The sequence below is a fragment of the Alkalicoccus saliphilus genome, assembly GCF_003044065.1.
Classification (GTDB): domain Bacteria; phylum Bacillota; class Bacilli; order Bacillales; family Salisediminibacteriaceae; genus Alkalicoccus; species Alkalicoccus saliphilus.
Genome location: NZ_PZJJ01000006.1, coordinates 1 through 57,360, shown reverse-complemented (window position 1 = coordinate 57,360; position 57,360 = coordinate 1). Strand labels below are relative to the sequence as shown.

The following is a 57,360-nucleotide window of genomic DNA, read 5'->3' as shown; positions in this document are numbered from 1 at the left end:
TGATAATTACCGATTACATTACCAACTGTTTTGGCCGATTTTCGGAATGGCTTGTCTGAAGTGTTTCTGTCGTGGTACATCGCATACAAAATTCTGCGCTGTACCGGCTTTAATCCGTCTCTGGCATCAGGAAGTGCTCTGTCCTGTATTATATATTTACTGTACCTTCCAAAACGATCTCCCAGTACTTCCTCCAGTGGAAGGTCCAGATAGCGTTCTTTTTCAGCCAATGCTTATTCCTCCTCTTCTGTAACGTGCAGGCTATCGTTTTCAAGTATATTGGAATCATCATCCAGTCCGAATTTCACGTGGGTTTCAATCCATTTACGGCGCGGTTCCACTTTATCGCCCATGAGTGTCGAAACGTGCCTTTCCGCCCGGGCAATGTCTTCGATCGTAACACGAACAAGCGTTCTTGACTCGGGATCCATCGTAGTTTCCCACAGCTGTGTGGCGTCCATTTCCCCAAGACCTTTATACCGTTGAATCGTATATCCTTTACCTACAGTTTTCATTGCCTTTTTCATTCCTTCTTCGTCCCACGCATATTCTGTTTTTTCTTTTTTACCGGATCCTCTGCTCACTTTATACAAAGGCGGGAGGGCGATATACACTCTGCCTGCTTCGACCAGCGGCCTCATGTACCGGTAAAAGAAAGTAAGAAGCAACACCTGTATGTGCGCACCATCTGTATCAGCGTCGGTCATAATGACAATTTTATCGTAATTTAAATTTTCCAGATTGAAATCTGCCCCGACATCAGCTCCAAGTGCATAAATAATCGTACGGATTTCTTCATTTTTCATAATATCTGCAAGTTTTGCTTTTTCCGTATTAATCACTTTCCCACGCAGTGGAAGCACCGCCTGAAATTTACGGTCTCTTCCCTGTTTGGCAGAACCTCCCGCGGAATCACCCTCCACAAGGTACAGTTCATTTCTTTTAGGGTTTTTGGACTGTGCCGGTGTTAGTTTTCCGGAGAGCATAGCATCTTTCCGTTTATTTTTACGGCCGCTTCTGGCATCTTCCCGTGCTTTGCGGGCTGCCTCGCGGGCCTGCGAAGCTTTAATTGCTTTTTTTATCAAAGTATTGCTGAAATCCGGATTTTCCTCCAGATAGTAAGTGAATTTCGCTGTAATCACCTGATCAACCGCCGAACGGGCAGCAGCTGTTCCGAGTTTGCTTTTGGTCTGGCCTTCAAACTGCAGCACTTCTTCAGGGACGCGTACGGAGAGAACCCCGGTAAAGCCTTCTCTTATATCGCTTCCGTCCAGATTTTTATCTTTATCTTTTAAAAGTGCCAATTTACGTGCATGTTCGTTTACGGCACGTGTAATAGCTGTTTTTGCTCCGAGTTCATGGGTACCGCCATCTTTCGTCCGGACGTTATTCACGAAAGAAAGCATGTTTTCCGTATAGGCGTCGTTATACTGAAAGGCAAAATCAACTTCTATACGGTCGCTGACTCCTTCTACAGAAATAACCGGATGAAGTATTTCTTTATCTTCGTTTAAATATTCAACAAAAGCTTCCAGACCGGTGTCATACTTAAAACTTTCCTGCTGATCATTTCTCTTATCAATCAGCTCCAGCTCAGCACCTTTTAATAAAAAAGCCGCTTCCCGGAGTCTTTCCGCAACCGTTTCATAATGAAAGGAAACCGTTTGAAAAATTTCTTTGTCGGGAGTAAAAGTCAGTTCCGTACCAGTTTTACTAGTGTTTCCTTTTTCTACGAGAGTTGTTGCCGGATAACCCCCGTGCTCGAACCTTTGTTCGTAAGATCTTCCATTCCGGTAAATTCGCACTTTTAAAGCAGAAGACAGCGCGTTTACAACAGAAGCACCCACTCCGTGAAGTCCTCCACTCGTTTTATATCCACCCTGACCAAACTTCCCGCCGGCGTGAAGCACGGTCAGTATTACTTCCGGAGTCGGTTTACCTGTAGCGTGCATTCCAACCGGATAGCCTCTCCCATTATCTGAAACTGTTACACTGTTATCTTTATGAAGCGTAACCGTAATTTTATTTCCGTATCCTGCAAGTATTTCATCTACAGAATTATCCACTATTTCAAAAATTAAATGATGCAGTCCCCGGTGATCTGTACTTCCAATGTACATCCCCGGTCTTTTTCTGACTGCTTCAAGACCTTCAAGTACTTGAATCGCATCATCATTATAATCAAAAGCCTGTTTTTTCACGTTCCTTGCCCCTTTCTACTGCCTGAGCCTTCGGATGCTGCTGCCGTTCTCACTTTATCATAGTTCGTATGCTATTTCACGAGCATCTCTGCATTTACTATTATTAACGGAAAGGAGGGGGATTTGTCAAACGTATGTACGCATTTTTTAAATTACAGCCTGTTTCTTTATGAATAAAGGAAAGAAACAGTATGTATTTACGTTTCGTGAGACGATTTTTAAAAGTACAGACCATGAAAAAAAGATGGCTGTAGAGCCATCTTTTCATCTCATTATTATTTTTTTCCGATAAGCACTGCGTGTTCTACTTTAATACAGTAGTCCATAGCTACTTTTTTACCGTGTTCGTTTAAAAGCTTTTCTGCCTCTTCATTATACACACCGGTTTGGGCCCAGAATACGGGAATATTTGTTTTTACTGTTTCTTCTGCTAGTTCGGGAAGGTATTCACTCCGGCGGAATACGTTAATAATATCCACATCATCCCCGAGCTCGCTGATGGAAGCGACGGCTTTACGACCGAAAACTTCTTCTACCACCGGGTTTACCGGCGTAATCTCATACCCCGCGTCAAGAAGTGCTTCAGTTACCTGATACGACGTTCGGTGAGGCTTATCGGAGAGACCTACTACAGCAATGTGCTTTGAATTTTTTAATACTTCTCTGCGTTCTTCCTGATTCATCATAGTTATACCTCCTATTTAACAATCATCACCGGACAATCCGCCCGTTTAGCCACTTTATGGCTGACGCTCCCGAGCACCATCTGCTGGAACTGGTTCAGACCACGGCTCCCGATGATTACAAGATCTGCTGCATTGTCATTGGCTTCACGGACAATCGTAGGTCCGGGTTCTCCAAAGACGTGTTTCACTTCAAAAGAGACGCCGGTTTCTTCAAGATAGTCAATAAGGTGCTGTACACGCCGGCGCCTGTGCTCCGGGATATCCCTCGGCTTCATTTCTTCGTCCATGACATCCGTGCGTATTGGAAGATCGTCCACGACATGAATCAGCTTAATGTGCGCACCTTCCGTACGCTCTGCAATATATACAGCTTTTTCACACGCCCGGAGCGAGTGCTGCGAACCATCGCCTGCCAGTAAAATATTTTTGAACATCCTTATCCATCCCCCCAGAAAAAAACATTCCCTTATTCTATTTATATTCGTTTTACTCTTCCAGTAAACCTGCTTCCTGAAGATAATTTTCTGCAATTTCTTCAGCGTCTTCATCGTCTTCATCGACTGCATAATTCATTTCCATCATTTCTTCTTCTGTAATCATACCGCTGAGCTGGTTGAGAACCGGTTCAATTTCCGGATATTCTTCGAGGATATCCGCCCGAAAAAGCGGTGCACCATTAAACGGTGGAAAAACATTTTCGTCATCTTCAAGCGCGGTCAGATTATACCGTATCATATAGCTGTCCGTAGAGTACGCATCGATAAGATCAACATTTTCAGCAACGAGCGCTTCTGAACGCAGCCCCGGATCCATCGTCTGGACGTCCTCGATGTTAAGACCATAGCCCTCCTGAATCGCCGGATAACCGTCTACCTCCCGATCAGCAAATTCAAACGTAAAAGCAGCGGTGAGATCCTCCTCCAGAGGCACAAGGTCAGATATTGTTTCGACCCCTGTTTCTTCAGCAAAATCTTCTCTTACTGCAAGAGCGTACGTGTTCTGGTAACCCATCGGTTCCAGAAAAATGAGATCGTATTCTTCGGCCATTCTTTCCCTCGCCTGTTCAAATGCTTCTCTTTCGTCGTTACTGACCGGCTCTTCATCAAGAAGCGTTGTAATAGCTGTTCCTGTGAATTCAAAATAGCCGTCCAGATTTTCGTTAAGTACAGCTTCAAACACAAAATCTGTCGTCCCGAGTCCCGGCTCAAGCAGAACCTCATAGTCTGTTTCCGCTTCAATCAGCAGCTTATACATGTTTATCACTATTTCAGGTTCTGCACCGAGCTTTCCTCCAATCACTATCTCTTCCTTTTCATCTTCCCCGGCCATGTTGACTGCCTGAAGCACCGGCGGCAGGGAAACGAGAAGAACCGCTGCACCGACAACTATAAAAATCGGGGCGATGGACACACCGCTTGATTTTTTTTCTGTTATGCGCAGTACTGCGTCAAAAAACAAAGCGAGTAAGGCCGCCGGGATTGCACCAAGGAGAATGTAGTAATTATTACTCCGGTTAAGCCCTGTCATGATCAGATCCCCGAGTCCCCCCGCACCGATAAGTGCTGCGAGTGTAGCCGTACCTACGATAAGTACCATACCGGTTCTTATACCGGCCATTATTGTAGGCATCGCAAGCGGAAGCTGGATTTTCACGAGCATCTGTTTATATGTCATCCCCATTCCTCTGGCAGCTTCTGTCAGGGCAGGATCCACGCCTTTGACCCCGGTATACGTATTACGGAGTATCGGCATCAGCGCATAAGCGGAAAGCGCGATAATTGCCGGAAGCGTGCCGATCCCGACGAAAGGGATCAAAAATCCTAAAAGAGCCAGGCTCGGAATCGTCTGTATAACAGAAGTTGTGCCGATGACCGGTTCTGCTCCTTTTTTGTAGACCGCAAGAAACACCCCTAAAGGAACAGCGATAAACACCGCTATTAATAATGAAATCAGGGACATCTCGACGTGCTGCCAGAGCGCATTAATTAAAAGGTCCGACCGCTGATTGGCAAGCTGAAAAAATGTCTGGACAGAAGAAAAGGTCATTTTCTCCCACCTTCCTTCTTCTGCCCGGGCATAAGATATGCCAGAACAGACTTATTCGTTATCACACCTGCAATTTTGTTTTCTTTCAGCACGGCTGCCTGCTCTTTCTCCGATTCCTGGAGAACACGCACTGCTTCTCTAAGGCTCAGCTCCGCGTTTACGGAAGGCAGGTCCGGCGGCAGGGGTTCAGGAACCGGCATCATCGCTGCTTCGACTCTCGTTTCCCACATGTCTTTCCGTTCGCCGATAAAGGATTTGACAAAGTCATCTGCAGGGTGCTCAAGCAGATTATCCGGGGTGTCCATCTGGACGATTTTCCCCTCCTGCATCACTGCAATCCGATCACCGAGCTGAAGGGCTTCATCCATGTCATGTGTTACGAAAACGATAGTTTTTTTAATATCCCTCTGCAGGGAGGCAATATCTTTCTGCAGCTGCTCCCGGCTGATAGGGTCGAGAGCGCTGAACGGCTCGTCCATGAGCAGTATATCCGGATCCCCCGCAAGAGCACGTATAACGCCGACCCGCTGCTGCTGACCGCCCGAGAGCTCCTTTGGAAGCCGGTTACGGTAAGTGTCAGGGTCAAGACCTGTCATTTCCATTAATTCATCAATTCTTTTTTCTGTTCTTTTTTTCTCCCATTTTTTCAGTTCCGGAACTATGGCAATGTTTTCAGCAATCGTCATATGCGGAAAAAGAGCGATCTGCTGCAGTACGTATCCGATTTCCCATCGGAGCTTGTGCAGATCTTTATGGAGTATATTTTCATCATTAATGCTTATTTTTCCTGAGGTCGTATCAATCAGCCGGTTAATCATTTTCATCGTAGTCGTTTTACCGCAGCCACTTGGACCGATAAGGACGAACAACTCTCCGGGCTCCACCCGGAAGCTGATATTATCCACCGCTTTAGTACCGTCAGGAAACTGCTTGGATACTTTGTCAAATTCAATCACTGCCTTCGCTCCTTTTACGTAGTGTTTTTCTGTCCCTGCTTGTGTCTTCTTTACAGTTTATAGACAGCGCTGTATTTGTCTGTTAAGTACTGTATCAAATAGTCCGCATTTACTTTTTCTCCCGTGGCTTTCTGAATGATGTCCAATGGTTTTTCAGCTTTACCATGTTTATGCACGTTTTCTGTGAGCCAATCTTTTACCGGCTTCAGACGGCCTTCTTCAAGCAGCTTGTCGAATTCCGGAAGGTCCTGGATCATGGCATGCTTCAGCTGGGCGGCATACACGTAACCGAGCGCATAAGAAGGAAAATACCCGAAAGCTCCTCCCGGCCAGTGCACGTCCTGCAGAACACCCTCGCCGTCATGGGAAGGCCGGATGCCGAACAGTTCCTCCATTTTATCGTTCCAGGCTTCCGGAAGATCTGCTGCCTCCATCTCTCCATTAATCAGTGCTTTTTCGAGTTCATACCTGAGAATAATATGCAGGCAGTAAGTCAGTTCATCCGCTTCAATTCGAATGAGGGAGGGACCGGCAGCATTCACAGCCCGGTAAAACTTTTCAAGCGGAATATCATCGAACTGACCAGCTGCATAATTTTTCAATACAGGATAATGCTTTTTCCAGAAGTTAATATGTCTGCCGACAAAATTTTCCCAGAAAAGAGACTGGGATTCGTGAATCCCCATCGACGCCCCTCCGGAAAGCGGAGTTCCGTCCAACTGCGGGCTGATATTCTGCTCGTAGAGCGCGTGCCCTCCTTCATGAATCGTCCCGAAAACCGCTGTCCGGAAATCTTTTTCGTCATATTTTGTTGTTACCCGTACGTCCCCTGTATTCAGCCCGACAGCAAATGGATGAACGGTTGTATCCAGTCTGCCGGCTTCAAAATCGTAGCCCATGCTTTTCAGTACTTCACGGCTGAATGATTCCTGCTTTTCCTTAGGAAAGGGATGAAAGAGAAAATTCGTTTCCGGAGCTGCTCCCTCCTTTTGAATTTTTTCTACGAGCGGTACAATAGCCTGTTTCAGACGGGAGAAAACAGCATCCACCGTCTCTACAGTCAGACCGGGTTCGTAATCATCCAGAAGGGCATTATAAGGGTGGTCCTTGAATCCTTTCCACCCGGCATATTTCCGCTGGTAGGCAATAATCTGCTCAAGGTACGGGAGCATTGTTTGAAAGTCTCCTGATTCCTTCGCTTCTTCCCAGGCAGCTTCCGAACGGGCAGTTAAAATGACATATGCTTTAAATTCCTCCGGGGGAACATTTTCAAACTTTTTCAGATTTTCTTCACATTCAAGAACGGCCCGCCGTGTCACCTCCTGAATATTCTCCCATGCCTCCGACGTTTTAAGTTCGCTTAAAAAGGCCTTCATCGATTCGGAAGTATTCATGTGAAATATTTCGGAGGAAAGGGTTCCGGCGGCTTCTCCCCGGCGGGCAATGCCTTTTTTCGGAGCACCGGTTCTAAGATCCCACGTCATCAGACCGACAGCTTCTTCGTAATGAGAAATTTTGTTTACGTAATCGAGGAATCTCTGTTCTGTTTCCTTAATCTGTTCGATAGTCATAATTATCATCTCCTGTTATGTAGTTCTTTCGCAATACAGTAAGTATTATACGCACTCCATCCAATATTTTCATTGTTCAGCTGTTTTATTCCAGCTTCCTGTTCATGGTATACTATTATCTGTGAGGTGATCGCATGGATTTAACCGTTACAACGAGAGCGGCCGACTTTTATAAAAATGAGATGGAACTTACAACGGGGAGCAGCTTGTCTTTGTTTGTCCGTGTCGGTGGTATTGGATCCGGCGGCTTTTCAGCCGGTGTGTTTAAAGGCAGCCCCGACATGCCTTACAGAAGTACAGAAACTTCCGGAATAACATTTTGTGTAACAGAAGCTGACAGCTGGTATTTTGACGGAATGACTGTCGATTACGATGATGATATCGATGACATCGTCTTCAGTCACAGCAGACACAGCGATCTGTTTAACCCGGAAAAAGGATAACAAAAAGCACGCAGAAAACTGCGTGCTTTTTGTTATCCGCCTACGCGGTGCATTTCAAGCTTTTTCCCGTGATGTTTTTTCGTTTCCTTCAGCCGCTGCTCTGAATAAGCATCGTCTCTTCTGCTCCAGAGTCCGGCCAGAACTTCCGGAAGCTGTTCTTTTTCGCTTCTTACTACTTTTTTCAGATCCGTCCCGGTGACAGCGAACAAACAGGTAATAAGCTGGCCGTCAGCTGTCAGCCTGGCACGGCTGCAGGAATCACAGAATGCATCAGACACAGAGGAAATCACCCCTATTTCCCCGGCACCATCCTTATACCGGAAGCGGTCGGCCGTTTCTCCTTTATAGGACGGAGCTGCTGATTCAATAGGAAACTCATCGTTTATCATCGCAATAATCTCTTTTTTGGAAAGCACGTGGTCCAGTTTCCAGCCATTGGCGTTGCCTACATCCATATATTCAATGTAGCGCAGTGTAACCCCGGTATGACGAAAATGCCGGGCCATCGGAAGAACATCCTCCTCATTCATTCCTTTTTTCACTACCGCATTCACTTTCACTTTAAGACCGGCACGTTCTGCCGCCTCTATACCATCAAGAACCTGCTGGACGCGCATTGTTCTCCCTGTTATCTCCTGAAAACGTGTATTATCAAGAGAATCCAGGCTTACAGATACCCGGTGCAGTCCTGCTTTCTTTAAAGACTCCGCGTATTTAGGAAGCAGAATGCCGTTGGTGGTCATTGCAATATCCTCCACACCTTCCAGCTTGGACAGCATGGCTATGAGTTCGGGAAGATCTTTTCGAAGCAGCGGCTCTCCGCCGGTGAGCCGAAGTTTTTTTACGTCACCAATTTCCACCGCGGCTTTCGTAATTTCATATATTTCTTCAAACGTCAGCAATTCGTTTTTAGGGAGAAAAGGAAAGTTATCATCAAAAATTTCTTTCGGCATACAGTACCGGCATCTCAAATTACACTTATCCGTTACAGAAATCCGCAGATCCCTGAACGGTCTGTTTCTTTTATCCAGAAGCATTTGTTTCCCTCCTCTTCCCCGTATTATAGACTGCTGTGGGAATGATTGGCAAATGGAAGCTATTTTTTCGGAAGCCGTTCTCCCCAGTACTGATAATAATGCGTTTTTAAGTTTCCGTTATAGAGCTTCCGCTTTTTCGTTGCTTTTTTCCCGTAAAGTTTTTCAAATTCTTCGTGAGTCGTAATAATATATACACTCCAGTGCGGGTAGTTTTTCATCACTGCCCCCATGTCTTTATAAAGCTGCTCCACTCCCTGCTTATCCGTCATCCGTTCACCGTAGGGAGGGTTCCCGATAAGTACTCCCTGCTGGCGGTCTGTGGAAAAATCCCTTGCCTGCATCTGCTTAAAGTAAATCTGATCAGGAAAACCCGCTTCCATCGCATTCCGCCTTGCCACTTCAATCATCGTACGGTCAATATCGGACCCTGTAATTTCAAAGGAGCGGTCGTAATCAGCGAGGTCCTCTGCTTCCTCCAGGACGGTGGCATGAGCTTTCTCCGGAAACCATCCCCATTTTTCAAAAGAAAAAGATCGGTTCACTCCAGGCGCAATATTCTGGGCCATCATGGCCGCTTCGATAGGAATTGTTCCGGAACCGCAGAATGGATCATGAAGAGGGATGTCCGGACGCCAGTTGGCAAGCTGAATGAGAGCGGCAGCGAGTGTTTCCTTAAGCGGTGCCTGGTTCTGTTCCGGCCGGTATCCTCTTTTATGAAGACCGTCCCCACTCGTATCAAGCGTGAGCAGCGCCGTATCTTTGTGCAGGGCAACTTCCACCCGTGCAAGGGGTCCTTCTTCCCGGAACCAGGTGACAGCATGCGTCTGCTTCAGCTTTTCGACAATCGCTTTTTTAACAATCGCCTGACAATCCGATATACTGAACAGCTGTGATTTCACGGAACGTCCGAGCACGGGAAATTCCGAGTCTTCTGCAATAAACTCCTCCCATGGGAGAGCTTTCGTTTTTTCAAAAAGCTCATCAAATGTAAATGCTTTAAATTCCCCGATAATGAGCTTGACGCGGTCTGAAGTACGCAGCCACATATTGGCTCTCGCAATTCCTTCAGCATCAGCCTCAAAGCGCACACGCCCGTTTTCCACCTCGATATTTTCCAGGCCGAGCTCCTTTAATTCTTTCCCAACAAGGGATTCCAGTCCCATTGTCGCCGTTGCAAATAATTTATATTTCATCATTTCTGCCTCCTGTCATACTTCGTATTAAAAAAAGCCCCACGACGCCGAGCATCGTGAGGCCGTTGCATCTCAAAGGACGCCATTTGTATTCCGTAAGCCATGTTCTGTTACTTCGTACTGCAAACGGGAGTCACCCTCGTACAAAAGCGGCAATCATCTGTCTACAGGCTGTGCCTGTCTCCTGGTCTGTTGAATTCCTTTCCAGGAGTGCCCCTACCTGATTTTGGGTTTCTCGCTCGCGGGGTTTACCTCGTTCCACCTTTTCCGTTTCCGGAAAAGCTCCGTCACTGTGGCACTTTAAAGAAGTTTATGCCGTTTCCATCGAAGATGGAGGCAGGCATACCTTCCGCCGTCAGCCGTCTCCGGCTGCCCTGACTTATTTTTTCGTCAGGCGCGATCACTACAGCCATCTCAGGCTGTGCGAGCATGGACTTTCCTCTATGCAATGGAATGCACAGCGATTACCCGAATACAAATGTGTGTAAACAACGAGAGTAATTATACCATATCAAAACATTAAAAATCAATGTTTATATTCCTTCTGTGACTGCTGAACAGCCGTCTTCGCCAGTCTGTCTGCTTCCCCGTTCCGGGAGGAGGAAATCCATTTTATGAAGACGTGGTCAAAAGACGTATCCATCACATGAAGTATTTCCTCGAGCAGTGGCCGGAACTGTTTATTTTTCGTATGCCTTTTTTCCACTGCTTCAACAAGTACTTTTGCATCCGACCGGAGGGAGACAATGCGGAACCCTTCTTCTTCCGCACGTTTCAGTGCTTTCAGGCACGCATGAAATTCCGCTTCGTGATTGGACATTCCGGGCAGCGGCCAGCTTTCTTTCCACATAGCGCTCCCCCGCTTCATATAAATGCCGGCACCGGCAGGACCGGGATTGCCGGCGCTTGCCCCGTCGATATAAATTTCCAGCATTGGGAGCACCTATTCGTTCAATCTGCTGCCAAAGACGTGCTTTTCCAGATTCGACAGCCTGCGCAGGATATCGTAATTTGTGTTACCTGCCTGGTGCGGTTTTGGCATAGGTTTATTTCCTTCCCGTACCGGCCGGTTTTCCTTTAAATCTTCTATCTGCTTTTCGAGTTTTTGAATGTGATTTTCAAATGCTTCGTAGTCTTTAATGATTTCGTCGAGAAACTGATCGACCTCGTCCTGATTGTATCCACGCATGCTTGCTTTAAACTCGCGTTCATAAATATCATTTTTTGTCATTTTAGATACTCGTTCCATACAAGTCACCTCATCAGCAATTTAATTTTCAGTTTAACAGCTCCGTTTTACCCCCAGTCATCCATTTCTTCACGGATCAAATCTTCAATATCTTCCGGTGTAAGGTAAAAGACAGGGTATTCTTCAAGTTTTTGGCGCTTCTCAGCTGCCTCTGCATAAAACTTCGGAGTGCCTTCCGTCATTTCATCATATAACAAAAACAGGGCATCTGTCTTTAGGATGATGAAATCATTTTTTTGGCGCAGCTGGGCCGGGCTTTCATAAGGACGCTTTGTAATGTAGTCCTTATAGTCACTGTGCTGCCATACATATTCGTACAGCTCTTTCGTAGCCTCCGGAAATTTTTCCTCCTGGTTGTAAAAAGGAGCGAGCGTAGCAATCTGCAGCGGTACTCCTTCCTCCCTGAGTTCAAGTGCTGCTTCAGCGCCCCACAGCTCGACACCGGCCTGGCCGCTCGTAATCACCCATTCCACACCCCAGGATTCGATCATTTCCGAGAGCTTTTTTTTAATCGCTTTTTTTAAATAGGGAAGCTGTTCATGTTTTTCCTGAAAAACTCCCAGTTCATGCGGCTTATACCCGCTCATTGCAAGTGCGGTGTACATTATGTCCTCCCCATTGGAAGAAAGCTGCCTTACTTCAATTAAAAGAAGCAAAGCAGCTTTCTTCATATATCCCGGCTTTTCAACCGGAAACTCGTTACTAAAAGCATAAGCAAAAACAATGGGGAATGCAACGTTTAGATTCTCCTCCGTTTACCTGCAACACGGTGGGTATCTTTAATCAGTGAGGGCAGCGACCAGTAATTTTCCTCTGCCGCTTTCTCCAGCAGGTGCTGAAGTACTTCTGCCGTAATTTTCGCGTCGGTAAGAGCATGATGTCCCTGCCTTTCCGCCAGTTGAAAACGGGACAGTAGCGCTTCCAGGCTTGTATCCTGGCCCGGGTAAAGAAGTGCTGCGAGTTTCGCTGTATCGAGCACCGGCATTTTCAGCAGAGGTAGGTTCCAGCGCCGGCACATTGCTTCTAAAAAGGGGACATCGAAGCTTGCCGGGTGTGCCGATAGGATCCGTCCGTGTGTGAACCGGAGAAATTTTATGAGAACACTTGGAAAAGCTTCGCCTTCCCGAGTATCAGTATCTGTAAGCCCGGTCAGTTTTGTGACTACCGGAGGTATAGGCTTGGATGACCGTACTACAGAATAAAAATCCTCTGCGTCAGTTTGATTTTTTTTGAAATGAACACCGCCGACAGAAAGTATCTCGTCCCCCATATGCATAGAAAAACCGGTAGTTTCAAGATCGAAAACGGTAAATTCTGCTTTCTCGACATCCGGTTCAAATGGATAAGCGGAAGTGTTTGCCTGTTTCACAGCCTCCCTGGCCAGATGCCATTCGTCTCTATGTTCGTTTATCCATTCTTTTTGGAAATGCCTGAAGCGGGGTCTGTCATGTTTTATATAAGTATATACCTGCCGCATCATAATCATATCCCCCGGTTTTTCTGGAAGCTCAGCTCACTCATCTGCTGAAGACGTTTAGCTACAATCAGTGCTTCTTTCAGCTGCCGCCGTTCATCTTTTTCAAGCTCCAGCGGGGCAATTCTGTTCGTCAGCCCCGCCCCCGCGCGGAGATCCTTTAAATTTTGACGTATCCGATGTTCATGGAGAACATCCATCGCAAGTCTCGCATTTTTTACGTCACGAGGATGAAACACTTCCAGTTCCTCCAGCTTTTTCAGACGTGCTGTCGTACCCGGATCTTTGATTCCATACCGTATGGCAAAAATTCTTACACCGTTGACTATCTGCATTAAGGCATCTTTTTTAAGATCAATCGTTTTTCCAGGACCGCGGATGACCATTCTTCCAAACGGATTGACAGGCACCCGGAAACGAAGCGTATCTTTCATCAGAAGCGCGTGGAGAAGACGCCCTTTCTGGATACGTTCTGTCACTGCATCACGCAGTGTTTCCGCAAGAGTAAAATCCCCGAAGACGGGCCGGTAGTCAATAAAAATCGTAAAGTTTCTTATTTCTTCACTGTCGCTTTCCCTGACCCAGCGGAACACTTCTTCTTTCCATTCATCCAGCCCGCGGCACCATTTTCTTTCCCGCGCCATAATCCCTCCTGTACATTCAGGAAATCCGGCTTCAGCAAGTCCTTCATTCACTTTGGCCGCAAACAGATGAAAATAATTCTCCACTTCCCGCCAATTGGATAAATGGCGGTAATTATCGAGTATTAATCCGTTATCCTGATCCGTGCTGAATGCCTGCTCTTTTCTTCCCTGGCTTCCCATCACGATAAAACAGTAGTTGACCGGGGGAGCCCCGCGCCCTTCTCTGCGCATCGCTCTTAAAGCGAGCTGAATAACACGGCGGTGGATTTGATCATTGTAGCTCGAGATAAACTCGCATACTTCTGAAGCCTGGGTCCGCTCGTTTAACAGCGCTTCTGTAAAAGCGTGAAAGTCGGGATGATGCTTTGGTGCAACAGCGGAAATTTCTTTAATGGAATCCGCATGCTGGAGCCGGTAGGAAAGGTGGAGGTATTTTGAATCCTGAAGCTGCAGAAAGGACTCCGCGACTAGAATTCCTGCTACGTATTCCCCTCTCATAACCGGAACAAGATCAATGTAATCATCTTTGAAAAACGTCAGTACTTCATAACCGAAAGCATTTTCCTGTATCGTCTGCGGACGGTCATCCATCCACACGGAAACAAGGGCGTCCGGTCCATCGTCCAGCAGAGCCTGTATTACCTGCTGCTGTGTTATTACTCCCTGAAGAAGACCGCCGCGGTCTGTAATGACGAGACCTGGAACTTTCCGCTTCGTTATTCTTGCCGCAGCCTGCTTTACAGTAAACGATTCCGGAATCATTTCCGCCCGGTCCATGATGTTCTGCACTCTCGTACGGAAAATACCGATGTTCTCCCTGTCCCCGGCACTGCGCTCTTTTTTAATTTCATCATAAAGAGATTTCATCCGGTCTCCGATACCACTCAGTACTACTTCACTGAATGCTTCGTTTTCACTCATAAGCTCTAAAAATACGGTGCGTTTAAAACGTATCGTTTCACAGTTTTCCAGCGCCTGCACGGAAAAATTCATTCGTCCTCCTGCTAAAAGAATCATAAGACCTATCAGATCCCCCGGATAGTAGAAACGTACAGAAACATGCTGTCCGTCTTCCCGGTGGAGGACGTTTTTGGCGAGTCCTTTGAGAAGGAAAAAAACTTCCACTTCCTCCTCTTCTTCCTGAAAGAGAAATTCGTTTTCCTGAAAAGACGTTCTTGTCGTTTCCTTCATCATTCGTTCGAACTGTTCATCGGTAAGCAGATCGAACGGAAACGTCTTCCTGATTATTTGTTTATACTCACTGCTCATGAACGGCCCCTTTCCGAAGCAGCCTCTCCTGCCGTTTGCGGAGACGGGCTTTCATCTTTTCAGGCATCGGTAACCGAAGTGCTTCTTCTGTCACGGCAAAAGCTTCATCAATGTTCTTTTCTGTATGCTCATAATATTTTGCCAGCTCCTCCATCGCTTCCGGCAAAGGAAAACGGGAGGTTCTGAGCTCTTCAAGCAGGCGGGCAGCTTCACGCAGTTTTTTTTGTTTTCTTTTATTTACCGCGAGCCTGTAAATACGCCGGGGGGAAGAAACGGCTGCCGACTGCTCTGCAGCCAGCCAGCGGTGCTCCGCCTTTTCCAATTCTTTAAGTCCTTCCCACCAGTGGGCGGCTGCTTCGTGCTCCTTCGCCGTAATATGAGAAGCGCTTCCGATGATTTTTTCTGCTATCAGTGCATAAAGCTGTACAAGCGTCCGTACATCCTGATCGTGATGATCCATGATGCCTTTGAGCGGTGCAGGATTATTTGATTCCATGTATTCAAAATAAAGCAGCGGAGCAAGACTGCCCGGGGTATCATCTGTCCGTCCTCCGCCTAATTTTTTATCCTCCACCACCGCCAGCCGGCAGGAGGGAAGTTCTTCTTTCCAGAAACGTCTTGCTGCATGAAGGAGATCGATGTGCCCTGTTTCCGGAAGGTTCGGCAGCTCTCTCCGCAAAAAGGCATGTCTTGAGCGGACCTGGGGCCAGTCGAACGATTTTCCATTGTAGGATACGATAATATCTTCCTCTCCGAAATCTTCCAGAAATCCACCGAGAAACGCCGGCTCCTGTTCCGGCCCGGGAAGAAAATGCTGAGTTACTTCAATACCATCCTTTTTTACTCTTGCATAACCGATTAAAAAAATCATCGTACCTGCTCCGGTTGAAAGACCGGTCGTTTCTGTATCAAAAAATAGGAGATTTTCCACCGGATACTGGAAACTGAGCGGATGAGCAGAGTCGTTTTGCTCCCAGAAATTCCGTAGACGCTCCATTCGTGTATACATCTCTTTATCTTCCCACTCGTACAGTACTTTTCTGCGGTAGGAGCGGCACTGCTCCAGGTAAAAAGGGGTGAAACCGAGTGCTTTTAGAGCTTTCTCCTCTCCGGATAACGATTGTTTCTCTTCAGGAACCGGTTCATCCGGCAGATGTGTCTTCATTCGGAGCAGCTTTTTCTTCAGGCTCATTCCCGCTCTCCTTTCGTCATGTATTCAAGAAGCTTAATTGTCCAGTTTTTAACGTTTGTTCCGGTCTCCACGCCCGGCAGACCTGTACAGGATGGACACCCTTCTCCGCAGGGACAGCTCTGCACGTAACGGAGGGCTTTTTCCAGCACTTCTTCTGACTGATCATACACTTTGGAAGCAAGACCAACTCCGCCTGGATACCGGTCGTAGAGATAAACCGTAGGCAGTTCTGCGTGCACGGATTTTACTTCCGGCACCGCATGAAGATCCTGCTTGTCGCACATAACGTGAACGGAAGCGACGTGCTGTAATACGTAGGCCGCCCCGAGCAGTACCTGCTCTGTTTCGTCGTCCCCAAGCCCCTCGAAAACATCTTCACTGAATTCAAGCATCATTCCATTTGTATGAAGCTCCTGCTCCGGAAGATGGATGGGGCCGGAGCCGATATTTTCAAATGTGTCCAGTTTAATTTTTTTAAAAATAGTTGCCATCGCGGTAACCATTACATCACCGTACTGTACTCTCGCTTCCTTGACGTTTTTTTCTTTATCGACTGCCAGCACAGTGAGTTTGACCGCCAGATTTGCATCTGTAAAATAGTCCACGCTCACCTGCTGTACGTATGCTTTTTTCTCTTCCCAGTCCAGATACTCAACCTGGTGCTGAATACCTTCGTGAAGGTAAATTGCTTCATCGTGAAGAAGAGTCAGCGCACTGAATGTGTCCATTTCTCCTATCACCCGATGGGCGGAGGACACCGTCCGGTCAATAATAACAACATTTTCCTGGGAAGCTGAACGAAGACTGATATTATGTGCCGGAAATGCATCGTTCATCCAGTACCATCGGTCGTTCCGCTGATGAAGCACCCGGCTTTCGGTTAAATAATCAAGCAGTTCCTCAACTTCCTCCGCTTTTAGATCATCAAAGTTCTCATTTTTTTGAAACGGCAGTTCATACGCTGCACATTTAACGTGATCAATTAAAATGATTAAATTATCTTTATTGATTCTTGCAGATTCCGGGGATCCTTCAAAGAAATATTCCGGATGGCTGAACACATACTGATCCAGAGGAGTGGATCCCGCTACCATAATTACAAGCGATTCATCCTGTCTTCTGCCGGCCCGCCCGGCCTGCTGCCACGAAGAAGCGATGGATCCAGGGTAGCCGGTCATAATACAGACCTGGAGCTGACCAATATCCACTCCGAGCTCAAGAGCATTCGTGCTGACTACCCCGATCGTCTCGCCGCTTCGGAGGCTCTTTTCAATATCCCTTCTTTGATTCGGAAGATACCCTCCTCTGTATCCTCGAATGGACCGCTTCGTATATTCGTCTTTTATCAGCTGTTGAAGATGACTTAAAATAATCTCCACCCGGACCCGGCTCCGTGCAAATACTATCGTCTGGATTTTCTCTTCAAGAAAGCGGGCTGCCAGTTCGTTCACGACTTTTGTAGCACTTTTACGTATATTAAGCTGTTCATGTACGATGGGGGGATTGTAGAAAGCAACGTGCTTTTTTCCCCGTGGTGCCCCGTTATTATTAATGAGTTCCACCTTTTCTCCTATTAATCCTTCTGCAAGTTCCGCCGGATTGTCGATCGTTGCTGAAGTGCAGATAAACGTTGGGTCGCTTCCATAATAGGCGCAGATCCGTTTCAGCCTGCGGATTACATTTGCTACGTGGGAACCGAATACTCCCCTGTACGTATGAAGTTCATCTATAACTACAGTTTCCAGATTTTCAAATAACGAAATCCACTTCGTATGATGAGGCAGAACAGCAGAATGGAGCATATCCGGATTTGTAATGACGATATGTCCGGCTTTTCTTACAACCTGACGAATGTTAGCCGGTGTATCCCCGTCATACGTATAGCTCTTCAAGTCAGATTCCATTTCATCAATGAGTTCATTCAGTTCTGTTTTCTGATCCTGGGCCAATGCTTTTGTCGGAAAAAGATAAAGTGCTCTGGCACTTTTATTTTTAAAATAACGGTCGATTACCGGGAGATTGTAACAGAGAGTTTTACCGGAAGCCGTCGGTGTGACGGCTGTTACATTTTCATTTCGCTGCACCGCTTCGAAAGCACTTTTTTGGTGAGTGTACAGCTCCTTTATTCCTCTATGTTTTAAAGCATTTACAAGCTTAGGATGGAGCTGTTCCGGAAAAGGAGCTGTCACAGCCTCCAGAGCAGGTATTTCCACCCAGTGATCAATAGACGGCTCTTCTTTCAGTTCGTTTATCAGCTCTTGAAGTGTTTTCTTCCCTATCATTTCATTCCTTCCTTTCTGGATTCTGCTCCCTTCAGTGTATCGAATAGACGTTTGCATAGCAATACGCGCAGATGCTCCGGCAGGTTAAAAGACGACGTACTAAAAAACGCCTCCGTGGAATGAACTGCAGGAAACCATTCATCAGGAGGCGGAACAGGAGAAGACGACTTCATTTCTTTTCCTGAGGTTTTATGAAGTTTACGGAATCAGGAATGATACACTCATATCCTGCTTCCATTATTTTATCCAGAAGTTCAGGAAGTATCCGTAAAGTCTGAGGAAGTTCGTGTAGAAGAATGATTCCTCCAGGTTGGAGATTATTAACCACATTTCTTACGATCTGCTGCGGATCCTTCCGGAGTTCCCAGTCCAGGGAAGATATGTTCCAGAGAACCATCTGCATCTTCAGCCCGCGCAGAACTTCCAGCGTCGTTTTGTTATATCTGCCGAAAGGGGGGCGAAACAGTAAAGGATATCTTCCTGTTATTTTCTGCAGCTGTCTGCAGCTGACCTCCAGCTGTCTTTTTTGAAACAAAGAGGGCATCGTATCGAGATTCACATGGGTATGGGCGTGTGATCCAAGCAGATGACCTTCATTCAGCAGTCTGTTCCATGGTCTGTTACTGAACAAAGTACGGGTATTCCAGAAAAATGCGGATGGAACCCCCCTGCTTTTCAGCACATCCAGAATAGGTACGGAATATTTTCCCGGCCCGTCGTCGAATGTAAGAAAAACTTGTTTTTCTTCTGTTTTGAACCGGGAAAAACCGTCAGAGGCTGGAAAGTTGAACTCAACTTTACTTCCAGATGCTCAGGGAGTCAACGGATGTTTTCTCATATCCTTCTTCCTCCTTCTCAAGGCGGAGCCATTTTTCTACTGCCGTTTTAGCAGAATGATCAAATTCAACCTCCAGTTCACTGCGTACCGGGGCAAGAACTCTTGCATGAGAAGGATGGAGTCCAATAAGCACAATCTTTATACCCATTTGCTGAAACACGAGTACGAGACCGGAAAATTTTTGAACTCCTTCTTCATCGACAGTTCCTACGCCGGTAAAATCAATGAGTATCCGTTCCGGCTGGGAGTAATAGGAGCCCTGCAGCGCCTGCTCCTCAATCGCCGTCAGCTTTTCCACGGTTAAATCCCCGAACAAAGGGATAAGAGCCATATTTTCCGTTAATTCTATGAATGGCCCCGAAAGTTTATCAGACCGCTTCACAACATGCTGAAGCTTTTCCGATTTTTCATAAAGCTCAAAATTCGTTTCGCTCAGTCTTGTCTGAAGAGTTAAGAGGCGGCTGGATACTTTATGATAACTGTCGGATAATGGAGCAAACGCCACCTCCCAGCCTTCTTCTACCGGCGAAGCAAAAATGGAACAAAGAACTGCTCCCCCATCCCGGCTGTATATATTTATTTCCGCTCCTCTTACGATCTGCTGCTGCATCAGGATATTATTAAATTTTTCCCTGCTTCCTTCTTCGATAAGTTCCATCAGCAGAGAAGCTTCCGGAAAGAGACTGGATGCCTCCCTCGTCCACGCTTTTATTTCGCCTTCTGCATTTATTTTAACTAATGGAAGAGGTGCCTGTGTCTCCATTAATATCATCCTTCTTTTTCTCCTCTCGTTCTTTAAACCACCGATCCAGGTCATCCAGACTTTTTATGAAATTTGCAGAAAATCTGCTGTCTCCGGAAAAATCATGCCGGGAAACTAATCGACCGCCGATTAAAATCTCCATCTTTTTCTTAGAGGAAGCAAAAGCTTCCAGGTATTTTGTCAGTTCCTCCACACGGTAACTTAATGAAAAAGAAGCCCCGACGACACCCGGCTGCCAGCGATCGATTTCCTTTACCACGTATTCAGGAGGCAGCTCTGACTGAAGGAATTTTACATTCCACTGACGTTCCCTAAATAAGATAGATACCATTTTCAACCCCAGATAGTGCTGCTCATTTTCCATAGTGTAGAAAAATGCTTTCGGTACTCCGTCAATGGATTTCGATTGATTGACGAGTTCGTATTCTGTCTGGCTTAATATAAAATCGCACGTCCCTGTAGCGAGATGTTCTTCCGCAACCGAAATTTCTCCCATTTCCCACATTTTACCGACTTCATACATCGCAGGAGTAATTAGATCTCTGTAAAGATAAAACCTCGAAGCCGTTTCCCTCCATTGTTTCACAACCGCCATTGCTTCTGCATGGTCCCCTTCGAGAAGAGCCTCTGTAAAAAGTTTGACGGAGCTTTGAATAGCTATCACCATCACCGCATTTCTAATTTGAATAGTTACTTATTTTCCCGTCTGATTTAACAAGTATGAAACTATACTACCATATACAGACTCCGGTTAACTACCAGGAGACCTGTTGTCTTCCAGGCTTTGGACTATACACGATTCTACGGCCTTTCTGACAGCGTCTTTTTCGTTCAGCAGCTGGTGTCTCGCCCCTTCAAAAAGTGTTACGCGCAGGTTCTGGCATTTTTCACGGAAAAACTTCAAATTTTCCTTCCATTCTACTGTTGTATCCTTATTTCCCTGAAGGAGATGAATTTCTCCACCGTATACAGGACAGCGGCTTATGCGGCCGTGCCACGCTTCCAGAGCAAACATCCACTCTGCCTGCAGAAATTTCACCTGCAGCGGATCGTTTTTCGTAAAAAGGTGATAATTTTTATCTTCAGAGTTTTTCTTGAACCGTCTTTTATGTCTCGGGACCAGCCGGCTGAACAACTTGATTCCGGTTCGCAATTTCCGCCAGCGGTACGGCATATAAAGGGGGGCTGCAAATATCATTTTACTGAATTGAATTTTTCTATCACAGGCAGCCTGAAATAAAATTGCAGCTCCAGTACTGTGTCCCAGGCCATAAAGAGGAACATTCGCACAATATGGGGATACTTTACCCCATGCTTTCACCGCAGCTTCTACATATTCATCAAATGACGCAATACTGCCGGATGCCCCCCCGGAAAGTCCGTGGCCGGGGAGATCAAGCGCTGCCACCTGGTAGCCTTCCTGCAGAAGACGGTTGATTGTTCTGGCAAGTCCGGCGCTGTGATCAAGGTAGCCATGGATAATAAAGACTATCCCTTTGCAGGACGCAGGTGTGAAAAGCTGCAGAAAAAGCCTTCTATCTTCCACATAAATGAACTCATTACGGTATTCTGAAAAAGTAGTAATATCCAGCCCGTAGTAGGTGAAATACTGCTGAAGCTCTTTTATATTTATATGTGGATTTTTATTTTTCATTTCCAGATCTTTATGTTTTAAAGCGTCAATCCATGTTAATTGCTGCACGTTAACGGCTCCTTTTGATTAATATGTAAAAATAAGTATAATACAAATAATGTAAAACATGCAGTACAAGGAATTAGTCTGTCTATCCGGCCAGGCGGTTGTTTAGATATTTGACCTCCCCGATTTTACAAACCAAAAGTTTCTAAGGTTTATGCTTCACTCTCTTCAAGTCACTTGTCGGGCAGGAGTGGAGTTACAGCTTATTTTCCAAACAAAAGGAAAAAGCTGCCCGCAATGGACAGCTCCGGGTTTATCCGCGCTCAACTGCTTCAACGAGCGCCCGGCCGTATGCCGGAAGGTCCGGTGGACGCCGGCTGGAAACAATATGGCCATCTGTAACTACTTCTTCATTATGCCACTCTGCCCCGGCATTAACCATATCATCTTTTATACCGGGAGTACTCGTTACTTTTTTTCCTTTTAGAATATCTGCCGATATAAGCACCCAGCCGGCGTGACATATCTGTCCGATCACTTTCGAGTGGTCATCCATATGCTGAACCATTTTCAGCACCTCGGGATAACGGCGCAGTTTATCCGGCGCCCATCCGCCCGGTACGAGAAGTGCATCGTATTCTTCAATAATTACCTGCTCAAATGACAGATCTGAAGTAACGGGCACGCCGTGTTTTCCTTTATACTCTTTATCAGCTTCCCGGCCTGCAATGTGTACTACTGCGCCTTCTTCTTTTAGACGGTAGTGAGGGTAAATCAGTTCAGAATCTTCAAATTCATGTTCAACGACAGTGAGAACCTGTTTATTTTTTAAGCGCATTCTATGCCTCCTTCAAATTAAAACCACTTACTTGTTTAATTACCCGATGCTTGCTTTGTTTACACTTGTTAAGAAGTACCGCTCCACTCACTGTAAAATTCATCAAGAAAATTTTCCAGCCTTTTATGCCGTTTTTCTGCCCGCCTTCTACCTGTAGGTGTATTCATCATGTCTTTTACAGTCAGAAGTTTTTCATAAAAATGTGTAACTGCAGAAGCAGAGTTATCCCGGTATTCCTGTTCCGTCAAATTATACCGAGGCTGCTGTTCGGGGTGGTGCATTGGCGATCTGTGAAATCCTGCATACATGAAACAGCGCGCGATCCCCACGGCGCCTATCGCATCGAGCCTGTCCGCATCCTGCACCACTCCGGCTTCAAGTGTTTCCGTTTGTTTTCCGTTTCCCCCTTTGAAGGAAACAGATTCAATAATTTGCTGCAGTTTATTTCTTATATCTGAAGGGATGTTCTGGGTAACCATCCACTCATTTAAATATTCTTTCCCGGCAGACTGTGTAAAGTGAAATTTTTCATCACTCACATCGTGGAGAAGAGCAGCTAGTTCACACAGCTTCACGTCCGCCTTTTCTTCCTTCGCAATAGAGACCGCCTGGCTTCTTACCCTCATCGTATGAAACACGTCATGCCCGCTTGCGTCATCTTTAAAAAATTCCTGAGCTAAATCTTCCGCTTTTTTTATCCAAACAGTATACAAAATTATCACTCCCCGGAAGATATTTTACTATATTCGTTACCAGCCTGCCTTATTTTTTCGATGTAAGAATCTCGATTTGGAATCCGGGGAGCTGTATGCTGTTAATGCTTCTGTTTTATGACACAAAAAAACTTCCGGAATAAATTCCGGAAGCTTGAATTTCTACAATTGTGAAGCTGCAGCATCCTGTTCGCATTCCTGGCATTTCTGAATGTAGGATTCATGCATTTCGTCTAAAGGATTTCCACATTTCGAGCATTGCTTAGGCGGCAGGTTACGGAAAAATTCAACGGCGGACATCATCATGGTAAATCCCTCCATATATTTTTAAGATGAGTTCATTGTATTACAACAGTTATATAAAAACAACCCTTTATTATAACAATTTTTAATTTTTTTCTATCAATTGTGTTTTTATCGACGTACAGTACGTATATTTCTCTCTAAAACAGTATTTTATTGAGGGTAGTTTGTTACTCTGTATTAAAACAGTTTAGAATTTAGTAGGAAAAAGCAGCAAATTTTATAAATGCTGCCTTTAATTAGCTTGTGTAAGAGATGGATATAACACTGCTGTAATCTCAGCGGTACTTACCCGGGGCCTGTTCCCGCGGAGAACCGCCCACGGCATTGATCCTCCGAGTGTCCCCGCCTATGTTACACTGGGTAAAATTATTTCATTTTCAAAGTTCAGCTTTTAACTGCATTCATGTTTCTTTTACTGCTGCATTTGTTAAAATGTTTATGTGTTCTTCACCTATCACTTTTCAGTCGATTTTGACTTCTATCGATATTAAATAAATGGTAGCAAAGCTGAAAAATACAATACAGCTTTAAGTGAAATATTAAAAACTGTTCCGCTGACAGAGCCGCGGCACAGCGTTGAAACCTTCTCGTGCTTTCAGTTCAGCCGTATTTATTCAATTATCCAGCTTTTTCAATTGCACTGTGAAGCGTTTCATTCTATAATTAAAGTGATATGTGAGTAGAATTGGAGGTATTAGTTCATGTGGAATAAGGTATTGCCCGCAGGCCTTCTGACATTTATTTTTGTTATGATGCCGGCAGCAGCAGTTTTTGCAGCAGAAGCAGCAGAAGATGAAAATGGTGGATTCGGCTTCAGCGAAATCATTTTTACGATTCTTGCCTTTGTTGTCCTCGTCCTCTTCATTTATTATATGATCAGGGACAATGCCAAGTAGTCAGCACCATACATAAGCAGGGAAGGCTTGCCGTAAGGCAGCCTTCTTTCTTAATTTCGGCGTTTAATAAAAAGCCTTTTCCCGGCCGCCTGGGCAGGAAAAGGCTTTTTTATCTGTTGTTAACTTGATTCGTACGGTTACATAATACTTCGGATATTACTCTTTTCTATTCTTCATCGACAATTTCCACGGATTCGATCACTACATCTTCTGAAGGTTTATCCGCTGATTCCGTTTCCACAGCGGCTATTTCATCAACAACATCCATTCCTTCCGTCACGTGCCCGAATACAGTATGCTGAAAATCCAGATGCGGAGTTCCTCCCTCTTCCACATAGTATTCTACCCGCTGCTCGGGAAAGCCGCTGTCCTGAAACATTTCTTCTGACACCTGACTCTCATCGGCCTGAACGATAAAGAATTGACTGCTGTTCGTATCCGGGCCGCTGTTAGCCATGGATAGAGCTCCCCGAAAATGCCCGAGTGAAGGATCAAACTCATCTTCGAAAGGCTCTCCAAATGCGCTGTCTCCCCCCATTCCTGTTCCGGATGGATCACCACCCTGTACCATGAAATTTTCTATGACACGGTGAAATATTACTTCGTCGTAATACCCTTCCTCTGCCAGTGTAATGAAATTTTCAACGGCAAGCGGAGCTTCTTCCGGAAAAAGGATTAATTCAATTTCTCCCATGCTTGTGTGCAGCACGGCCTGGGGATAATTACTTTCATCTTCTTCAAACTGCGGATATGTAAGATCTTCCAGGTCCTCCAGTTCATCGTCCTGTTCTTCCGGCTCATCAATGTTCTCCTGATCCACTTCTTCCTCACCGGCGGGATCGTTCTGCAGGTTTTCATCAATCTCATCAGCAGCTTCTTCATTGTTATTTCCACAGGCAGAAAATAGTAACATACATCCTGCCACAGCGGATACTCCAGTTAATTTTCGTCTCATTATTTTCTCCTCCTCCTTCTTCTTCTACATTTTAATTTATGAGTGTAGTTACGGCAAGCATGCATACTGTATGATTGAAGCTTTCTTAAAACCGGAAGCTGTTTCATAGGGGATACGGGGTTTAAAAACAAATAATCTCTGGAATACTATGATAACTATCACGCTGATTCCTGCAGAGCATTCCACTCCCGACACAGAAAAATCAGCTGCCTGCATTAATTTCAGCAGGCAGCTGATAAGCACCTGAAACTATTGAAACTTTCCTGCTGCAATAACGTCTTAATACTGAACACTATCATTGAAATACCAGGTTTTATTTATACAGTATGAAAGGGAAGCCATAAGCTTTATTAATACGTTAAAAAACAGTACGATTTTTTACTGAAATATTAAATAAAGCTAAACTTATTTATGATTCTTTATCTTCCATTTCTTCTTTTGCCTGCTCGTACGCATTGGAAAGAATGCTTTGAATCGCCTTGCCCCGGTCGCTCTTTCGGCGCCGGTATTCATTATAAAGATCCTCCCCAGTATATCCTTCATCCAGCAGACTGCGAAGAAGCATATCTGACAGATCTTCCTTTTTAGCTACGATCCGCCCTTCAATGTGTACCGATAAGTGATCCTGCAGTTCGTGAACCGAACTTATAGAGCAGTAAAGTGTAGCAGGATCATTAGTTTTTTTAGTGATCGTAACTTCAGCCATGAGCGGCTGCTGGGTATCCAGGTACTCCTGAAAAAAATCATTCCACTCTTTATGGACTACCGCTTCAAGAAGCCAGCTTTTGTCCGCTTCCTCTTTGTTAATAATAAGACCGTCTACAAGGGGTACACTGACACCTTTCATAGGTTCATCTTCTGAAGGAGCCTCATCAAACAAAATAGTCAGGGAACATAATCGGAATGTTTTCATCATTATCCCTCCTGCTTTTCTTTATTAGCAGTGTATCATGAAACGAAGAAGAGGTGCTCAAAATGATTAATCATGCAGTAATATATCATCAAGAAAAACCACCGGCGCTGGATCCGGATGCAGACTATCTCCGTATACATGCCGGACTTGAGCCGGGACATCTGAGACTGACACCTGCTGCACTTAAAAAGCTGTGCAGTAAATACAGACAAATTACTCTCGTACTGCCAATAGCAACCAATGATGACCTGCAGCAGGGAAAACATGAAAATCAACAAACATTTCTTTTGGAATTATTCCGGCACTGGACGAATAAATCCCATGTTACTTTACATGTCGTTCAGGCGGATAAAAGCGATGAAAGCACGTCAAAATCAGAGCATCATGTCACTTCCGTTCAGGCGTGGCATGAAAAATCGCAGATAAATGCAGAAAGAATCGCGAAAAGCTATTTTAGATTTCTCCCGGTCTGGAGCCGCCGACTGATTCAGTCCAGACAAAAAGAAACGTCGATTGTTGCTCTCTCGTTATTCGGTATCGAACTGCTTGAATTGGAACAAGAAAACAAAAAAGACCTGCCTCCCGAAATCAGTGCATGGATTATTAAAGGAGGGAAAATGGCCGGCGGAAAAGGCTACGCCCGGGGACGGCTGTGGTTTATCCGTTCCGGAGTTCATCCCGGGCTCGTTTACGCTGCTTTAACCCATTACCGTCCTTCCCTTCCATGGTGGATTTACCTTATAAGCCAGGCTGTGATTCATCAGGCAGTCATGAAGCGGTTTGGGAGCTGGAGAAGCCGGATTATGCGCCGTCATCATTGGCATTCGTACTGATAATATCTCCTTCAGTATGCTCAGCCTTGTAAAATGCTTCTGTTAACTGCTCCGATTCCCCACGATTTATAATAAAAAGCGCTCCCGTACCTGCGGCCGGCATATACAGCGGAAATTCGCTCGACCGAAGCTGTAAAGACGAAGCGTCCCTGAGTGGATAATTTTCTTCGTAATTGCCGGACAGCCCGAAAGCTACGGCATAAACGTAGTCGGCAGCGAGCTCTTCCAAAGGGCCTCCAGCTGTACGGTGGTTCTTTAAATAGTTTCGATAGCGCTGCCATCGTTCTTTCTCTTCCATTCCATATGCAGTAAGCCATTCCTGTTTGAGCATCAGTCCCCCGAGAACAGCACTTCCGGCCCAAACAGCCAGCCCGGAAACCGGGTGCTCAAACAGCATAACTGCTCCTGAAATCATCAGCAAAAAACTTGACAGCGGAAGAACAGTCCTTGCGTTTCTGCTCCTTCGGCTTATTACTGATTCACGAAGCTCCGTTTGTATCTCATTTTTTACTTTCTCCAGAAAAGTATAGAAGCTGCCTCTTTCTTCCGGGTCGACCGTTGCCGATTCCACGTCTTCCATAAAGAAAGTTCCATCTTTTCCTATTCTGTAAAACAAATAATCAACGAGTGACCGCTCGTATTGTTTCAGTTTGCTTCTATCAGCATTATCCATGTACATTACCCGACCGTCTGCAGTCCTTTCGGCAGAAAGGTGTTCTTTCAGAACAAGGTCCAGTATGGTTGCAGTAACGTGCCGGACAGTGAAAGAATCTCCTGTAATCAGTGAGGCTTCCACGGGTGTAATATTTTTTTTGATGACGGAAGGTGCTGCCGTAAGGGCGCTGTTTCGTTCTTTCATCCACAGGAAAACGCTGAAAGCAAACAAAGCAAATGAAACTGAAGCCATTACTGTCATCATCAGACTGCCTCCTTACTCCTTAATCTAACACTCCAGTAAATAACCGCTGTTACAGTTAAAAATATAAGATAGAGAATAAGCAATGTAATAAAATCACTCCGTTCTGCCCAAAAAGGTGCGGCAATAAGGCTCAATATCCAAATCATAGAAATATTTCCGGCCGCTGTCCCCCACATGTATTCAGAAACTTTCATAGGTGTTAAGGCTGCGGCGGCTGATATTAAATTACTCGGCATAACGGGGATACTTCTTAAAACGACAATTGCTGCGATACCGTGCCGTTCGAGCAGGATGGCAGCCTTTTCCCAGCGGTCTTTTTTACCACTCCAGAAATTTTTGACTTTTTCTTCACTCCACGAACGGGCAAGAAGGAAGCAAAAGCCTGCACCGGCTGTTGTTCCTGCGAAACTAAACAACAACCCTTCCCAGAACCCGAATAAAAGGACATGAATAGTAACGATAATAATTACCGGAAAAACAGTGAAAACATTCTGGGCTATTAACAGAGGAATGGTCACTGCAAGGATTCCATATCCTGTTTCAGGAAAGATTTCCTGAGTAAAATAACTGATATTCTCTCCTCGCAGTTCGGATACCATCTCCCACTGCCAAATTAAAAATATCGCCAGCATCGCTAAAAAGATAACTGCACTCCATTTGAACATAGACAAATTCCCTTCTATCTCTTTACATCAGTATAACTTTTTCCTGGCTCCGGTAAAAATATTCAGGAGGATCGATTAGTTATTTTTATAAAAATGTTTTAATTAGCTTTAACGATTGTTTTTAAAACAAATTATTTTCTTCCGCCTGATGATAAATCAAAAAGGCACCTGGACATTTCATCCGGCACCTTTTCCGCATTTTGACTAACCCTTCTTTTTACAGTTTCTTAAAATAAGGGCAATAGTGAATTTGGCTCTATTAAAGCTCCGTAGTGAAGTTTTTCTCCAGCCGTCAACAGCGAATTTTAATACAGCTTTGAATTTAAATCGCCCAGTGTTTATTAATAGCTGAACTTTTGAATAAATTTCTTTCTGTATGTCAATGCTCCTATAAAGCCTGCAAATGCCAGACATGCCATAACTGCATAAAGTATTTTAAGGCTGTATGCATCTACAATAATCCCTCCTGCCGAGGATCCAATTACACCGGATACGCCGAAAAAAACGGAAATAAAGAGCAGATGCCCTGTAGATTCCAACTCTTTAGGAACGAGCCTGCTGACAAACTGAAAAGCTGTTAAATAAAAAACAGCAAACGCTATGCCGTGTGTCACCTGAATCATGAGTACGTAACCCGGTTCCGGAGCCAAAAAAAGCAGGATCCAGCGGACAGTGTAAAGTGCCGCTGCCAAAGCTATCAGGGTGAGAGGATGAAAACGGCGCATCCAATACGTACTGAAAGCGAACATCAGTGCTTCAGCAGTAACTCCGATGAACCAGGCCATCCCAATTACCGACTCGTCCGCCCCGAGATCAACTATGTATAATCCAATAAAGGAATCGTTCATACGGTGGGTCAGACTGATCGTCATAATAAAACCGAGAAAAAGAAGAAGCTCCCTGTCTTTACGAAGTTTCCAGGCGCTTCCGAGACTCACAGGTTTACTCGATGGCGTGCTGTCAGGAGAAGCGTAGGCGAATATGAGTGCTGTTACTAAAAATAAAGCAAACACTGCATAAATATGGCCTACCCCAATCCAGCTGAGAATGTAGCCGCCCGCAAGAGAAGCACTTCCAAAACCGAGGGACCCCCACATTCGTATACTTCCGAAAGACACGCTTTTTTCTACTGACACCTTCTGTGCGAGACTGTCGCCCAGCCCCCCTGCTGGAGAAAGAAAAGAAAAAAACAAATATACAGCCGGTATTATGTAATAAAACTCATTAAGCTGGAAAAGAAAAAATCCGACCGTTAAAGCCCCTGACAGGCAGAGGATGAGTATTTTACGGACTGTTTTCCATTTATCACTCATGAACCCCCAGAAAGGCTGGGCCAGGATAGCTGCCGCCGGCCCGGCAGCCAGCAGAACTCCGATTTCCCACGGGGTTAATCCTAAATATTGAAAATAGACGGGCAGGTAGCTGATCATAATAGTCATCGAGGCATGAAAGAAAAACAGTGTTCCTTTCAGCTTCCAGACTGGTGAAGACTTCAAACAGCCTCCCCCCTTTCATTCGGCCTGTTTTATTGAAACCAGTTCTGTCTGTAAAGATAAACAGGATCCAGGTCTACAAACAAATACAGATTTTTTTCTAAAGGACAGGAATAGGTCCTGATAATTTCATTTGTTTCAATATCTCTGTATTTATCCGAGAGCATACCATTTTTATTAAACTGCATTTCAACTACATTATCGAGAAAGTAAACGCGCCAGCTCCAGTTTTTCCCTTTGGCGGTTTCATCCATTTTCCACCCGGCTTCTTCTGTTTTTGTCCAGTTAACCGTCTGCTGGTACCCATACTTGTCGCATATATACATTCTGGAAGCTTCAATATCCATTTTTTTAGTCAGGCTTTTCAAGAAAGTATCCAGGGACTCCCTGCCAGTCCAGACTTTTTTAACCCGTTCATCCATCTTTACTAAAAGCTCTGTCTGACGATCCAGCCATCGGTAGTGCATATCAATAAAAGAGTGTATTAAATCCTTAACGACTTCCTGTTTTTCGCTGCGGCTGCTTCCTTCGGCATGCGGTAAACCGAGGAGAAATCCCTGAAAAAAGCGGCCTCCATATCTCCATGCCATATGAAGCTGATGGGACGTTTCAATGCCTGTAAAATGAAGGGCTGCCCCTAATTTTCTCGCATAAAAAGCGAGTGTATCGAGAATTTCACTATACGTGTAATAAGAAGATGTTTCCTCCAGATCGGAAACATCCACCTTAATAATGGATGGCTCCAGCGTCGAAAACTGATCAAGATGTGTGTCGTTAATACCTATATTGTCCATCGCTGTTAAATACCCGCTGGCCTTAAAGTAAAGAAGAATATGAGTGAGTTCTTTTAAAGTCCCTTCAAACTTTTCCGCTTGAATTTCAAACACCGTGTGGGAACGGGGAAATCCCTTTTTCTCTATTTCCTCAAAAAACTCCAGAAGCTCTTCGACCGCGTCAAGCGGTCCGAGTACTGCCGGCAGAATATTAAAATGCAGAACCGGCAGTTTTTCCAGTCTTAATGCTTTTTCCACGGCCCAACTGTAAATCCATTTATCGATTTCCCACTTAACTTCGTCCTCCACATACTCGTCAGTAAAAAATGAGACCATGGATGCGTATTTATCGTTTTCTTCATATCTGCCGAGCACCTCAAATGCAGAGGCTTCGTATTTATCTGCACTTATGACAGGCTGCAGAAAGGCATGAACTTTGTTTTTATTGTTTATAATATCTGAACTATTCATATTCTCCTCCACTTATCCGCCAATTCCACGGCATATATATTCCGCCTCTTTCCATGGAAGGGGCGAAGCACCTATTCGTTCTCCACTCCGGCCGAATTTTTCATGGTGAAAATCGGTGCCTCCTGTGCGGTAAAACCGTTTCCCTGTTTTAACTTCAGCTTTTTCAACCAATAGAAGAAAACGTTTAATATCTTTGGGGCTATGATCTCTATGGTACACTTCCACACCATCCAGCTGACCTCTTTCCAGCCAGTTTAATATTTGCTCATCCAGATTATAGTAAACCGGGTGAGCTGCTATCGCTGCTCCTCCGGCCTCCCGGATAATATTCACTGCTTCTTCCGGCTGCATTTCTTCTTCTTTTTCCACATAGCAGGGCCTGCCGTATCCTATGAATTTCTCAAAAACTTCACTGACAGATTCTGCATAGCCCTTTTTCACAAGAGCCCCAGCCAGATGGGGACGGGACCAGGTGACCCCTGTAACTTCTTTTTCCACGTCTGCGATGGAAACTGCCAGTCCTATAGACTGGCACTTTTCCACCATCTGCTTCATTCTGTTGTAACGTTTCTCCCGGTGAAATTGTAATTTTTCCTGAAGATTTTGTGAGCGGCTGTCAATTCCATAACCCAGAATATCAACACTTCGTCCTTTCACACGTGTTGAAAGCTCTATACCGTTTATAAATTTCATCCCGAGCGAGGCAGCGGCCTGCGCTGCCTCCTGCAGGCCGTCCGTAGAGTCATGATCTGTTAGAGAAATCATTTTCACGCCTGCTTCAGCACATTTTTTCATCAGCTCTGAAGGCGTATACCCACCGTCAGATATAGTTGAATGCATATGCAGATCAGCTCTGGACATTATTTCTGCCACCAGTAATCGTATATCGTGACAGGCATCTGCCTTTTATGCATCGTCTGTTTATATTTTGATTCAATAATGTTTTTGGCTTTTTCACTGACATCCTGACCTTCCAAATATTGATCAATTTCTTTATAAGTTACACCCAGCGCCTCTTCATCCGAGATCAGCGGCTGATCATCTTCAAGGTCTGCTGTAGGAACTTTGGAAACCAGCTTTTCAGGAGCTCCGAGTTTTTCCATTATTTTTTTTCCCTGCCTTTTGTTCAGGCCGAATAACGGGGCAATATCACAGGCGCCGTCGCCATATTTTGTGTAAAATCCTGTTACAGCTTCCGCAGCATGGTCCGTTCCGGCTACAAGGAGATTGTAATGAGCCGCTATATCATACTGCACTTTCATACGTTCTCTCGCTTTTGTATTTCCTTTAAGAAAATCAGAAAGCGGTTCTCCGAGAGCTTCCTCGAACTGTTCCATAGAAGCATCCACTGCCGACTGAATATTTACGGTCAGCACTTTATCCGGTTTTATATAGTCCACAGCAAGGGAGGCATCGTCTTCATCTGCCTGGACGTCATATGGGAGCCGCACTCCACAGAAAATATATGAACCGTCTGCTTCCTCTTCGTTCAGTTCGTTAATCGCCTCTTGAATAAGAGCACCTGCAAGTGTTGAATCCTGACCTCCGGATATACCAAGAACGTATCCTTTCATCCCGGATTTTTTTAAATAGGCTTTCAGGAAATTTTTACGCTGAGTAATTTCCTCCTCAACATTAATCTCCGGCTTTACTTCTAAATCGGATATGATTTCTTTTTGAAAGTTGTGCATACTATCATCCTTTCTTTGTTTAAAGTTCTTTTAAAGCAGTGAAAAAGTTGTCAGCTTTTCCGCGCCCGGTGATCGCTGCTTTTTTCTGCATTTAGTGAAATTGTCCGGAACCTGGCTTCCCCTGAAGCTTAGCCAGCTTAGCCGAATGACCTTCCGCCGTTAATATTTCTTTTTCCGTTGTTCCAATAAGATCATAGTGAGGATAATGGTTGTCTGTGTGAATCCACTGTGGTTTCAACCCGTATTTTTTTCCCCACTGAATAAGCGTTCTTCTGTCACAGCATGCAGCTTTCGTCACCGTTTTATATTCCGGGAAGCGGGGATCATACCAATAGTGGGTAAGAAAAGCTACTTCTCCCCGGTCCGCTTTCTGTCTCCACTGTTTCAGTTCATCCTTACTGACCCCAAAAGCCACATTCCCACCTCTTTTCGGTCTAATATTCGCATTTGACTTCTATTATTAATTCGCAGTTCTGTCCGTCAGCTCCTCGGGGACAGAAACTGTTTGGGACGGGTTACTATTCTGCAGCTGAAACCATTCAGGAGGTAATCCTGTTTTCCTTATATACCCTATCCCACTCGGGATAATGCTTTTTCATGGAAATTGGACGGAAACTTTCCTTATTTACAAGCACATGCTCACTCGTCCCCGTCAGGCAGAGTGTGCCCGAATCATCTTTAATTTCGTAACCGTAAGTAACTCTTACTCCTGAATAGTCTTTTACGTAAGTCGTGACAATTACTTCTTTTCCATACCTTGCCGGGAATTTGTAATCCATGCTGACATTCGTCACCGGAGCGAGGACTCCTTCTTTTTCCATTTCAATATAAGGAATCCCCATTTTTTTCATCAGGCTTGTTCTGCCGATTTCACACCATACGAGGTAATTAGCGTGGTACACAACTCCCATCTGGTCTGTTTCTGCGTATCTAACCTGGATCTTTACATCATCTTTAATCATGTCATTCCTCCTGCAGCAGGTAGAAATCATCTTTATGCAGTTCATTAAGTGCCCGATTTTTACTGCCGTAAATATAGTTATAGGCCTGAACCTGTACCGCGTTCTCTATCATATCCTTTACAGTACGGGCATTCCCGTCCACCTGCTTTTCCTTTATTTTCCTCAGAAGTTCTTCATAAACTCCCGCCCCTAAAGTATACCCATACTTTCCGGCATAAAAAAGGAGGATTTTCATAAGTTCCTCTGACTGGTAAGGAGGAAAATGAATTTCCTTTTTAAAGCGTGAGGCGATACCTGGATTACTTTTCAAAAGCTCGTCCATAGGGGATTCGTAACCGGCCAGAATAATGACAAGGTTTTCATTATGTTTAGTCATTTCTTCAACCAGTGTATCCACCGCTTCTCTTCCGAAGTCCTGATCTCCTCCCCTGAGCAGGGAATACGCTTCATCAATGAAGAGTACTCCGCCGAGAGCCTGCCGGATCAGTTTTTTAGTTTTAAGTGCCGTCTGTCCGGTATATCCTGCCACGAGGTCACTGCGGCCTGCTGTAATAACATGTCCGCGTTTCAACAATCCGAGCTGCTTGAGTATTTTACTGTATATGCGGGCGACAGTTGTCTTTCCTGTACCAGGCGGACCGGTAAAAACTGCATGAAGCTGTACCGGGACCCCTCGGTAACCTGCTTTTTTTCTTTCCTGCTGAACTTCCACAAAAGAGGCCAGCTGTTTAACTTCGCGCTTCACATTATCAAGACCGATTAGTTCTTCCAGTTCCAGAAAAGGGTCCGTGTCCGTTTCTGTTTCTGTTTCTTCGAAATACTTTCCTGAAAGCAGTGTCATCTGCGATTCGGAAAAATCTTTTGTTTGAGCCGCTTCTGCTCCCTGACGGAAAACAGCTTCCTGAATGAGCTGCTTAACCGTTCTTGCATTTCCAAAACTTTCATCGACCTGTTCTTTTTCAAGACGTGCCTTCAAAACTGGATACACATCAGGAGCTAGAGTAAAGTCCTGATCCAGCGCCGTTTTTACTCCTATTTCAATTAATTCCTGCATAGTGTAATCCGGCAGATCGATAAAATTGGAAGATGGGAAACGGCTGCGGAGCCCTGGATTGCTATTAAGAAATTCTCTCATTTCCACCGGATAGCCCGCCAGTATAACAGCAAAACCTCCCGCATATTTTCCGCTGGTCATCGCTGAAATCAACGTGTCGATGACAGTCTGGCCGTAGTCACTGCCTTCTCCTCCGCTTCTATGCAGAGTATAGGCTTCATCAATAAATAAAACTCCACCTAGGGCTTCTTCTATAACTGCGGTGGTTTTTTCTTCAGTCTGACCGACATATGCCCCTACAAGTCTGGACCGGTCAGCTTCCACGACCTTTTCTTTAGGGAGAACCCCCATCTCGAAATAGATCTCTGCGAGAAGCTTAGCTATCGTCGTTTTCCCAGTTCCGGGATTTCCTGTAATAATCATATTAAGGCTTTGTTCAGAACTGTTCTCGTATCCTCTCGTTTCCCGTTCCTTTTCATACTGCAGAAAATGGTAAAAGGCATGCACACTCTTTTTTACCTGCTTCATTCCTGTCATTCTGCTGAGCTCTTCAAGCGCCCTGCTCTCCGTACTCAGTTCTTCCTGTACTGCAGCATCCCAGTCTTCTGAAACCTCCATAAGGTTTTTAAGCACTTCATCTAAATTGTGTTTTTTTTCTTTGGAAGAATATATTCCTGAAATTGTGTTTCTGTAATCTGATGCCGCCGTTTCGGCTTCCTGGATCATCCTTTCTATTTCAGGGAGGAGATTAAGCCAGTGTGTTACTGCCTGATTTTTCTTACTCCCCCCCGCTCCTTGACATACAGTTTCTCTTTTTTCTTTTAACAGAGTGTACCCCGAAGTTCGTTCTTTTTCGACTGCCAGCAGCTGCCTCAGATGCTCCAGTTTTTTCTTCTTTCCATGACTGTGATCCGTTTCCCTTATTTTGGGAAATCCGTCCTCAAACCAAGGTTGTTTTAAGATTTCATATGCTATGTGAATAATAGTTTCACATACGTATTCGGACGGGTTATTTGACGAAAGGGCTGAAATCATGTATTCTTCCACTCTCTTATCCTGAAAACCTTTTCTTTCGAATCTGGCAGCTGCTGCCGCTGCCTCCCAATCAGGCCGCGACGTATCCTCTGCCGGGAGGTTATGAAGAACCCGGGTGATTTCAGCTTCGTTTAGCTCACTGTAGGGCATTTTTTTAACTTCCTGTATCTTCATTTCCGGGTTCAGCTCTGCGTTTTTTCCAACCATAAAAATACTTCCTTTCAAAGTGTCTTAATATGTAAGCTGTTTTTTCAAAACTGAATCCGCTCAAAGGGTACTTAATTATGATAACCAATTTAGAAACAGCTTTCCCAGCCGGACGTTTTATTACGATCTGTGGATTTAAAGGACCTGCTACATTAAGCTGCGCAATGTTATTTCCCGGCTGTGTCAGCAGATAATATAATTCTATTTTAACAGATTGTACGGCTTACGGTCACCGGCGGGGCCCGGGAGGAGCAGTTACTGTGCAGCCTGAAACCCTTGATTTTACGCTTTCCTGTATTCTCGCAGCCTTTCCTTAGTCCCTTTTGTTTATTCTATGTATAATAAAGAAAGACACTTATAAAGGAGATTGGACGATGGCACGCAAATTAGCAGTACTTCTTTTTACCTTCCTGACTGTACTTCTTTTATGGTTTTACCATGAACCGATGCTTATCTGGCTGGAAACATACGGCAGGGATTACATATTCGTTACTATTATAACTGCAACTCTTCTTTCGCTCTTCCCAGTCATCCCCTACCCTTTAGTGGGCGGAGTGATAGGAGCTGCCTTCGGGCCTTCCGGAGCGGTCATAATATGGACAGGCTCTACACTCGCTTCCATGTTATTTTTTTTAATGATCAGATATGGAGGGTTTGAAAAATCCGGAAGAAAACTGCTGGCCCGGTATACAGCAGTACAGGGGCTGACTCTGCTTTTTGAAAAGAATGCCTTTATGTCACTCACTGTTCTTCGGATGATTCCGGTTATTCCTTCCATTATTATTAATGCTTATGCAGCACTCAGCCGTGTTCCTTTTATTTTATATTCCACAGCTTCCGGACTCGGTAAAATCCCTTCTATGGCTTTATTCGCTCTTGCAGGCCACACGATAGTGACAGATCCTGCCGACCTCGTTTATATGGTAATTATCTATTCACTGTTTTTATTTACTGTCTACAGAGGATATAAATGGTGGTTGAAACGTTCAGGTCCTCCTTCTGACGATACGGCTTGTGATTCTCCAGACACAGTACCCGATAAAAGCTCCTGAAGTGTTTAATATAACGTCATCAATATTTGCAACCCGATAAGTAAAATAATACTGATTCACTTCAATAAAAACCGACAGCGCTGCTGCGGTACTTAATACGATTAAAAATACGGCCGTCCGGGTACGGTCGTTTTTTCTATGCAGAATATCCGTTAAAAGAAAACCATATGGAAAAAATAATAGAATGTTTCCTCCAAGAATGATCAGCGGATCAACATACGAAGCGCTGAAAAAGCCGATACGATATATACTTAACAGCGGAGTAAGATTATAATTTCTTCCATCCTCCCCAACCTCATGGAACGATGCCCCGTGATTCCAAGCGAAAAATACTATATAAAACAAAACCCCGAGATATGCTGTTAACAGAGCCCTGGAGGGTGTCCTCCAACCGTTCAATTTCTTATCCTTGTTCATCAAGAGCATTTCTCCTTTTAGAAACTGTAAGTTTATACAATTATCTCCCTACACGAACTTTCCCGCAACCAGTCTCACCGTTTTTTCACACTGCTTTAAAATTCCTCAATTATGAACCTGGCTTCCCTAATAAAGGGCTGCCAGGGGGGATGAAGGACGAGCAGAAGATCCATTTCTTCCGAGCATTTGGAGGAAGAAATGAGCTGAAGCCGGCCCGCCCGGAAAGCGTCCTGAGGAGGCGAAAGCAGGGAAATGCATAGGCATGTATAAAAAACACTTTATAAACAGCCTGAAAAAAGTCTCCGGAATTATCCGGAGACTTTTTTATTACTTTATGCTTTTTGAAGCGTGTTACGGAGTACCATTGGCAGGATACCTCCGTGACGGTAGTAGTCAATTTCCACTTCACTGTCGAAACGAGCGAGAACATCGAAGGTTTTCTTTTCGCCACTTTCAATGTCCGTTGCAGTAACAGTGATAATATCACGCGGTTTCACATCGTTGGATACTTTTACATCAAATTGCTCTGTTCCTTTCAGTCCCAACGTATCAGCACTTTCACCTTCCTGGAACTGAAGCGGAAGCACTCCCATGAGCACAAGATTGCTTCGGTGAATACGTTCGAAACTCTGGGCAATAACCGTTTTAATACCAAGAAGGTTTGTACCTTTAGCAGCCCAGTCACGTGAACTTCCCATACCGTAGTCCTGGCCAGCTAGCACCATCAGACCTGTACCTTCTTCTTTATACTTCATGCAGGCATCATAAATCGCCATTACTTCCCCTGTAGGCCAGTGGGTAGTGTAGCCGCCTTCTGTACCTGGAGCAAGCTCATTTTTAATACGGATGTTGGCGAACGTTCCGCGCATCATTACTTCGTGATTTCCACGACGGGAACCGTAGGAATTAAACTGTGCCGGGCTGAGCCCCTTATCGATCAGGAATCGGCCTGCCGGGCTGTTTTTCGCGATCGCCCCTGCGGGAGAAATATGGTCTGTAGTTACAGAATCACCAAGTTTTGCAACTGCCCGCAGCTCTTCAAGCGGTTTAACATCCTCCGGATCCGGAGACAGATTTTCAAAGAAAGGAGGATTCTGGATGTACGTGGACTCTTCATCCCAGTTATAAAGATCTCCTTCCGGTGTATCGAGCTTATTCCATTCTTCATTATCGTCGAATACCCGTGCATATTCCTTTTTAAAGAGTTTAGGATCCACGGCGTGTTCCATAGCAGCCTGGATTTCCTCATTCGAAGGCCAGATATCTTTAAAGTAGACATCTTTTCCATCTTTACTCTGGCCGATCGGCTCATTGTAAAAATCAATATCCACTGTCCCTGCAAGAGCATACGCTACGACAAGCGGTGGTGAAGCAAGATAATTCGCCTTCACTAACGGGTGAATACGTCCTTCAAAGTTCCGGTTTCCACTCAATACAGAAGAAACTGTCAAGTCAGAATCGGCGATAGCTTTTTCAATTTCTTCCGGCAGCGGACCGCTGTTACCAATACACGTCGTACAGCCGTAGCCGACAAGGTTGAATCCAAGTTCGTCAAGGTATTCCATAAGACCGGCATTTTCAAGGTATCCTGTCACTACTTTAGACCCTGGTGCAAGACTTGTTTTAACATACTCCGGCACTTCCAGTCCATGCTCTACAGCTTTCTTAGCGAGGAGTCCGGAACCGAGCATTACGTGCGGGTTGGAAGTGTTTGTACAGCTCGTAATTGCAGCAATGGCGAGTGACCCTGTTTTAAGGGTGGATTTTTTGCCATTCGGATGATCCACTTCCACCTGCTTGTCAACTTCCTCCGGTGAAAGGCCGAACCCTTTATTGCTTACGGGTGCAGTCAGAGCCTGCTCCCACTCTTTTTTCATATCCTTCAGTTCAATAAGATCCTGAGGACGCTTTGGTCCGGCAAGGTTAGGCTGAATGCTTCCAAGATCAATATTCAGCACATCTGTAAACTCCGGATCCTGACCACCCGGCGTATAGAACATGTGGTTGGCTTTGGAGTAAGCTTCCACGAGCTGGACGAGTTCTTCACTGCGGCCTGTGAACCGGAGGTAATTTAACGTTTCGTCATCTACAGGGAAAAATCCGCATGTCGCACCGTATTCAGGAGCCATGTTGGAAATTGTAGCACGATCCGCCAATGTCATTTCAGCAAGTCCCGGTCCAAAGAATTCCACAAATTTGCCTACTACGTTTTTCTCACGCAGCGCCTGTGTCACCTTCAAAGCGAGGTCTGTGGCAGTCGCTCCTTCAGGAAGAGCTCCATCCAGCTTCACACCTACAACTTCAGGCACCGGGAAATAGGAAGGCTGCTGCAGCATTCCTGCTTCCGCTTCAATACCACCAACGCCCCAGCCGAGTACTCCAAGTCCGTTAATCATCGTTGTATGGGAGTCCGTTCCGACGAGAGAATCAGGAAAAGCCGTTTTCTCTCCACCGTTTGTTTCCGACTGCATTACTACGTTAGCCAGATATTCCAGGTTCACCTGGTGTACAATACCGGTTGCCGGTGGAACTGCACGGTAGTTATCCAGTGATTTTTGAGCCCAGTTAAGGAATTTGTACCGTTCAAGGTTCCGCTCGAATTCCAGTTCCATATTGCGGCGCAGGGAATCAGGGGATCCAAAATCATCAACCTGTACGGAGTGGTCGACTACTAGATCGACCGGAATCGCCGGATTGATTTCTTTCGGGTTGCCTCCAAGATCGGACATAGCCTTTCGGAGAGACGCAAGGTCCACCACCGCAGGGACTCCTGTAAAATCCTGCAGAATAACTCTTGCCGGCTTGAAAGGAACGTCGATGCTTTTCAGTTTGTCGGTGCCCCAGTTAGCAAGGTTTTCCACGTGATCTTCTTTAATTACATGTCCATCATGCTGACGGAGTACTGATTCGAGAAGAACCCGTACAGAATATGGGAGTCTGCTGACATTCCCAACCCCTGCTTCTTCAATTGCCTTCAGATCATAATAATGATACGTTTCATTGTTTACTTCAAAAGTTCTTTTGGAGTTATAAAGTGTTTCTTTTTCATTTGACATATGTAATTCCCTCCTTGGTTATTATCATATAATACATTTTCACAATTGTCTAAAGTCTTTTAAGGTGAAATTGACAATTATCCGCCAATAACTATTATGAATTGAAAACGAATACAATGCAAGATGAATTTATGCATTTAATTACATTACAATACATCAAGTTCTTTAAGTGCTTCAGCTGCTGCAGCCCAGTCTTCCTGTTCTACAGTCCTCATATCCATATAAAATCTGCCGGCTAAAATCCGTCCGACCACAGGCTTATTACGGCTTCTCATAAATTTCTCGATATCTGCCGCCCGGAGCCCTTCTTTTTCTACAGATAATCCATACGTAGGAAGTTCAGCAAGCGGCATTGTTCCTCCCCCGACTTTGGAAAAGGACGGCTCCGGCGTCAGTATTATCTGATTCAGACTGACAGATGCTGTACATTCCTCTGTCCACTCCCTGACCTGCGCCTGTGTTTTTGTAATATCACGCACTGCAGGAAGAGCTTGTTTAGGATTTTCACCGTATAAATATTCAAAAAGTGTAGCTTCGAGTGCTGCAATAGTCAGTTTGTCGAGACGAAGGACCCTGGCAAGCTGATGTTTTTTAAGTTTATCTATAAGCTCTTTTTTTCCGGCAATAATACCGGCCTGGGGGCCTCCGAGCAGTTTGTCTCCGCTGAAAGAAACAAGATCAGCTCCATTTTCAACCACTTTGCCGACTACGGGCTCGTCACCGATATTTTCACTGCTGAACGGATAGAGCGACCCACTGCCGAGATCATCGTATACTATTACATCCTCCCGGCCGTGAGTATTCAGTTCATGTCTTAATTGAGAGGAATTTACACTTTCTGTGAATCCCACAATTGCAAAATTACTCGTATGAACTTTCATTGCCATGGATGTTTCGTCAGTAAGTGCGTTAATGTAATCTGCGGTCCTCGTTTTATTCGTCGTTCCTGTTTCTACAAGACGGGCACCGCTTTCTTCCATAATGGACGATACACGAAAAGATCCGCCTATCTCCACCAGTTCTCCTCTTGATACAATCACTTCCTTATTTTTGGCAAGGGCTGTCAAGACAAAGTAAACAGCAGCTGCATTATTATTGACGACTACAGCCGCTTCCGTCCCGGTCACTTCTGTTAACAGCTCTTCCAGAAGTGACATCCGGGAGCCTCGTTTACCAGTGGAAATATCGTATTCCAGCGAACTGTAGCTGAGGGCAGCTTCCGATACATGCCGGGCAGCTTCCCGGCTCAGCCGGGCACGTCCAAGATTAGTGTGCAGAACCGTTCCTGTAGCGTTGACTACCGGTTTAAGTCTGTATCTGACTGCTTCCATTTCGGGGAGGACGGCCTGGAGAACTAAATTGAACATCTCTTCTTTTGATTCTGCCGTCGTTACCCCTGAGATAATCTGCGCCCGAAAGAGCTCGACCTTATCTCTTATGAGTTTTCTAGTATATTTAAGTGGAAGCTTATTCCGCTTTTCCGCCTCCTTTATCTCCGATGCTTCCGAAAGCTCATGAACAGAAGGGAGGAGTTTTAGAAACTGCGCGGAAAACGTCCGGCTCACGAGGACGTCAGCTGCCTTCTTTTCTTTTCATCCTCTGCGAGACCATACGTATAAATCCCAAAACCTACTACAAAAAGCAGTTTAATGATTCTGCTGAACATATTAAAACGCTCCTTTCAATTTTCCATCTATTTGCTATTATACGGGAGATTCTTAACTGTGTCGAACTGCCGGAAATGTTAAAGGCTTCGTTCCCATTGGAAACGAAGCCTTTAACTATTACTTTAATAGTTTAATAATGCTTTCTGTGTCCGGAAAAGACCCGGTGCTTAATTTTGAGTAAATTAATTTTCCTTCTTTGTAAACTTCGAAAGCTCCTCCTGAAGAGGGGATGAGTTCAAAACAGGTAATTTCACGGCGCATCTCACTGAATATTTCTTCTGCGAAACTCGCAGCCTTTGGCGCATAGTTTCACTGCATGCAGAATTCAATGGTTATTTTCATGCGGCAGCTCCCCTTCCGTCCTCTCTTTTCTTAATTCTAGTTTATTGTTTGGATGTGGTCAACGCAGAAGGTATAATGTAACAGAAAGGAGGGGAACAACTAATGAAAAAGAAAAATATAACTACACCCGAGCGCCTCACTTCTATGACGAAAAAAGCTGGTTGAGGATGCAAAATCGGTCCTGAGGACCTGGCGCAAGTTTTGCGTCACCTGCCTGAAAATGAAAATGCTGAAAAGCTCCTCGTTGGTATTGATACCGCTGACGATGCAGGGGTGTATCAGCTGACGGAAGATATTGCTCTTGTTCAGACGGTTGATTATTTCACGCCGATAGTCGACGATCCCTACATGTTTGGACAAATTGCAGCTGCAAACGCCCTGAGTGATGTGTATGCAATGGGAGGAAAACCTGCGACTGTTTTGAATATCGTTGGTTTCCCGATTAAAAAGCTTCCCCCTCAAATGCTCACAGATATCCTTCGTGGTGCTGCCGACAAAGTCAAAGAAGCCGGTGCGGTTACTGCCGGCGGGCATTCCATTGATGACCCGGAACCGAAATTCGGTCTGAGCTGTACAGGCATTGTACACCCGGAGAAAATTTTCAAAAATGTCGGGGCACGTCCGGGGGATGTACTCGTACTGACAAAACCCCTCGGTACCGGCATTATAACTACAGCAATTAAAAAAGGAAAAGCCTCCCCCAGAGAAATAAATGCTGTTTCACGGACGATGGCTCACTTAAATAAAGAAGCATCAGAGAAGCTTCGAAACTACGAGCCGCATGCAGTTACCGACATCACCGGTTTCGGTTTAATCGGCCACGGCTATGAAATGGCTCATGGGAGCGATGTCAGCTTCACTTTCGACTTTAATGCGGTTCCATTCCTCCCCGGCACGTCCCGCCTTGCTGAAGAAGGGACAGTTCCAGGAGGTACGATGGAAAACGTGAAGTGGATAGGCAGTAATGTTTCCTACGCAGAAACGTTAAAGGAACACGAAAAATTAAGTATTGCCGACTCTATTACTTCCGGAGGTCTGCTCATCAGCATGACGCCTGAAGAAGCGGACTTATATGTAAAAGATATGCAGACTGCAGATTTCAAAGCGCACATTGTCGGAAAAGTGACAGAAAAGAAAGAAAAAACGGTTTACGTTACCCATGCCCCACCGGCTGATTAGCGGCAAAAAGAGAGTGCTCCGTTCCCTACGGAGGCACTCTCTTTTGTTATGCAAAACTTCCTCCTGCACACCCGCTGCAGCACAGGATTTTTCTGTCATTCTAAAATTTCGGTGCTGATCGATTTTCTTTTAAAATCCACAAAAATTACGTATTTATATTTTTAATTTTTCCATACCCGGTACTCCTCTTCCCGCTTTGTAAATTGAAGCTTATCAAAAAGTTCAAGAAGGGGTACGAGATATTTCCTGGATAACCCCAGATGCTGTTTAGCATCCTGAAGGGTGAATTTTTCACTTTTCTCAGTTTTCAGCTTCGAAACAGCTTTTTTAACCGCACTTTCAGAGATAAGGTGTTTTTCATCGAGTTTATACATGGAGCTGCGCAGAAAAAAATTGTATAGTTCAGCAGTCTGCTGTTTATCGAGCCCTGCCTCTGCGGCAGCCTCTTCAAATACAGGGACTTCCATCCCACTTTTCAGAATGCTGTTTTCCACCTGCTCCATTCTCCTGGCCCATGGCTTCGGATAAGAAGGTGTGAATTCCGGCAGATAAACAAATTCTGCTTCCCTGATAATTTGTTTATTTTTTTCAAGATACTGGAGAAATTTTGTTCCTGCCTGTTCTGGTACCGGCAGGCTTTTAATGAGCTCTGCCACATTTTTCCCCGGGCGCATCGGATAAGTGGAATGATATTCTGCCAGAAGATTTTTTATATGATCTTTCATCTCTGAACCGTCTTCAGTTGTAAGCAGCCAGCCGCCTATTTCCATCAGTTTACTGCTGTTTTTCACTTCGTACTCCAGTTCCTCTGTACTAATTGATATTTTTGCAGCAAGCTCTGCAGCAGTCATCGCCGATCCCTGCTGCAACGCAAAAACAAGACGCTCTTCCGGGGTTCCCTCTTTCTTTTGGTTCAGCATTTGCACTGTTTGTTTACCGAACCGGTATTTACCTCCAAAAGGATCTATTATACGGCCTCCCCCGATTGTTTCTGCAGGTGTTGGACGCCTCAGAATGAATCGATCGTTACGGTCAGCAACAATTTCCTGATCGAGACGTATTTGACATAATATTTCTTCCTTTTCTCCCGGATTCAGCTCGTTCCGGTCAAAAAATACAATTGTCCCGTATACTTCTGAAGTACCGGTGTGGATTTTAACCGGACTCCGCTGTTTAAGCGGAATCGTAAATAAATCCACAGGCTGCAATGCTATATCAATAGTTTTAGTTACTGGGAAGGAGCCTTTAACAATGACATCTCCCCGGGAGATGTCATCATAATCCACACCTCCCAGATTTAAAGCCGCCCGCTGCCCGGCTCTTCCAGAAAACCTTTTTTCATGATGAACTTGAATCTGTCTTATGCGGATAGCCTTATTCTGCGGAAGAAGCTGCACATTATCCCCTTCGTTTACCGAACCGTTAAAAATAGTACCCCTGACTACGGTCCCCTGTCCCTTGACCGTAAATGACTGGTCCACAGGCATACGGAAACCACTTCCCGCCCGACGCTGTGGTGTTTTTTCCAGCATGGTATTAATATCCTTACGCAGAGCCGATATATTTTTCAGGCTGATACTGTCTACGAAGTACACGGGACTTTTTTCTAAAAAAGTTCCGGCTGTGTGATGTTGCGCATCTTCCTTAAGAAGCTCTTCCATATCTTCTTCAAGTCCTTCAGACTTCGTAAATACAATCATTCCCTGACTCACCCCGAGAAGATCCAGAATCTGTAAATGTTCCTTCGTCTGAGGCATAACTCCTTCATCTGCTGCTATAACTAAAATTACGGCGTCTATACCCGCCACGCCTGCGATCATCTGCCGGATAAATTTCTCATGTCCCGGTACGTCCACAATAGAGACTTCCCACTCATCGTCTGTATGAAAAGGAGCGTAACCAGGTTCAATGGATATAGACCGTTCCTTTTCTTCCTTCAGCCGGTCTGTATCCATATTTGTTAACGCTTTTGTAAGAGTTGTTTTGCCATGGTCGATATGGCCGGCCATACCAATCGTATAATACTTTTTCATAAGTACCCCCTCCCTGCATTTCCATTAAAGATATCGTAAAATATTGTCTGATTGCAATCTTTGATCCTCTCTATTATAATTAGAGACGTTGTTATGGGGCCGGATGTGTAGCTGGTGCTTACCTGGGCCTTCAAAGCCTTTTGGGAGGCGCGTGACGTCTCCGGTGGGTTCGATTCCCACACGGTCCCGCCAATATTAATGGATCGAAAGCCGGTTGAAGCCGGCTTTTTTTGTTTTTTCGTCCTTCATCTGCTTTTCTTATCTCTTTTCCTGTCGTAAAATAGAAGATGAAACGAGGTGGAAAAAAATGATGGAAGATTTATTCATGTGGTTTATTTTATTCTGGTCGGTTCTCGTTTTTGTACTCGTAGCGATCGGCGGCTATTTTATGTTCCGAAAGTTTCTGAAAAAACTTCCTAAAGAAGATGGCAATTCCATTCTGGACTGGCAGGACTACTATATAAATAAAACGCTTCATCTTTGGACAGAAGACAAAAAAGCATTTCTGAATGAACTTGTTGAACCAGTTCCTGAACTATTCCGGGATATTGCCAAACAGAAAATCGCCGGTAAAATTGGAGAATATGCGGTAGAAGAGAACGCCTCGGAATTAACGGAAGAATTGATAGTAAAAGGATATATTGCAGCCACTCCTAAAAGAGACCATAAATTTCTGCGCAAAAAGCTTGCAGAGAAGAACATAGACGTTTCTCCCTACGAACTTTATTTCGAGCAGTCTTCCTGATTCCGGAATGACTCTTCCCCCGGTCAGGAATTACTTTACACCGGTCCGGGGCTCTCTTCATTCCTGATAATTGAATACTGAATGTATAAAAAGCACGGCCTGCATGCAGGCCGTGCTTTTTTTCAGGCCGGAGAGCTCTCCGCAGAGAGGTCCGTTTTAAGCTGCCTTTCTACTTCTTTGAATTTGAAAAACATTGCTATCCGCCACGGGAGAAGCATCCCAAAAGCTAAAAGAAAAAACATGCCTGCAAGTACTTCATATTCAAAATAAATGCCGAAAACTGCTTTAAAGATAATTCTTCCTATAAGCAGACCCAGCAGAATAAATGGAAAAATCTTTGATCGTTTCATATAGACATTGTTATTCCGTATTTCAAAAGAGGACGTTTTGATTAATAAAATGGAAAACAAAAATCCGACCGTCAAAGCTTCCGCTGTTTCCAGCCAGGTAATCTGCTGGACCGGGGGATATAAAAACATTAAAAAACCCGTAGACATCGCGATCGGTGGTATTAAAATTTTTCTGGCGCTCGCTGGCTTTTTCATGGCCTTCATTCTGATAATTAAGGCAGCAACAGCCATCATACTGGCCAGGACAGCGAATAAAACGGCGTACATAGTCTCCATCCTCTCCATGAGTGTGACACATCGTCAGTATAGCATACGTGCCGGTCGTATTGTATGCTTTTCTTCGCATCCTGACAAATATACCGCAGCGGCCCAGCGCTGCGGTATCGTACTATTTTCGCACCTTTTTCAGGATGTTTAATTTCTTCTCTGCAGCGATGGGAGAAACATTTTTCAAGTCGTTACTGCAGCTATGGCTTCTGCTTAACTGATCCTTACCTGATTATCCTCCGCCTTTCTGCAGCCGGTACATCCTTTCATAAATTCCTTTTTGAGCGATAAGTGTTTCATGCGTCCCTTCTTCTGCTATTGAGCCTTCTTTAAGCACGAGAATGTGGTCGGCGTTCCGGATCGTCGAAAGTCTGTGTGCTACAGCAATGGTCGTTCTGCCTTCCCGGGCTCTCTCAAGAGCTTTCTGAATCTCCGTTTCTGTTTCCGTATCGACACTCGCTGTCGCTTCATCGAGTATCAGTATACGCGGATCCCTGACAATAGTTCTCGCAAACGATAAGAGCTGCCTCTCTCCAGTAGAAAGGGTGCTGCCACGTTCTCCGACTTCATGGGCAAGCCCTCCGCTCAGTTTTTGAATAAAAGTTTCTGCCCCCGCGTCTTTTACTGCCTGCAGTAGTTTTTTTTCTGAGATCGATTGATCGTAAAGATTGATATTGGATTTCATATCCCCGGTGAACATAAAAGCATCCTGAAGGACGAGACCGATATTTTTGCGAAGTTCGTTTTCCGGGAAGGTATCAACGCTATGACCGTCTATCAGAATATTTCCGGCATCGATTTCGTAAAATCTCATCAAAGCGTTAATGATCGAACTTTTGCCGCTTCCTGTATGCCCGACTATCGCGAGCATTTCTCCTTTTTTGACCTGGAAACTGATGTCTTTCAGCACTCGTTCCCCTTCGGTATATGAAAACGATACCCTGCTGAATTCTATATTTCCATCCTGAATTTTCAAATCTTTTTTCGGTTTTTGAACTGGTCCCGGCTCATCATGATCCATAAGCCGGAATACCCTCCCGGCGGAAATCATCGCCTGCTGAAAGAGGGAAAGACGCTGCATGATTTGATTTACCGGCTCAAAAAAACGGTCCAGATAATTTACAAACGCATAAATAATTCCGATCTCGACGGGAGAGTCAAAAGAGGTAATCCCGAAATATGTCAGAACAAGTATTAATGCAAGAATGGAAATTAAGTCTACAGCAGGTCTCAAAAGCAGTCCATCGAGCTTCATACTTTTCAGCCATGCGTTATGGTGGCTCTGATTAATCCCGGAAAACTCCCTGTTCATTCTTCTTTCCTGACGAAACATCTGAATAACGGCCATTCCCTGGATTGATTCATTCAACCGGGCGTTTAAATCACTCAGCTTTTCGCTCATCTCCGCATAATAAACTGCACTGTATTTTCGGTAAAGAAAGATTACGCAAAGAATAACCGGAAGAATAAAGAGTGCAAAAGCCGCCAGCTGGGGGTTTAAATAAAACATAGCCGCAAAAATCCCCACGAGAAAAACAATGTTTTGAACAAATATGGCAAGGACGGTTATATACAGTTCTTTTACCTGCTCCGTATCGTTCGTTATTCTCGAAATAAGACCTCCTGCCGGAAACTGGTCGAAAAATGAAAGTCCCAGCTTTTCAACTTTTTCGAAAACATCGATGCGCAGCTGCTGAATGATTGCCAGCGCAATTTTTTGAAACATGTACGACTGAAAGTAATTCATAACAGCCGATCCCGCGTAAAGAAAAAGGTAGGCGGATGCCAGTGCTGTCAGCGCCCCGGCAGCTAAATTACGGGGCGTCAGGTAGTCGTCGATAAAAATCTGTACGAGTATCGGCCCCGCCAGATCTGCTGCCGTCCCCCCTATAAGAAGAACCATGGCAGCAGCAATCATTTTTTTATGTGCCGCAGTGTAGACGAGGAGTCGTTTTAACACTTCTTTTTGAGGAAGCGGATGCATAAGATGCTTATGTTTATCAAGCATTGTCTCCGCCTCCTTCCAGCTCTGATTCCAGTTGCTGCGTCTGATACATTTTCGCGTACCATCGATTTTTCAGCAGAAGCTCTTCATGATTTCCTCTTTCACTGATTCTGCCTTTTTCCAGCACGATAATTTCGTCAGCATGATTTAAAGCGCTCAGTCGATGGGCTGTAATAATTGTTGTTTTACTTTTTCTTTCTTTTTTTAACGTTTCCAATATGAGCTCTTCCGTGCGTGCGTCCACGGCAGAGAGAGAGTCATCCAGGATAAGAATCTCCGGATCGAGCAGGAGAGCTCTGGCAATCGACAGCCTCTGTTTTTGCCCTCCAGACAGTGTAACACCTCTTTCCCCCACCATCGTTTCATATCCTTCAGTGAAGTGAATAATATCCTCATGTATGCCGGCAGCTGCTGCTGCTTTTACAATATCCTTATAGGAAGCTTCCGGTTTCCCAAAAGCAATATTATCAGCTATCGTAGCTGAAAATAAAAAGTGATCCTGCGGTACATAAGCAATGGAGGTAAGCAGGGCATCTTTTTCATAAGTATCCAGCGGCTGGCCTTCAACCAGCACCCTCCCTTTCTGAATATCAAAATCCCGGAGGAGTGTGCGTGAAAGCGTACTTTTTCCGCTGCCGGTCTTTCCGGCTATACCAAGTGTCCTGCCGCGTGGAATATGAATATAAATATCAAAAAGTCCTTTTTCCCCATCGTATGTAAATTCTTTAATATCAAATACTACATCTCCTGCGGGAGGAGATTCAATCGCGCCTTTGACATCTTTGATTTCCTGCTCCACGAAAAGCAGACGCCGTATTCGGTCGTAGGAAGCTCTCCCCCGCTCTATAATGTTGAAAAACCAGCCAAAGGCCAGCATCGGCCATATGAGTAGACCAAGATAAACTGTAAAACTTGTCAGCTGCCCGATCGTTATCGCTTCATTGATCACGAAATAAGCACCAAAAGCTACTGAAAGAAAATAAGACAGACCGACTACGATTGTAATAGTAGGATCAAATAAAGCATCCACTCTGGCAACAGCCATATTCTTTTTCACTACATCGTCGGACTGGCTGCGAAAAGCACTGATTTCCTCTTCCTCGTAACCAAATGCTTTCGTCACTCGGATACCGCTCATACTTTCCTGAACCTTATTATTTAAAGCAGAAAAAGCGGCCTGAGCACTGCCAAACCGGTGATGAAGCATACTTCCATACTTAGCTGTAGCGAAAGCCATAAACGGCATTGGAATAAGAGCTATAAGCGTCAGTTCCCAGCTGATGGTGATCGCCATCGTAATGATGACAAAACTCCCCATAGTCAGCGAGTCTACAAGTGTCAGAACACCGGCTCCGGCAGTCTGTTCCACTGCCCGTATATCATTTGTTGCATGCGCCATTAGATCGCCGGTACGCCGTTTTTGATAAAAAGAAGAAGACATTTTCGTAAAATGACTGTATAAATTGCTGCGGAGAATTCTGGCGAGCTTAATGGAAGCTCCAAATATCAGTATTCTCCAGATATATCTCAGAATATAAGAAAGAACCCCTACTGCGGCCAATATTGTCATCCAATAGATCAGAATTTCCTGCGTCATATTCTGACCGTCTATCAGATCAACGACAAGACCTATAACGTATGGGGGAATAAGCGTCAGGGCAGAAACGAGCATCAGTATGAATATACCAGTGCCATAACGGAGTTTCTCTTGTTTGAAATACCAGGAAAGATCGTAAAAAACCTTCATTCTTTACTCCTTTCGGACAGCAGAATGAATTTTATTCTTCAGTGACGTAAGCACTTCCTTTTCATTCATTCCCGAAATATTCAATTTTAGGACATTGTTTTTTTCAATATGGTCCTCCGGCTTGTGTGAATAACGCGGATCATAATATTCTTCAAGAAGGCGGTAGAATACTGTGTAATAATCATTCCTTAACAATGCTTGATCCACAGCTTCTTTCGTATAGGGTTTAAGTCTCGTAAGCTTCTGAAGCGCTTCAGCAAAAGCTTCCTCGTTAAGCTCAGGTTCATACTCTTTTAAAAGATAATTCACCCGGCTCTCCATCGTATCTTCCAGTTCAATAAACCGGCCTGATTCTTTAACAGACTGAAGCCATTCCGGAATAATAACGGGACCTATCCGCTTACTTTCAGCTTCCATTATTAAATAAGAATGGGATTCGAGCTGCTGCATTTTTTCCACAAGCAGCCATTCAAACATTTTCTGGGATCTTTTCTTCATTCCTATGTGTCCAAAAATAGACCCGCGGTGGCTGGCTAGCATTTCAAGATTTAATACCGGATATCCTTCCGCATCAAGTTTCTCCAGCCAAATAGTTTTCCTTGTCCCTGTATTCCCGCCGACGACCACTGCCTTCCAGTCAATAGTCGACAGTCTTTCTATTTCCCCCTGCACATATTGACGCAGGCTTCTGATTCCTCCTTCAAGCTGTAAAACGGGAAATCCAAGACTGTTTAATAAAGAAACGTACGCTCCACTCCGCATGCCGCCGCGTGCGCACGTAATTACAATAGGATTGGGTGACTCTTTCATAAGCGAATGAACTGCTTCATAAAATACCGGGAGCTTTTCTGAAAAAAGTTTAAGTCCTATTTCTTTTGCTTTATCCGGACTTTCCTGTTTGTAGGCAGTTCCTACTTCCGCTCTTTCCTTATTGCTGAAAAGAGGAACATTGATGCTTCCTGGATAATGAAACTCAGTAAATTCCTGAGGGGAGCGTACGTCAATCACTTCATATTTTCCGTGAATCAGTTCTAGATTATCTATTGACGGTTTATCTGAACCGGTCATATCCTGTATCTCCTTTCTGCAATGCTTCCTGAAAAGGTTCCTGCCGGTAAACTAGTTATTATCTCAGCATAAGAAATAGTTGAATAAAGAGGAGCTGCCCCATTCCCCAGGACAGCTCCCCAATTTCGGATGTACTGTAAGTACCGGGGTTTTTTCACCCGCTCCTACATTACTTATTCTGCTCGTTGTTCATCGCTTTCATCATTTGATTTATCTTTTTCTGCGATGGATTCATACCCATCTGCATCATCATAACTCTCAGCATTTTTTCGTTAATTGGCGGGTTCTTTTTCATATAGTTCATCATATATTTTCTGGCAATAAAAAACCCGAGTGCGACCCCTGCTAACAAAGCAATGACGATCAACAGGATAGCAAGCCATAGCTGCATCGTCGTGACCCTCCTTCATAAAATACTACATTTCCTAACCTTCATTAGTATACACGACTGTGCTTTGTTTGCAAAGGTATAAACGGCTGAAGACTCCAAAAAGAAAAGCTGCCGGAAAAAACCCGGCAGCTGATGATTTATTTATTTTTTCTCCAGAAGCTGCTTGAAGCGGCTTACTACGTTATCTTTATGGAAACCGTATTCTTCCATAATTTTTCCACCTGGAGCTGAAGCACCGAACGTTTCAATTCCAAGCACGGCTCCTTCATCGCCGACGTACCTTTCCCATCCGAGTGGAGCAGCGACTTCTACCGCAAGACGTGCTTTTACGTCTGAAGGAAGGACACTTTCCTTATATTCTGCCGACTGCTGTGCAAATCGGTCCCAGCTCGGCATGGAAACAACGTTCACGTGAATACCTTCTTTTTGAAGTTCCTGCTGAGCTTCTACAGCCAGGGAAACTTCTGAGCCTGAAGCGAGAATCAAGCCGTCTGTTTCATTTTCGCTTTCAGAAACTACATAAGCTCCACGACGGACGCCTTCTTCTGCACGCTCCTGGGATTTCTCGAGTGTCGGAAGTCCCTGTCTCGTAAGAACGAGTGCTGTCGGGTGGTTGTTCGTTTCCATGATCAGACGCCATGCTGCCGCTGTTTCGTTTGCATCAGCAGGACGAATGACAGAAAGCCCCGGCATCGCACGAAGAGAAGGAAGCTGTTCAATCGGCTCATGGGTCGGGCCGTCTTCTCCTACTGCAATACTGTCGTGTGTAAATACAAACGTAGATGGAATCTGCATTAGTGAAGCGAGGCGGAGTGCCGGACGCAGATAGTCAGAAAATACGAAGAAAGTAGCACCGTATGGACGTACTCCCCCGTGGAGCGCCATCCCGTTAACAGCTGCAGCCATTGCAAATTCACGTACGCCAAACCAAATGTTGCGGCCGGCGTAGTTATTCCGGCTGAAATCTTCTTCATTTTTCAGCATCGTTTTATTGGATGAAGCCAGATCAGCTGAACCGCCGAAAAGGGAAGGAACATTTTTGGCAATTTCGTTCAGTACTTCTCCACCTGAAGCACGTGTAGCTGGTGAATCACCGGCTTCATACACCGGGATATCCTTGTCCCATCCTTCAGGCAGCTCACCGGCTATTGCGGTTTCAAGCTGGGAAGCGAGCTCAGGATAAGCTTTCTTGTAGGAAGCAAACAGTTCGTTCCATTTTTCTTCTGCTTCTGCTCCGGATTGTGCTACCTCATCAAAGTTCTGCTGCACTTCTTCAGGAATATGGAAGTCGTTTTCATATTCCCATTTGTAAGCTTTACGTACTTCCATAACTTCTTCTTCCCCAAGAGGAGCGCCGTGGGAAGCAGATTTACCACTTTTATTAGGTGAACCGAATCCGATAACTGTTTTTACTTCGATCATCGATGGACGATCATCTTCTTTTGCTTCTTTCAATGCACGGACAATCGCTTCCGTATCGTTTCCATCTTCTACAATGGATACGTGCCAGCCATACGCACGATAGCGGTCTGCTACGCTTTCTGAGAAAGACTGATGAAGATCTCCATCGAGAGATATATCATTGGAATCATACATTACAATAAGCTTGCCGAGTTTCAGATGACCGGCCAGTGAAGCAGATTCTGCAGAAACACCTTCCATCAGATCCCCGTCGCCACAGATGCTGTAAGTGTAATGATCCACCACCGGGTAATTTTCTTTATTATATGTTGCTGCAAGGTGAGTTTCTGCCATGGCAAACCCTACTGCCATTGCCAGTCCCTGTCCGAGTGGTCCCGTTGTCGCTTCGACTCCCGGTGTATGCCCATACTCCGGATGACCGGGAGTGCGGCTTCCCCACTGGCGGAAGTTTTTAAGGTCTTCCATTGTTACGTCGTATCCATGGAGATGGAGCAGGCTGTATAAAAGCATGGACCCGTGACCTGCTGATAAGATGAATCGGTCCCGGTTAAACCATTCCGGATTTTTTGGATTATGCTGCATAAACTCTGTAAACAGCTTGTACGCCATGGGAGCTGAGCCCATAGGCATTCCCGGATGTCCGGAGTTTGCTTTTTCAATACTATCGATCGAAAGTGTACGAATCGTATTAATTGATAACTGCTCTAAAGAAGTTGACATTCAGAAAACACCCTCACTTTATGTTAATATATTCACTCACTCCCCTAATGATATACGTTTCGAGGAGGTTAGACAACCTATAAAACAAAAATCAGAGATTGAAAATGCCGGACCTTTGTATCTCTAAAGCGATACAGGTCCGGCATATTTTAATGAAGCAGATCTTTTCTCTGTTCCTGCTTTAATTTTTCAGGCGTAACATCCTGCCCCTGTTCATCAACAACTTTAACCGAGCTGAGCTGGTTTTTGAATGATTTACGGACGTTTTTTAAATATTCCTGACGAAGTTCTTTTTGTTCTTTTTGTTCTTTCAAAGTCAGCCCGTCTGCCTTTGCTTTACGGGCAAGTGCATTTATACGATCGAGTTTATCTTTGCTTATCATTCAAATTCCTCCACATACGATAATTACTTCTTATCGTAACGAATCTCCCCGGTCGATGCAAGGATAGTGTTTTGTTCCATGTATTCCCGGTACCGCCGGTGGGCCGTAGCTTTGGAAATAGTAAATCCAAGCCCTCGGAGCATGACAGCAATATCGTGAAAGGTCATGCCGTTCCGGCGGAGACGTACAATTTCATCCAAAGGTACTTCCCGGCGTCTTCTTCCACCGCTCCCCGATCCGGGACCTGCGTTCTTATGAGGCTCGTATCCGTTTTCCACTGCTTTAAGCATGCCCCGGCGAATTTTGGCATTATGAAGTTTCCTTTGATATTCCTCCACAATAGCTACTATATCCAGGACCATTGAATCTGTTTCTGACAGTCTTAGTTCACCATTATCTTTAAGGGAAAGCACACGGCAGTTTAATTTTTGAAGCTGATGAATTAATGCAATCCTGGCATTGCCTCTTCCAAGCCTTGTTTCGTCCTGAATCAGCAGTACTTCTGCTTCTTCTTCTTTTATTCGATCGAGCAGTTCAAGCATGCCTTGACGGTCCACTTCGTACCCGCTTGCTTCTTCTTCAATTATATCCAGCAGCTGCACCCCCCATGAATGGGAGGCCTGCTGGAGTTCTTCCACCTGTCTCGCGAGTGAACTCTGCTGAACTTCCTTATTGGTACTTACACGAGCATATATAAACCCTTTCAATCTGATGCCACTCCATTCCACTCTGCAGGTACTTTAATCGTCTGTCCCGGATGAATAGTTGTATCCTGCAGCTGATTTTCTTCTTTGATCCAGTATAACGCTTTTTCCCGCTGCAGGTCGAGATCCTCTGCTACATGTTCTGCTATAGACCAGAGCGTCTCTCCTTCCGTAACTACACGCTCGTCTTTTAAAACAGCAGGATCATCTGCCCCCTCACTCATATATGTCCAGCCCGCCACTGCTGCTGCTGCAAGGATAAGTGTAAATGAACCGTCCAAATACCGTTTTAAACCAAACATGCTGTTCGCCCCTTCGTTCGTAAGAATATTTGTTCTCATATGATTCTTACATCGTACATGGAACGAACGTTCGTGTCAACTGCAAAATAGAACGAACGTTTGCGAAACTTTTGTTCTCATGTTATACTTTTCCTGTAGCATACGAACTATTTGTCTATTAAGTAAGACTGAATATAAAAATTACAGCAGAGAGGTGTTTATTTTGTCTAAATTATCATCCCGACAGCAGGCCATCCTGGATTTTATTCGTACGGAAGTCCGGGAAAAAGGGTATCCGCCTTCCGTGAGGGAAATTGGTGAGGCTGTAGGTCTTGCATCAAGCTCTACTGTTCACGGTCATCTTTCACGTCTTGAAAAAAAAGGACATATCCGTCGTGATCCGACCAAGCCCCGCGCTATTGAAGTAATGGAAACGGAGGATACAGCCCAGCATCTTCCTCAGACTGCGTCTATTTCCATTCCGGTTATCGGTAAAGTAACAGCGGGTCAGCCAATTACAGCTATAGAGAATATTGAGGAATACGTTCCTCTTCCTGCTAATTTTGTCCACGATGAGGAATCGTTTATTCTGGAAGTTTCCGGTGACTCCATGATTGAGGCCGGTATTTTCGACGGGGATTACGTAGTTGTTAAACAACAGGCGTCTGCGGATAACGGGGATATTGTCGTTGCTATGACGGAAGATAACGAAGCTACAGTAAAGCGTTTCTTCAAAGAAAAGAACTACTTCAGACTTCAGCCTGAAAATGCATCTCTTGAACCAATTCTGCTCGACTATGTACAAATCCTCGGAAAAGTGATCGGAGTATTCCGCTCCATTCATTAATTAGTTAAAATACCCTGCACCGGTATTCCTCCCGGTCGGGGTATTTTTTATTATGCAGGATATCTTATTACGATCACAGCGCGGAAACTGAATTTTACACAGTTTCTGCCGGTGCTTATCTATACAGGGACTGCCGGAGTGTATTGAATAAGCAGTGTTTTAAAACTATTAAAAACCCGGAAACTATTTAAGTTTCCGGGTTACAGGCTGTTTATAAAGTATTTTTTATACATGCCTATGCATTTCCCTGCTTTCGCCTCCACAGGACGCTTTCCGGGCGGGCCGGCTTCAGCTAATTTCTTCCTCCAATGCTCGGAAGAAATGGATCTTCAGCTCGTCCTATCTCGCCACGGAGCATTCCTGTCAGGTTCGTCTGGCCCCTCTGGACATAAAAAAGATCCTCCGATATGATGCAGTTGCTAAACCAAAAACCATCATAAGGAGGATCCTCTATGAATCGTAATCGAAATGATCGAA

Annotated in this window: 56 protein-coding genes, 1 tRNA gene, 1 other RNA gene and 2 pseudogenes (1 of these 60 only partly in view); 10 read left to right on the top strand and 50 right to left on the bottom strand. The window is 44.9% G+C overall.

Annotated features, from left to right (window positions below):
• Positions 1–230: the 5' end (the start) of a DNA topoisomerase IV subunit A gene (gene parC, locus C6Y45_RS05640; protein WP_107584112.1), read on the bottom strand. Its footprint begins 2,188 nt before the window's first position; 230 of the gene's 2,418 nt are visible here — the first part of the coding sequence; the start codon lies at positions 228–230; its stop codon lies beyond the left edge, outside the window.
• Positions 231–233: 3 nt separating this feature from the next.
• Positions 234–2,201, bottom strand: coding sequence for a DNA topoisomerase IV subunit B (gene parE / locus C6Y45_RS05635; protein WP_107584110.1), 1,968 nt, complete (start codon positions 2,199–2,201; stop codon positions 234–236).
• Between the two features lie 169 nt (positions 2,202–2,370).
• Between parE and C6Y45_RS18075 the strand changes: the two genes are divergently transcribed.
• Positions 2,371–2,493: a hypothetical protein gene (locus C6Y45_RS18075; protein ID WP_281260591.1), complete on the top strand. Its 123-nt coding sequence runs from the start codon at positions 2,371–2,373 to the stop codon at positions 2,491–2,493.
• Here C6Y45_RS18075 and C6Y45_RS05630 read toward each other — a convergent pair.
• From C6Y45_RS05630 to C6Y45_RS05610, 5 genes are read right to left on the bottom strand one after another with little or no spacing between them, the layout of a single operon-like run.
• Positions 2,477–2,887, bottom strand: coding sequence for a CoA-binding protein (locus tag C6Y45_RS05630; RefSeq protein ID WP_107584108.1), 411 nt, complete (start codon positions 2,885–2,887; stop codon positions 2,477–2,479). The genes C6Y45_RS18075 and C6Y45_RS05630 overlap by 17 nt on opposite strands.
• Positions 2,888–2,898: 11 nt before the next feature.
• On the bottom strand, positions 2,899–3,321 hold the full coding sequence (locus C6Y45_RS05625) for a universal stress protein (RefSeq protein ID WP_107584106.1): 423 nt from the start codon (positions 3,319–3,321) through the stop codon (positions 2,899–2,901).
• Between the two features lie 52 nt (positions 3,322–3,373).
• A complete protein-coding gene (locus C6Y45_RS05620) occupies positions 3,374–4,933 on the bottom strand; it encodes an ABC transporter permease/substrate-binding protein (protein ID WP_107584104.1) in 1,560 nt (519 codons plus the stop codon).
• A complete protein-coding gene (locus C6Y45_RS05615) occupies positions 4,930–5,889 on the bottom strand; it encodes an ABC transporter ATP-binding protein (RefSeq protein WP_107584102.1) in 960 nt (319 codons plus the stop codon). Before C6Y45_RS05615 ends, C6Y45_RS05620 begins: the two co-directional genes overlap by 4 nt.
• 50 nt (positions 5,890–5,939) lie before the next feature.
• Positions 5,940–7,460, bottom strand: coding sequence for a carboxypeptidase M32 (locus C6Y45_RS05610; protein ID WP_107584100.1), 1,521 nt, complete (start codon positions 7,458–7,460; stop codon positions 5,940–5,942).
• A 134-nt stretch (positions 7,461–7,594) separates the two neighbouring features.
• On the opposite strand from C6Y45_RS05610, the gene C6Y45_RS05605 reads away from it, so the two are divergent.
• A complete protein-coding gene (locus C6Y45_RS05605) occupies positions 7,595–7,903 on the top strand; it encodes a HesB/YadR/YfhF family protein (protein WP_107584099.1) in 309 nt (102 codons plus the stop codon).
• Between the two features lie 32 nt (positions 7,904–7,935).
• Here the strand turns inward: C6Y45_RS05605 and moaA are convergent, their stop codons facing one another.
• From moaA to yhfH, 17 genes and pseudogenes are all read right to left on the bottom strand, one after another.
• Positions 7,936–8,940 (bottom strand): GTP 3',8-cyclase MoaA, encoded by a 1,005-nt coding sequence (moaA, locus tag C6Y45_RS05600; protein WP_107584097.1) that lies wholly within the window; start codon positions 8,938–8,940, stop codon positions 7,936–7,938.
• Between the two features lie 59 nt (positions 8,941–8,999).
• Positions 9,000–10,136, bottom strand: a complete 1,137-nt coding sequence (locus tag C6Y45_RS05595) for a THUMP domain-containing class I SAM-dependent RNA methyltransferase (RefSeq protein WP_107584095.1) — start codon at positions 10,134–10,136, stop codon at positions 9,000–9,002.
• 88 nt (positions 10,137–10,224) lie between these two features.
• An RNA gene (gene rnpB, locus C6Y45_RS05590) (RNase P RNA component class B) lies at positions 10,225–10,609 on the bottom strand.
• Between the two features lie 50 nt (positions 10,610–10,659).
• Entirely contained in the window at positions 10,660–11,067 is a 408-nt protein-coding gene (locus tag C6Y45_RS05585; RefSeq protein ID WP_107584093.1) for a reverse transcriptase-like protein, read from the bottom strand.
• A 9-nt stretch (positions 11,068–11,076) separates the two neighbouring features.
• On the bottom strand, positions 11,077–11,382 hold the full coding sequence (gene gpsB, locus C6Y45_RS05580) for a cell division regulator GpsB (protein ID WP_107584091.1): 306 nt from the start codon (positions 11,380–11,382) through the stop codon (positions 11,077–11,079).
• Between the two features lie 47 nt (positions 11,383–11,429).
• On the bottom strand, positions 11,430–12,053 hold the full coding sequence (locus C6Y45_RS05575; protein ID WP_425427853.1) for an SLOG family protein: 624 nt from the start codon (positions 12,051–12,053) through the stop codon (positions 11,430–11,432).
• Positions 12,054–12,121: 68 nt separating this feature from the next.
• Complete coding sequence (locus C6Y45_RS05570) at positions 12,122–12,862, bottom strand: 3'-5' exonuclease (RefSeq protein WP_160058149.1); 741 nt, start codon at positions 12,860–12,862, stop codon at positions 12,122–12,124.
• Positions 12,863–12,864: 2 nt separating this feature from the next.
• Positions 12,865–14,769 carry a DUF294 nucleotidyltransferase-like domain-containing protein gene (locus C6Y45_RS05565; RefSeq protein WP_107584087.1) on the bottom strand — a complete coding sequence of 635 codons (1,905 nt, stop codon included), beginning with the start codon at positions 14,767–14,769 and terminating at the stop codon, positions 12,865–12,867.
• A complete protein-coding gene (locus tag C6Y45_RS05560) occupies positions 14,759–15,961 on the bottom strand; it encodes a ribonuclease H-like domain-containing protein (protein WP_107584085.1) in 1,203 nt (400 codons plus the stop codon). Before C6Y45_RS05560 ends, C6Y45_RS05565 begins: the two co-directional genes overlap by 11 nt.
• Positions 15,958–18,243 (bottom strand): DEAD/DEAH box helicase, encoded by a 2,286-nt coding sequence (locus tag C6Y45_RS05555; protein WP_107584083.1) that lies wholly within the window; start codon positions 18,241–18,243, stop codon positions 15,958–15,960. The genes C6Y45_RS05560 and C6Y45_RS05555 overlap by 4 nt, the downstream gene beginning before the upstream one ends.
• Positions 18,244–18,412: 169 nt before the next feature.
• Positions 18,413–18,985, bottom strand: a pseudogene (locus C6Y45_RS05550) (polysaccharide deacetylase family protein); the annotation flags it as partial.
• 55 nt (positions 18,986–19,040) lie between these two features.
• Positions 19,041–19,844: an STAS domain-containing protein gene (locus C6Y45_RS05545; RefSeq protein ID WP_146159153.1), complete on the bottom strand. Its 804-nt coding sequence runs from the start codon at positions 19,842–19,844 to the stop codon at positions 19,041–19,043.
• Positions 19,813–20,511: a cobalamin B12-binding domain-containing protein gene (locus C6Y45_RS05540; protein ID WP_107584077.1), complete on the bottom strand. Its 699-nt coding sequence runs from the start codon at positions 20,509–20,511 to the stop codon at positions 19,813–19,815. Before C6Y45_RS05540 ends, C6Y45_RS05545 begins: the two co-directional genes overlap by 32 nt.
• 84 nt (positions 20,512–20,595) lie before the next feature.
• A complete protein-coding gene (locus C6Y45_RS05535) occupies positions 20,596–21,546 on the bottom strand; it encodes an alpha/beta hydrolase (protein WP_107584076.1) in 951 nt (316 codons plus the stop codon).
• 250 nt (positions 21,547–21,796) lie between these two features.
• Positions 21,797–22,321 carry a type 1 glutamine amidotransferase domain-containing protein gene (locus C6Y45_RS05530; protein ID WP_107584074.1) on the bottom strand — a complete coding sequence of 175 codons (525 nt, stop codon included), beginning with the start codon at positions 22,319–22,321 and terminating at the stop codon, positions 21,797–21,799.
• A gap of 68 nt (positions 22,322–22,389) precedes the next feature.
• Positions 22,390–23,034, bottom strand: coding sequence for an HD domain-containing protein (locus C6Y45_RS05525; RefSeq protein ID WP_245922583.1), 645 nt, complete (start codon positions 23,032–23,034; stop codon positions 22,390–22,392).
• A gap of 162 nt (positions 23,035–23,196) precedes the next feature.
• The gene (gene yhfH / locus C6Y45_RS05520; RefSeq protein ID WP_425427856.1) at positions 23,197–23,334 is read right to left on the bottom strand and encodes a protein YhfH; all 138 of its coding nucleotides are present in this window, start codon (positions 23,332–23,334) and stop codon (positions 23,197–23,199) included.
• Positions 23,335–24,041: 707 nt separating this feature from the next.
• Between yhfH and C6Y45_RS05515 the strand changes: the two genes are divergently transcribed.
• Positions 24,042–24,236, top strand: a complete 195-nt coding sequence (locus C6Y45_RS05515; RefSeq protein ID WP_107584070.1) for a hypothetical protein — start codon at positions 24,042–24,044, stop codon at positions 24,234–24,236.
• A 166-nt stretch (positions 24,237–24,402) separates the two neighbouring features.
• Here C6Y45_RS05515 and C6Y45_RS05510 read toward each other — a convergent pair whose 3' ends face one another.
• Complete coding sequence (locus tag C6Y45_RS05510; RefSeq protein ID WP_245922581.1) at positions 24,403–25,191, bottom strand: peptidylprolyl isomerase; 789 nt, start codon at positions 25,189–25,191, stop codon at positions 24,403–24,405.
• A 409-nt stretch (positions 25,192–25,600) separates the two neighbouring features.
• Entirely contained in the window at positions 25,601–26,104 is a 504-nt protein-coding gene (locus C6Y45_RS05500) for a YwpF-like family protein (protein WP_107584066.1), read from the bottom strand.
• Positions 26,105–26,166: 62 nt separating this feature from the next.
• On the opposite strand from C6Y45_RS05500, the gene C6Y45_RS05495 reads away from it, so the two are divergent.
• Positions 26,167–26,937 (top strand): hypothetical protein, encoded by a 771-nt coding sequence (locus C6Y45_RS05495; RefSeq protein WP_107584064.1) that lies wholly within the window; start codon positions 26,167–26,169, stop codon positions 26,935–26,937.
• Here C6Y45_RS05495 and C6Y45_RS05490 read toward each other — a convergent pair.
• The 9 genes from C6Y45_RS05490 to C6Y45_RS05450 form a co-directional block, all read right to left on the bottom strand.
• On the bottom strand, positions 26,906–27,856 hold the full coding sequence (locus tag C6Y45_RS05490) for a DUF2207 family protein (RefSeq protein WP_107584062.1): 951 nt from the start codon (positions 27,854–27,856) through the stop codon (positions 26,906–26,908). The genes C6Y45_RS05495 and C6Y45_RS05490 overlap by 32 nt on opposite strands.
• A complete protein-coding gene (locus C6Y45_RS05485; RefSeq protein ID WP_107584060.1) occupies positions 27,856–28,521 on the bottom strand; it encodes a TVP38/TMEM64 family protein in 666 nt (221 codons plus the stop codon). The genes C6Y45_RS05490 and C6Y45_RS05485 overlap by 1 nt, the downstream gene beginning before the upstream one ends.
• 341 nt (positions 28,522–28,862) lie before the next feature.
• Entirely contained in the window at positions 28,863–30,017 is a 1,155-nt protein-coding gene (locus C6Y45_RS05480; RefSeq protein WP_107584058.1) for an MFS transporter, read from the bottom strand.
• Between the two features lie 29 nt (positions 30,018–30,046).
• Positions 30,047–31,258: an EAL domain-containing protein gene (locus tag C6Y45_RS05475; protein WP_107584057.1), complete on the bottom strand. Its 1,212-nt coding sequence runs from the start codon at positions 31,256–31,258 to the stop codon at positions 30,047–30,049.
• Between the two features lie 12 nt (positions 31,259–31,270).
• Positions 31,271–32,119: a PHP domain-containing protein gene (locus tag C6Y45_RS05470; protein ID WP_107584055.1), complete on the bottom strand. Its 849-nt coding sequence runs from the start codon at positions 32,117–32,119 to the stop codon at positions 31,271–31,273.
• Positions 32,119–32,949, bottom strand: a complete 831-nt coding sequence (gene nadE, locus C6Y45_RS05465; protein ID WP_107584053.1) for an ammonia-dependent NAD(+) synthetase — start codon at positions 32,947–32,949, stop codon at positions 32,119–32,121. Before nadE ends, C6Y45_RS05470 begins: the two co-directional genes overlap by 1 nt.
• A gap of 91 nt (positions 32,950–33,040) precedes the next feature.
• Complete coding sequence (locus C6Y45_RS05460; protein ID WP_107584051.1) at positions 33,041–33,364, bottom strand: hypothetical protein; 324 nt, start codon at positions 33,362–33,364, stop codon at positions 33,041–33,043.
• Between the two features lie 124 nt (positions 33,365–33,488).
• Positions 33,489–33,911: an acyl-CoA thioesterase gene (locus C6Y45_RS05455; protein ID WP_107584049.1), complete on the bottom strand. Its 423-nt coding sequence runs from the start codon at positions 33,909–33,911 to the stop codon at positions 33,489–33,491.
• A 1-nt stretch (position 33,912) separates the two neighbouring features.
• The gene (locus tag C6Y45_RS05450) at positions 33,913–36,207 is read right to left on the bottom strand and encodes an AAA family ATPase (protein WP_107584047.1); all 2,295 of its coding nucleotides are present in this window, start codon (positions 36,205–36,207) and stop codon (positions 33,913–33,915) included.
• A 374-nt stretch (positions 36,208–36,581) separates the two neighbouring features.
• Between C6Y45_RS05450 and C6Y45_RS05445 the strand changes: the two genes are divergently transcribed.
• On the top strand, positions 36,582–37,259 hold the full coding sequence (locus C6Y45_RS05445; RefSeq protein ID WP_107584045.1) for a TVP38/TMEM64 family protein: 678 nt from the start codon (positions 36,582–36,584) through the stop codon (positions 37,257–37,259).
• On the opposite strand, the gene C6Y45_RS05440 is transcribed toward C6Y45_RS05445, so the two are convergent.
• The 5 genes and pseudogenes from C6Y45_RS05440 to C6Y45_RS18070 all read right to left on the bottom strand — a co-directional run.
• Positions 37,194–37,676, bottom strand: a complete 483-nt coding sequence (locus tag C6Y45_RS05440) for a VanZ family protein (protein WP_107584043.1) — start codon at positions 37,674–37,676, stop codon at positions 37,194–37,196. The two genes, C6Y45_RS05445 and C6Y45_RS05440, sit on opposite strands and share 66 nt — an antisense overlap.
• A gap of 126 nt (positions 37,677–37,802) precedes the next feature.
• Complete coding sequence (locus tag C6Y45_RS17375) at positions 37,803–37,940, bottom strand: hypothetical protein (protein WP_160058145.1); 138 nt, start codon at positions 37,938–37,940, stop codon at positions 37,803–37,805.
• 68 nt (positions 37,941–38,008) lie between these two features.
• Complete coding sequence (gene acnA / locus C6Y45_RS05435; RefSeq protein WP_107584041.1) at positions 38,009–40,732, bottom strand: aconitate hydratase AcnA; 2,724 nt, start codon at positions 40,730–40,732, stop codon at positions 38,009–38,011.
• A gap of 146 nt (positions 40,733–40,878) precedes the next feature.
• Positions 40,879–42,297: an L-seryl-tRNA(Sec) selenium transferase gene (gene selA / locus C6Y45_RS05430; RefSeq protein WP_107584039.1), complete on the bottom strand. Its 1,419-nt coding sequence runs from the start codon at positions 42,295–42,297 to the stop codon at positions 40,879–40,881.
• 219 nt (positions 42,298–42,516) lie between these two features.
• Positions 42,517–42,696, bottom strand: a pseudogene (locus tag C6Y45_RS18070) (Rdx family protein); the annotation flags it as partial.
• 189 nt (positions 42,697–42,885) lie between these two features.
• Between C6Y45_RS18070 and selD the strand changes: the two are divergent.
• Positions 42,886–43,920, top strand: coding sequence for a selenide, water dikinase SelD (selD, locus tag C6Y45_RS05420; protein ID WP_425427855.1), 1,035 nt, complete (start codon positions 42,886–42,888; stop codon positions 43,918–43,920).
• Positions 43,921–44,081: 161 nt separating this feature from the next.
• Here the strand turns inward: selD and selB are convergent, their stop codons facing one another.
• A complete protein-coding gene (gene selB / locus C6Y45_RS05415; protein ID WP_107584033.1) occupies positions 44,082–45,953 on the bottom strand; it encodes a selenocysteine-specific translation elongation factor in 1,872 nt (623 codons plus the stop codon).
• A 95-nt stretch (positions 45,954–46,048) separates the two neighbouring features.
• On the opposite strand from selB, the gene C6Y45_RS17370 reads away from it, so the two are divergent.
• Both C6Y45_RS17370 and C6Y45_RS05410 read left to right on the top strand, forming a co-directional pair.
• Positions 46,049–46,145 (top strand) — tRNA-Sec (locus C6Y45_RS17370).
• 118 nt (positions 46,146–46,263) lie between these two features.
• Complete coding sequence (locus C6Y45_RS05410) at positions 46,264–46,698, top strand: DUF2621 domain-containing protein (protein WP_174703873.1); 435 nt, start codon at positions 46,264–46,266, stop codon at positions 46,696–46,698.
• A gap of 122 nt (positions 46,699–46,820) precedes the next feature.
• Here C6Y45_RS05410 and C6Y45_RS05405 read toward each other — a convergent pair whose 3' ends face one another.
• The 9 genes from C6Y45_RS05405 to yneA form a co-directional block, all read right to left on the bottom strand.
• The gene (locus C6Y45_RS05405) at positions 46,821–47,243 is read right to left on the bottom strand and encodes a CcdC family protein (RefSeq protein ID WP_342752424.1); all 423 of its coding nucleotides are present in this window, start codon (positions 47,241–47,243) and stop codon (positions 46,821–46,823) included.
• A 304-nt stretch (positions 47,244–47,547) separates the two neighbouring features.
• On the bottom strand, positions 47,548–49,323 hold the full coding sequence (locus C6Y45_RS05400; RefSeq protein WP_107584027.1) for an ABC transporter ATP-binding protein: 1,776 nt from the start codon (positions 49,321–49,323) through the stop codon (positions 47,548–47,550).
• Positions 49,316–51,067, bottom strand: coding sequence for an ABC transporter transmembrane domain-containing protein (locus tag C6Y45_RS05395; protein WP_107584025.1), 1,752 nt, complete (start codon positions 51,065–51,067; stop codon positions 49,316–49,318). The genes C6Y45_RS05400 and C6Y45_RS05395 overlap by 8 nt, the downstream gene beginning before the upstream one ends.
• 3 nt (positions 51,068–51,070) lie before the next feature.
• On the bottom strand, positions 51,071–52,135 hold the full coding sequence (mnmH, locus tag C6Y45_RS05390; RefSeq protein WP_107584023.1) for a tRNA 2-selenouridine(34) synthase MnmH: 1,065 nt from the start codon (positions 52,133–52,135) through the stop codon (positions 51,071–51,073).
• Positions 52,136–52,304: 169 nt separating this feature from the next.
• The gene (locus tag C6Y45_RS05385; RefSeq protein WP_107584021.1) at positions 52,305–52,526 is read right to left on the bottom strand and encodes a YneF family protein; all 222 of its coding nucleotides are present in this window, start codon (positions 52,524–52,526) and stop codon (positions 52,305–52,307) included.
• Positions 52,527–52,667: 141 nt separating this feature from the next.
• Positions 52,668–54,668 (bottom strand): transketolase, encoded by a 2,001-nt coding sequence (gene tkt, locus C6Y45_RS05380; RefSeq protein WP_107584019.1) that lies wholly within the window; start codon positions 54,666–54,668, stop codon positions 52,668–52,670.
• 149 nt (positions 54,669–54,817) lie between these two features.
• Positions 54,818–55,051, bottom strand: a complete 234-nt coding sequence (locus C6Y45_RS05375; protein WP_107584017.1) for a DUF896 domain-containing protein — start codon at positions 55,049–55,051, stop codon at positions 54,818–54,820.
• 23 nt (positions 55,052–55,074) lie between these two features.
• Positions 55,075–55,758 carry a YneB family resolvase-like protein gene (locus C6Y45_RS05370; protein WP_107584015.1) on the bottom strand — a complete coding sequence of 228 codons (684 nt, stop codon included), beginning with the start codon at positions 55,756–55,758 and terminating at the stop codon, positions 55,075–55,077.
• Positions 55,755–56,057, bottom strand: a complete 303-nt coding sequence (gene yneA, locus C6Y45_RS05365) for a cell division suppressor protein YneA (RefSeq protein ID WP_218017794.1) — start codon at positions 56,055–56,057, stop codon at positions 55,755–55,757. Before yneA ends, C6Y45_RS05370 begins: the two co-directional genes overlap by 4 nt.
• A gap of 202 nt (positions 56,058–56,259) precedes the next feature.
• Here yneA and lexA point away from each other — a divergent pair, with 202 nt between their 5' ends.
• Positions 56,260–56,883, top strand: a complete 624-nt coding sequence (lexA, locus tag C6Y45_RS05360; protein WP_107584011.1) for a transcriptional repressor LexA — start codon at positions 56,260–56,262, stop codon at positions 56,881–56,883.
• 231 nt (positions 56,884–57,114) lie between these two features.
• Entirely contained in the window at positions 57,115–57,294 is a 180-nt protein-coding gene (locus C6Y45_RS17365; RefSeq protein ID WP_160058143.1) for a hypothetical protein, read from the top strand.
• Positions 57,295–57,360 lie beyond the last annotated feature (66 nt).

What these genes read in the sequence shown, in the direction of transcription:
- C6Y45_RS05475 (WP_107584057.1), bottom strand. Translation starts at nt 31,258, where the DNA reads ATGAATAGTTCAGATATTATAAACAATAAAAACAAAGTTCATGCCTTT.
- C6Y45_RS05395 (WP_107584025.1), bottom strand. Translation starts at nt 51,067, where the DNA reads ATGAAGGTTTTTTACGATCTTTCCTGGTATTTCAAACAAGAGAAACTC.
- C6Y45_RS05605 (WP_107584099.1), top strand. Translation starts at nt 7,595, where the DNA reads ATGGATTTAACCGTTACAACGAGAGCGGCCGACTTTTATAAAAATGAG.
- C6Y45_RS05620 (WP_107584104.1), bottom strand. Translation starts at nt 4,933, where the DNA reads ATGACCTTTTCTTCTGTCCAGACATTTTTTCAGCTTGCCAATCAGCGG.
- mnmH (WP_107584023.1), bottom strand. Translation starts at nt 52,135, where the DNA reads ATGACCGGTTCAGATAAACCGTCAATAGATAATCTAGAACTGATTCAC.
- C6Y45_RS05385 (WP_107584021.1), bottom strand. Translation starts at nt 52,526, where the DNA reads ATGCAGCTATGGCTTGCTATCCTGTTGATCGTCATTGCTTTGTTAGCA.
- C6Y45_RS05445 (WP_107584045.1), top strand. Translation starts at nt 36,582, where the DNA reads ATGGCACGCAAATTAGCAGTACTTCTTTTTACCTTCCTGACTGTACTT.
- C6Y45_RS17375 (WP_160058145.1), bottom strand. Translation starts at nt 37,940, where the DNA reads ATGCCTATGCATTTCCCTGCTTTCGCCTCCTCAGGACGCTTTCCGGGC.
- C6Y45_RS18075 (WP_281260591.1), top strand. Translation starts at nt 2,371, where the DNA reads ATGAATAAAGGAAAGAAACAGTATGTATTTACGTTTCGTGAGACGATT.
- C6Y45_RS05440 (WP_107584043.1), bottom strand. Translation starts at nt 37,676, where the DNA reads ATGAACAAGGATAAGAAATTGAACGGTTGGAGGACACCCTCCAGGGCT.
- nadE (WP_107584053.1), bottom strand. Translation starts at nt 32,949, where the DNA reads ATGCACAACTTTCAAAAAGAAATCATATCCGATTTAGAAGTAAAGCCG.
- C6Y45_RS05575 (WP_425427853.1), bottom strand. Translation starts at nt 12,053, where the DNA reads ATGAAGAAAGCTGCTTTGCTTCTTTTAATTGAAGTAAGGCAGCTTTCT.
- C6Y45_RS05565 (WP_107584087.1), bottom strand. Translation starts at nt 14,769, where the DNA reads ATGAGCAGTGAGTATAAACAAATAATCAGGAAGACGTTTCCGTTCGAT.
- C6Y45_RS05450 (WP_107584047.1), bottom strand. Translation starts at nt 36,207, where the DNA reads ATGGTTGGAAAAAACGCAGAGCTGAACCCGGAAATGAAGATACAGGAA.
- C6Y45_RS05400 (WP_107584027.1), bottom strand. Translation starts at nt 49,323, where the DNA reads ATGCTTGATAAACATAAGCATCTTATGCATCCGCTTCCTCAAAAAGAA.
- C6Y45_RS05625 (WP_107584106.1), bottom strand. Translation starts at nt 3,321, where the DNA reads ATGTTCAAAAATATTTTACTGGCAGGCGATGGTTCGCAGCACTCGCTC.
- C6Y45_RS05595 (WP_107584095.1), bottom strand. Translation starts at nt 10,136, where the DNA reads ATGATGAAATATAAATTATTTGCAACGGCGACAATGGGACTGGAATCC.
- C6Y45_RS05540 (WP_107584077.1), bottom strand. Translation starts at nt 20,511, where the DNA reads ATGGTGATAGCTATTCAAAGCTCCGTCAAACTTTTTACAGAGGCTCTT.
- C6Y45_RS05510 (WP_245922581.1), bottom strand. Translation starts at nt 25,191, where the DNA reads ATGAGACGAAAATTAACTGGAGTATCCGCTGTGGCAGGATGTATGTTA.
- selB (WP_107584033.1), bottom strand. Translation starts at nt 45,953, where the DNA reads ATGAAAAAGTATTATACGATTGGTATGGCCGGCCATATCGACCATGGC.
- gpsB (WP_107584091.1), bottom strand. Translation starts at nt 11,382, where the DNA reads ATGGAACGAGTATCTAAAATGACAAAAAATGATATTTATGAACGCGAG.
- C6Y45_RS05610 (WP_107584100.1), bottom strand. Translation starts at nt 7,460, where the DNA reads ATGACTATCGAACAGATTAAGGAAACAGAACAGAGATTCCTCGATTAC.
- C6Y45_RS05530 (WP_107584074.1), bottom strand. Translation starts at nt 22,321, where the DNA reads ATGCGCTTAAAAAATAAACAGGTTCTCACTGTCGTTGAACATGAATTT.
- C6Y45_RS05375 (WP_107584017.1), bottom strand. Translation starts at nt 55,051, where the DNA reads ATGATAAGCAAAGATAAACTCGATCGTATAAATGCACTTGCCCGTAAA.
- C6Y45_RS05410 (WP_174703873.1), top strand. Translation starts at nt 46,264, where the DNA reads ATGGAAGATTTATTCATGTGGTTTATTTTATTCTGGTCGGTTCTCGTT.
- yhfH (WP_425427856.1), bottom strand. Translation starts at nt 23,334, where the DNA reads ATGTCCGCCGTTGAATTTTTCCGTAACCTGCCGCCTAAGCAATGCTCG.
- C6Y45_RS17365 (WP_160058143.1), top strand. Translation starts at nt 57,115, where the DNA reads ATGCCTATGCATTTCCCTGCTTTCGCCTCCACAGGACGCTTTCCGGGC.
- C6Y45_RS05470 (WP_107584055.1), bottom strand. Translation starts at nt 32,119, where the DNA reads ATGTCCAGAGCTGATCTGCATATGCATTCAACTATATCTGACGGTGGG.
- C6Y45_RS05405 (WP_342752424.1), bottom strand. Translation starts at nt 47,243, where the DNA reads ATGAAAAAGCCAGCGAGCGCCAGAAAAATTTTAATACCACCGATCGCG.
- C6Y45_RS05490 (WP_107584062.1), bottom strand. Translation starts at nt 27,856, where the DNA reads ATGATGACAGTAATGGCTTCAGTTTCATTTGCTTTGTTTGCTTTCAGC.
- C6Y45_RS05585 (WP_107584093.1), bottom strand. Translation starts at nt 11,067, where the DNA reads ATGCTGGAAATTTATATCGACGGGGCAAGCGCCGGCAATCCCGGTCCT.
- moaA (WP_107584097.1), bottom strand. Translation starts at nt 8,940, where the DNA reads ATGCTTCTGGATAAAAGAAACAGACCGTTCAGGGATCTGCGGATTTCT.
- C6Y45_RS05485 (WP_107584060.1), bottom strand. Translation starts at nt 28,521, where the DNA reads ATGTTCAAATGGAGTGCAGTTATCTTTTTAGCGATGCTGGCGATATTT.
- C6Y45_RS05545 (WP_146159153.1), bottom strand. Translation starts at nt 19,844, where the DNA reads ATGGAGACACAGGCACCTCTTCCATTAGTTAAAATAAATGCAGAAGGC.
- yneA (WP_218017794.1), bottom strand. Translation starts at nt 56,057, where the DNA reads ATGTTTGGTTTAAAACGGTATTTGGACGGTTCATTTACACTTATCCTT.
- tkt (WP_107584019.1), bottom strand. Translation starts at nt 54,668, where the DNA reads ATGTCAACTTCTTTAGAGCAGTTATCAATTAATACGATTCGTACACTT.
- C6Y45_RS05500 (WP_107584066.1), bottom strand. Translation starts at nt 26,104, where the DNA reads ATGAAAACATTCCGATTATGTTCCCTGACTATTTTGTTTGATGAGGCT.
- C6Y45_RS05495 (WP_107584064.1), top strand. Translation starts at nt 26,167, where the DNA reads ATGATTAATCATGCAGTAATATATCATCAAGAAAAACCACCGGCGCTG.
- C6Y45_RS05570 (WP_160058149.1), bottom strand. Translation starts at nt 12,862, where the DNA reads ATGATGCGGCAGGTATATACTTATATAAAACATGACAGACCCCGCTTC.
- C6Y45_RS05560 (WP_107584085.1), bottom strand. Translation starts at nt 15,961, where the DNA reads ATGAGCCTGAAGAAAAAGCTGCTCCGAATGAAGACACATCTGCCGGAT.
- C6Y45_RS05515 (WP_107584070.1), top strand. Translation starts at nt 24,042, where the DNA reads ATGTGGAATAAGGTATTGCCCGCAGGCCTTCTGACATTTATTTTTGTT.
- C6Y45_RS05555 (WP_107584083.1), bottom strand. Translation starts at nt 18,243, where the DNA reads ATGATAGGGAAGAAAACACTTCAAGAGCTGATAAACGAACTGAAAGAA.
- C6Y45_RS05455 (WP_107584049.1), bottom strand. Translation starts at nt 33,911, where the DNA reads ATGATTAAAGATGATGTAAAGATCCAGGTTAGATACGCAGAAACAGAC.
- C6Y45_RS05630 (WP_107584108.1), bottom strand. Translation starts at nt 2,887, where the DNA reads ATGATGAATCAGGAAGAACGCAGAGAAGTATTAAAAAATTCAAAGCAC.
- acnA (WP_107584041.1), bottom strand. Translation starts at nt 40,732, where the DNA reads ATGTCAAATGAAAAAGAAACACTTTATAACTCCAAAAGAACTTTTGAA.